This window comes from Ruegeria sp. BHSB056 (assembly GCF_059613305.1).
This window is the reverse complement of the sequence record NZ_JBXWSG010000004.1, coordinates 1-57438: the sequence shown is the minus strand read 5'-3', so window position 1 is coordinate 57438 and position 57438 is coordinate 1. Positions and strand designations below refer to the sequence as shown.

The following is a 57438-nucleotide window of genomic DNA, read 5'->3' as shown; positions in this document are numbered from 1 at the left end:
CCCGCTGCCACCGGAGTTCCGGTTCCAGGTGTCACAATCTCGACAATCACGTGCTCGTCGATGATCATCCCGTCTATCGCGGCGCTTTCATAAGCGATATTGCCCAGATCCGCCGTCGCGTAACATTGCAGGCACGAGATACCCCGGTCGGCATATTCCTGTCGCAAAGACGGGAACAAAGCGCCTCCGCCAACGGCGGCTTTCGAGAAATGCAGTGAAACGCCCATCTCGTCGGCTTTGTCCAGAATGACCTTCAGGTAATCCGGCGTACCTGCATAGGCCGTACAGCCAACGTCACGGGCAGCAGTCACCTGCAACTCGGTTTGTCCGGTTCCTGCGGGCAGAACAGCCGCGCCAACAGCCCGTGCGCCATTTTCAAAGATCATACCGGCCGGGGTCAGATGATACCCAAAACAGTTCTGGACGATGTCCCCTGCGCCAACACCCGCGGCATTCAGGAAACGGCCCATGCGCCACCAGTCGTGATCAGTGCTGCCCGGCTCATAAATCGGCCCGGGCGACTGGAACACATGATGGAAATGCCGCGCGGGTTTTACCGTGAATCCGCCAAACGGGGGGCGTTTGGCCTGTGCCCGGGTCAAATCCGATTTCCGCAGAACGGGCAATGTCGGCAAATCTTCTGCAGACTTTACCTTATTAGTGTCTGATTCTGACAGATGCGACGCAAATCCAGGGGCCGACATCGCGCGCTTGATCTGTTCCACAAGTGCCCTGGCCTGATCTGAGGCGCGTTCGTCTGCCGAGCGTGTTTCGAGTGCGTCGAAATAGGTCATCGCCATATCCTCCATCCGCTCACAGCCACCTTTTGCGACGACGATAGGACCGCACATCACGAAAGCTTTTGCGGCCTTCGTCGGACATGCCCAGATAAAACTCTTTCACATCCGGGTTTTCGCGCAGGTCAGCGGCCGGGCCATCCATCACGACACGCCCGGATTCAAGAATGTAGCCGTAATGCGCAAAGCGCAGGGCGACGTTGGTGTTCTGCTCTGCTAGCAGAAATGACACGCCCTCTTTTTCGTTGAGGTCCTTCACGATACTGAAAATCTCTTCGACCAACTGCGGAGCAAGACCCATTGAAGGTTCGTCCAGCAAAATCGTCTCGGGCCGCGACATCAACGCCCGCCCCATGGCAACCATCTGCTGTTCCCCACCCGACGTATAGCCTGCCTGCGACCGGCGGCGTTCCTTGAGTCGGGGGAAATATGCGTAAACCATCTCAAGGTCCTGCTGGACCGCAGCCGCCCCGTCTTTTCTGGTATAAGCACCGGTCAGCAAGTTTTCCTCGACGGTAAGGTGCTCGAAACAATGGCGGCCTTCCATCACCTGAATGACACCCTTTTCAACCAGATCGGCCGGATCGCTTTCATGCACGTTCTGGCCGCGATACTTGATCGAACCTTTGGTGACTTCACCGCGTTCGGAATGCAGCAGGTTCGAAACGGCCTTGAGCGTGGTTGTCTTGCCCGCGCCATTGCCACCCAGCAATGCTGTGATGCCGCCCTTTGGAACACTCAGGCTGACGCCTTTCAACACGAGGATCACGTGGTTGTAGATTACCTCGATATTATTGACCTCAAGCAGGGTTTCCGCCTGCACGTCAGTGGTTTGTGCCGCATCCAGCATCAGCGCGTTTCCTCATGCCTGCCCGTTCCGGGGCTGTTCGTGAGGAGCGGCAGGTAACCCGCCGCTCCGGTTGTCTGAACGCCAAGGATCACATCCGTGGCGCAACATGCCTTACTCGCAACGTGGCGAGATGCTGTTTTCGGTTGCGTAGGCACCGGAATCTTCTTCGATCAACGCGCCGATAACTTCGGCATCTGTCGGTTTGAAGTCCTGTACGGGGTTCCAGGCGCCAGTCGCCGCATCCCACTGAACAACACCGACAAGACCGGGGCCGCCGTGGTTTTCGCAAGAGACCGAGAATTCAGGGCCGAACCCGGACATACCAAGCGCTTCCATCTTGGCGTTGGTCATTTCCAGTGCTTCCATGCCATCGCGCATCATCGACGCGTCGATATCAGCGGTTCCGTGCATCGCCTGCGCCGTTTTCACAGCCTCGGCTGCCAGCATGGCGGCATAAAGCCCACGGTTGTACTGAACTGTACCCAGCTGATCGCCGGCACCTGCGGCCTTGCCCGAGTCAACGACGTACTTTTTCAGGTCGTCATATACAGGATAGTCCATGCCAAGGCCGGTAAAGGTCAGCGCCTTGTAACCGGTCGCTTTTTCGCCAGCAGGCTCAACGTCGAATTCCGCGCCCGACCACCAGACACCGATGAAGTTTTCCATCGGGAAACGGATGTTGGCCGCTTCCTGAACCGCAACCTGGTTCATGACGCCCCAGCCCCACATGATGACATAGTCAGGCTTTTCGCGGCGAATTTGCAGCCATTGCGACTTCTGCTCTTGGCCCGGGTGATCAACCGGCAGCAGGGACAGCTCATACCCATGCTTTTCGGCCAGAGTTTCCAATGTCCGGATCGGTTCCTTGCCATAGGCCGAGTTGTGATAGACCAGCGCAATCTTCTTACCGCTCAGGTCACCGCTATTTTCCTCCAACAGATAGTTGATCGCACCGGACGCACCATTCCAGTAGTTGGCCGGATAGTTGAACACGTGGCTGAACACTTTGCCGTTCGCAGCCGAGGTCCGGCCATACCCCATCGTGTGCAGCGGAATGCCGTCGGCGGTCACTTTGGGGATCAGCTGATAGGTGATACCGGTCGACAGCGGCTGATACACCAGCGCGCCTTCACCTTTGGTGGATTCATAGCATTCCACGCCTTTTTCGGTGTTATACCCGGTTTCGCATTCGATCACGTTTGCGGGTACACCGCCAATGCCACCGTCCCGCTCGTTCAGAAGCGTGAAATAGTCGGCGTAACCGTCCGCGAATGGAATACCACCGGCCGCATAGGGCCCGGTTCGATAGCTGAGCGACGGGAACACAAGATCCGCCATCGCAGGTCCTGCCGCCATCAGGGCGCTCAGCGCCACAGTTGCCAGTTTCTTGTTCATCGGGTGTCTCCTCCCTTGATTGATCCGATATTGAGTTCGGGCTTGATCACCCGTCTTTATGATTGGGCCAGCCCTCAGTGCGGGAACGGCCAGAGTCTGAGTTTCTCTTTCGCCACGCGCCACAACTGGGCCAGACCGTGGGGCTCGAGGATCAGGAACATGATGATCAGCGCGCCCACGATCACCAGCTGAAGATGGGCAACGATATCGGTCGGCCAACCCAGAAGATCGACGCCAACCAGTTTGAGCAGAACCGGCAGCAGCACCAGGAACGCCGCCCCGGCAAAAGACCCGAAAATCGAGCCTAACCCGCCGATAATCACCATGAACAGCACCAGAAACGACTTCTGAATGCCGAATGCTTCGCCCACCTCGACCGCGCCAAGATAGACGGCAAAGAACAAGGCCCCTGCGATGCCCACAAAGAACGAGCTGACAGCGAAAGCGCTGATCTTGGCCTTCAACGGGTTCACCCCGATGATTTCCGCGGCGATATCCATGTCGCGGATCGCCATCCATGTCCGCCCGGTCGTGCCGCGGGTCAGGTTGCGCGCAATAATCGCGCTGGCGGTCAGGAAGATCAGACAGAACAGGTAGGTCGCCCAAGCCGGGGCGTTCGGGCCCGAGATGATAATGCCGAACACGTCACGTTCTGGCGCGTTGATCTGACCCGAGGCCGAGTAGTTGTAGAACCACGGCACCCGGTTGAAGAGCCACACCAGAAAGAACTGTGCCGCAAGCGTCGCCACCGCCAGATAGAACCCCTTGATCCGCAGGGAAGGCAGGCCAAACAAAACGCCTACAATCGCGGTGATACCACCGGCCAGCAGGACATGAATGAACATGCTGACGTCTGGAAATGCGGTCATCAACTTGTAGCAGGCATAAGCACCCACCGCCATGAAACCGCCTGTACCAAGGCTGACCTGCCCGCAATAGCCCACAAGTATGTTCAATCCGATCGCCGCGATGGCATAGATCAGAAAGGGCAGCAGCAGGGCGTTTGCCCAATAGTCGTTGATGATGAACGGAATGATCCCGAACGCCACCGCCAGAACGACATAGTACCGATACCGGTCGAACTTGATCGGGAAAGTCTGGCTGTCATCCACGTAGGAGGTTTTGAAATCTCCGGCCTCACGATAGAACATCTGTTACTTTCCCCATTCTTCCTGCGCCCGGTTCCGGGTCGCGGCGTCCAGCTGGCTGGACCCTTTGGCATATCCGCTCGCCTCAGAGGCGCGCACGAGTTTCAGGTAGGCCAGAACACCCATGATCAGACCGGCAAAGGCCAGGATCGCGGCAATCGTAAGCTGACTGTCTGTCAGGTCATTCGAGGTCAGCGCGATATATCCAAAGGCCCAGAACCCCGCCCATGCGACCACGTTGATGATGGCGATCAGTTTGGTCATGCCGGGGCACCTCTGGTTCTAACGTTCAGCCAATGAACCACTCCGGCCAAGGCTGCGTAGAAGAACAATGAATCCATCGCCCGCAAATATCCTGCGTAAACAAGCATCCTCATCTGCCATTCCGTATTGCCTGTCATTGCAATACTTGAACCTGCCAGGTTGATCTCAAAGCACTCAACCAGCGAACGGGTCAGCCCATAAATCAGCAAGGCAATCGGCAGGGCTTTGAAAAGGGGGTTCAGGTTATCCATCTATACCCTCTCAATGATCTTCTCCCCAAACAGACCCTGCGGTCGGAACACCAGAAAGATCAGCGCCAGCACATAGGCGAACCAGTTTTCGGTCGCGCCGCCGACCAGCGGGCCAATCGAGAATTCGAACAACTTCTCGCCTACTCCGATGATCAGACCGCCGACGATGGCACCGGGGATCGATGTGAACCCGCCCAGCATCAACACCGGCAGCGCCTTGAGCGCGATCAGCGACAGCGAGAACTGTACGCCCGATTTGGTGCCCCACATGATCCCCGCGACCAGCGCCACGAACCCGGCCACCGACCAGACCATGACCCAGATGAAGTTGAGCGAGATCCCGACCGAAAGTGCCGCCTGATGGTCATCCGCCACCGCGCGCATGGCCCGGCCCTGCTTTGTGTACTGGCTGAAGGCCACCAGTGCCGCCACCAGAAGCGCCGCAATCACGGTTGCCACGATGTCGAGGTTGTCGATGAAGAAGCCATAGCCGAAGATGTTAAAGGTGACCTCGTCGATCCACAGGTTGATGCCCTGCGGCAGACCCACATCCAGCGTCTTGATCTCGGAGCCCCACATCAGGTCGGCCACGCCTTCTAGGAAATAGGCCAGACCGATCGTGGCCATGAACAGGATGATCGGCTCCTGCCCAACCAGATGCCGCATGACAAAGCGCTGCACACACCAGGCCAGCAGAACCATCACGCCCATTGTCAGGATGATCGCCAGCAGGGCGGGGATGTTCCAGCCGAAGTTATAGACATGAGTGCCGAAGGTCGCGTTGATCAAATGCGCGAAAGGCACCTGCCCGTTCATGATCCCGACCAGCGTCATCGCCGCAAACAGGGCCATAACCCCTTGCGCATAATTGAAAATCCCGGATGCCTTGTAGATAAGCACAAAGCCCAGCGCGACCAGCGCATAAAGCACCCCGGCCATCAGACCGTTAAGGATGACCTCCGTGGCAAAGATTAACTGCTCAGGCATATGTGCCTCCCCGGATATCTGCTTTGGTCTCAGTCATGGCTGACCCCCAGATAGGCGTCGATGACTTCCTGATTGTTGCGCACCTCGTCGGGTGTACCGTCACCAATCTTCTTGCCGTAATCCATCACGACCACGCGGTCGCTCAGGTCCATCACCACGCCCATATCGTGTTCGATCAGGGCGATGGTGGTGCCGAATTCGTCATTCACGTCGAGGATAAAGCGGCTCATGTCCTCTTTCTCTTCGACATTCATGCCCGCCATCGGTTCATCCAGCAGCAAGAGCTTTGGCTCTGCTGCCAGTGCGCGAGCCAGTTCGACGCGTTTTTTCAGGCCATAAGGCAGGCGCGCAACGGGTGTCTTGCGGATGTGTTGGATTTCAAGGAAATCGATGATCTTCTCGACCGCCTCACGGTTTTCAACCTCTTCCGCCTCGGCCTTTCCCTTCCACCACGCCTGCTGGAGGATGTTGGTCTGCATGAAGTTCAAGCGCCCGGTCATGACGTTGTCCAAAACACTCATCCCCTCGAACAGGGCGATGTTCTGGAACGTCCGCGCGATTCCCTGCTGCGCCACCTCAAAGGGGCGCATGGGCGGGCGTTTTGATCCGTGGAACCAGACCTCGCCCTCCTGCGGGACATAGAACCCCGAGATAACGTTCAGCATCGACGATTTCCCGGCCCCGTTCGGCCCGATGATGGCGCGAATCTCACCCTCGCGAATATCGAACGAGATATCCTTGATCGCCACGACGCCGCCAAAGCGCAGGGTGATGTTCTTCATTTCCATCACCACGCCGCCGATCTTGCGACCGTCTTCGGTGACATATCCTTCGGCGTTATCCAGCATCAGTCACTCCCTGACTTGCGCATAAACGGGATGGCGGGCGGGGTGATGGCCGCAGGTCGCGCGGTGCTATGGCGGCCCTCATTCCGCTGCCACCTTGTGCTGCGCAACCGGTACAACCGGCGCATCCACGATTTTCAGCGTCGCGCTGATCGCTCCCTTGCGCCCATCTTCATAGGTCACTTCGGTCTTGGTCGACACGCTTTCGGACCCGTCATAAAGCGCCGCAATGATGTCGTGGAACTTCTCTTCGACAAACCCGCGCCGCACTTTCCGGGTGCGCGTCATCTCACCATCATCAGCGTCCAGTTCCTTGTGCAGAACGACAAAGCGATGCACCTGGCAACCGGACAGCATTTCATCAGCTGCTACCGATTTGTTGACCTCTTCCACATGCGCCTTGATCGTCTCTAACACACGCGGATGGCCTGCCAGTTCCTGATAGGAGGCATAGGCCACGTTGTTGCGTTCCGCCCAATTGCCGACCGCTGTCAGGTCAATATTGATAAAGGCCACGCAGCGATCCTTGCCGTTTCCGAACAGAACGACCTCGAGAATATCGGGATAGAATTTCAGCTTGTTCTCGACATATTTCGGCGCAAACATGGACCCGTCGGCCATTTTGCCCACGTCCTTGGCGCGGTCGATGATCCGCAGATGGCCGCTGCTTTCCTCGATGAACCCGGCATCACCCGTTGCCACCCAGCCTTCGGCATCTTTGGTCGATGCCGTGGAATCCGGGTTGTTGTAATATTCGACAAACACGCCGGGTGAGCGGTAATGGATCTCGCCCTTGTCGTCGATCCTGATCTCGACATCCGGCGCGGGCACTCCAACCGTGTCGGCCCGAACCTCGCCATCCGGCTGCACGGTAATGAACACGGTTGCTTCGGTCTGGCCATAAAGCTGTTTCAGGTTGATGCCCAAAGATCGATAGAAATCAAAGATTTCCGGTCCGATAGCTTCACCCGCGGTATAGCCAACCCGGAACCGGCCATAGCCCAGCGTATCCTTGAGCGGCCCGTAGACCAGCAGGTTACCCAGCGCGTATTTCATCCGGTCGCCAAAGCCGACGGGTTTGCCATCCAGCAACTTGCCACCCACCTTTTTGGCATGCGCCATGAAGTGATGGAACATGCGCTGCTTCAGCTTGCTCGCATCCTCCATCCGGATCATTACATTGGTCAGCTGGCTTTCAAACACGCGTGGTGGGGCGAAGAAATAGGTCGGCCCGATTTCGCGCAGGTCGGTCATCATCGTGTCGGCGCTTTCCGGGCAGTTTACGCAGAACCCGCACCAATAGGCCTGACCGATGGAAAAGATGAAATCCCCGACCCATGCCATTGGAAGGTAGGAAAGGATATCTTCATCTCGGGTCAAATGGTCGAAGATCGCTGAATTCTTGGCGCTTTCGATCACGTTGCGGTTCGACAGAACCACCCCCTTGGGCTTGCCCGTTGTGCCCGAGGTATAAAGCATGACGCAGGTGTCGTTATAGGTGATCTCAGAGATGCGCTTGTCCAGCTCTGCATCAAACCGCTGATGTCCTGCCTGACCTTCGGCCATGAGGTCTTCCAGCGCGTTCATCTGGCTGTGGTCGTATTTCCGCATCCCCCGCTTGTCGGTATAGAGGATGTGCTTGATCTGGTGCACTTTTTCCTGAATTTCGATGACCTTGTCGACCTGTTCCTGATCACCGCAGACGACATATTTCGCGCCGCAATGTTCCATCACATAGGTCATCTCTTCGGCGACTGCGTCCTGATACAGAGGCACCGGAATTGCACCGACCATCTGTGCCGCGACCATGGTCCAGTAATGCGCTGGCCGGTTGCGTCCGATCACGGCAATGTGGTCACCGCGCTCAACGCCAATTTCAAGAAATCCAAGGGCGAGCGCGCGAATTTCCTTGGCCGCTTCAGCCCAGGTCCAGCATTGCCAGATCCCAAATTCTTTTTCCCGATAGGCCGGGGCATCCCCGAACTGGGTCGCGTTGCGGTGTAGAAGCGCCGGAAGGGAGTGCAACCCTTCGGCGCCCGACTGCGTCTGAGCCAATCTTATTCTCCTCCCCATCCGGCCTCCTCAAAGCCGGAAATGGCGGATCCGGGAAAGCCCCCGGATGCCAGTGCCCCGATTTGGGACACCCGCACGATCAGCGTCAACTTTTTCCTGATGTTTTCTCAATTCTTACGAATTGTAACAGGTGCAGAGGGGTGATGTTACGTTTTGTACAAGATGTACAAATGCAGACTGTCACGAGGAACCCGATAGTCCCAAGCTATTGCCATACCAAACAGGTCCCGTGTTCAACAGGGATGGCGTACCGGCAAACAGAATACGACCTTCGGCAGGTTGGCGCGGTTACTGATACTTAGCTTTTAGTGCTGCTTTTTTAAAACGACCAACAGATGTTGAGCGCAACGTGTACAGCAACCCTAAAAGTTTCGTGTTCAAGGGCATTGTCTTATCGCGGTAAACTAGACTTGCCTCATAGGGCTTGTTGGCGTCGCAAAGTTCAATGATTTCACCTGCGGCCAAAAGCATCTCTTCCATCAGAGCTTCGGCGGCTTCCGCCTTGCTTGCCTCATCCTCTGAAATTGATTTGTCTCTTTGGGACTTTCGGCGGAAATCCACAATGGCAGCGGGCACGTATTCAGTGACCCGATTTCTGAAGCGCGTCATGTCAGAGCCATTGGCCTGAGTGCCATCCGATTTGGTGTAGGAGTTGTAATCACCGTATAGGGCCAGGATCGTACTTGTCTGGTGAAACAAAAGATCCTGCCGCGCAAAATCGAGTTCGACGTAGCGGTCAATTCGGGCCTGTTCTTCGGTCATGACCGTTATCGAAGCCTTCGCATCATCTGCTTTGGCACTATGAACCGCTGAAATAAGAAAAGCCAAAATCAAAACAATCCTGGGCACCCAAAGCTTTCCAACTCGACTTGCAATCATAACGAGGTACTCCTTCACCAATGAGAAAGCACTCGAACACTACCACAAATCGGCAAATAAATCCGCCAAGCTGAAATCCGGGCCGTTTGCGCCCGACGCCCCTTGAGCCCTTACAACCAATCCCGAAGAATCGGGATCAGGGGCACATCCGCTGCGGGCATGGGGTAATTGCGCAGGTCATTTGCGCGGACCCATTTCAGCGCCTGCCCCTCTTTCGACTGTGGGATACCCTGCCATTTGCGGCAGGCGAACAGCGGCATGAGCAGGTGGAAATCATCATAGCTGTGGCTGGCGAAGGTCAGGGGGGCAAGGCACGAGGCCCAAGTGTCGATGCCCAGCTCCTCGTGCAATTCGCGGATCAAGGCGGCCTCGGGGGTTTCGCCGGGTTCGATCTTGCCGCCGGGAAATTCCCAAAGACCGGCCATGGATTTACCCTCGGGGCGTTGGGCCAACAGCACCCGGCCCTCGATGTCGATCAGGGCGACTGCAGAGACCAGCACGGTTTTCACGAGCGGTAATCCGCGTTGATCTCGATATATCCGTGGGTCAGATCGCAGGTCCAGACGGTGGATTTGCCCGCGCCCAGACCCAGATCAACGGCGATGACCAGATCCTGACCTTTCATATATGCGGCGGCTGCGTCTTCGCTGTAATCGGGGCTGACCCAGCCTTTTTCGGCCACAAGGATGTCGCCGAACGAAATGCTCAGCAGGTCGCGATCCGCCGCGGCACCGGATTTACCGATGGCCATGACGATACGACCCCAGTTCGGGTCTTCGCCCGCGATGGCGGTTTTGACCAGCGGAGAGTTGGCGATGGCAAGGCCATGGATCTTGGCGTCAGCGTCTGTTGCGGCCCCTGTCACGCGGATTTCGACGAATTTCGTGGCACCTTCGCCATCGCGCACCACTTGCTGGGCCAGATCCAGCATCACAGCCTCCAGCGCCTCGGCGAAGGCCGCATTGCCGGTGGCGTCCACACCCGAAGCGCCGGTGGCGCACAGCAGCAGGCTGTCCGAGGTGGATGTATCGCTGTCCACGGTGATGCAGTTGAACGTCCGGTCTGTCTGCGCCCCCAGCATCGCCTGCAACGCCGATTGTTCGACCTGCGCGTCGGTGAAGATATAGACCAGCATGGTCGCCATATCTGGCGCAATCATGCCGGACCCCTTGGCAATCCCCGCAATAGAGACTGTTTTGCCATCAATTTCGACCTGCGCCACGGCCCCTTTCGGGAAGGTGTCGGTGGTCATGATCGCGCGTGCGGCGTCTTCGATCGCGTGACGGCTGAGATCCGCCTTCAGCGTTTCAAGCTTGGCAATGATGCGGTCATGCGCCAGCGGCTCACCGATGACGCCGGTTGAGGAGGTAAAGACCCGCTCGACCGGAACACCTGTCGCCTTCGAGATGGCCTGCGTCACCTCGGCCACCGAGGTCTGACCATAATGCCCGGTAAAGGCATTGGCATTACCCGAATTCACCAGGATCGCCGCCGGGCCATCGCTGGGCCCGCCGATCTTGTCCTGACAATCCAGAACCGGCGCTGCACGCGTGGCTGAACGGGTAAAGACCCCGGCCACAGATGTGCCCGGGTCCAGCACGGCCAGCATGACATCGGTGCGGCCCTGATATCGCACGCCCGCCGCGACGGTGGCGAACCGCACACCGTCAATTGCAGGCAAATCAGGGAAGGACGCTGGCGCCAGCGGCGACACCTTGGTGATCTTGGCCACGGGGATTACTCCTGAATCAGGTCCAGCTGGCGCAGGACTTCGGGTCCGGCACCTTCCAAAGCGGGGCGGTCGATCTGTGCCTGCTGTGTCAGTTCATCGATGCGCGCCTGAATGGCGTCCTGCTGAACGGTCTGTGCAAGCTCTTCGCGCACGGCATCCAGCGCGGGCGCTTCGGTTTTGCGCTTGTCGTTCAACTTGACCACATGCCAGCCAAACTGCGTCTGAACAGGGTCGGACACCTGCCCTTTTTCAAGCGCGACCACGGCTGTTTCGAATTCCGGTACCATCTGGCCCTTGCCGAACCAGCCCAGCGCGCCGCCATTGGGGCCGGACGGACCGGTGGAATGCGCGCGCGCGAGCTCGGCGAAATCGGCGCCGTCATCAAGCTGCGCCTTGAGGTCGTTGGCCTGTTCTTCGGTCTCGACCAGAATGTGGCTGGCATCGAATTCGTCTTCACCCGCGAAATCGTTGTACTGCGCGTCGTAGGCTGCCTGAATGGCCTCGTCCGTGACAACGCTATCGGTCAGGGCTGTGACGGTCTGAACCGCCAGAAGGGAGCGTTCTTCATTTTTCAGCCGCAGCGTGTTCAGTTTGTTCAGCCCATCCTGCTGTTGCCCCAGCAGTTGCTGCTGGATCAGCTGTTCCAGCACGAAGTCGAACAATACGTCATCTTCGGCCTGCTGGTATTGCGGCGGCAGGGCGGCAACGGTTGCGATCACGTGACCCAAAGTGATCTCATCCCCGTTCACACGCGCCACCACGGTGGATGCATCCGGCTGGGTTTCGGCGGCCAGCGGCAGGGCCATCATGGCGGTCAGAGCCAGCGATGGCAGAAAAGTGAGGCCTTTGGGCATTGAATCATCCTATTTCCTTGCCGCGGCAGGGCGCAGCGTTGACACTCTGGAACCTGCCGCTTACATCGCTTTGAAGCCTTGGACAGGGCCGCCTTTCACCCCACGTATCTATGGGTTGCGCGCAAGGTGGGCAAGCCTGTCAAAAACCAAGACAAGAACAGATCCGCTGGAGTGAACATGCTGGGACTCGGAACGCTCGCCAAAAAGGTGTTCGGAACACCGAACGACCGCAAGATCAAGGCGACCCGCCCCCTGATCGAGAAGATCAACGCGCTGGAACCCGAGTTCGAGAAAATGTCCGATCAGGGCCTGATCGACAAGACAGAAGACCTGCGCAAACGCGCGCTGGATGGTGAAAGCCTTGACGATCTGCTGCCCGAAGCCTTTGCCAACGTGCGCGAAGGTGCCCGCCGCGCACTGGGGCTGCGCGCCTTTGACGTGCAGCTGATGGGCGGTGTTTTCCTGCATCAGGGCAACATCTCGGAAATGAAGACGGGTGAGGGCAAGACACTGGTCGCGACCCTACCGGCGTATCTGAACGCGCTGACCGGCAAGGGCGTGCATGTGGTCACGGTGAACGAATACCTGGCCAAGCGCGACGCGGAATGGATGGGCAAGGTGTTTGCTGCCGTGGGCATGACCACCGGCGTGATCTGGTCGGGCCAGCCTGACGCGGAAAAACTGGCCGCCTATTCCTGCGACATCACCTATGCCACCAACAACGAGCTGGGTTTTGACTATCTGCGCGACAACATGAAGGCCGATCTGGAACAGGTTTACCAGAAACACCACAATTTCGCGATTGTAGACGAGGTCGATTCGATCCTGATCGACGAGGCGCGGACGCCGCTGATCATCTCGGGCCCGGCACAGGACCGCTCGGACCTGTATACCGCCATCGATGCGCTGATCCCGAGTCTGACCGACGAACACTACACGTTGGACGAAAAGGCCCGCAACGTGACCTTCACGGATGAGGGCAACGAGTTTCTGGAGCAGCAGCTGTTGGCTGCCGGCCTGATTCCTGAAGGCCATTCGCTGTATGACCCGGAAAGCACGACCGTTGTGCATCACGTGAATCAGGGTCTGCGCGCGCACAAGCTGTTCCAGCGCGACAAGGATTACATCGTGCGCGACGGCAATGTCGTTCTGATCGACGAATTCACGGGCCGCATGATGCCGGGCCGCCGCCTGTCCGAGGGTCTGCATCAGGCCATCGAAGCCAAGGAAAACGTGCAGATTCAGCCTGAGAACGTGACGCTGGCCAGTGTGACCTTCCAGAACTATTTCCGCCTTTACGACAAGCTGGGCGGCATGACCGGGACCGCCCTGACCGAAGCCGAGGAATTTGCCGAGATTTACGGCCTGGGCGTGGTTGAGGTTCCGACCAACAAGCCGATTGCCCGTGTGGACGAGGATGATCAGGTCTATCGCACCGCCATGGAAAAATATGGCGCGATGATCGAAGAGACCAAGAAAGCCCAGGAAAAGGGCCAGCCGGTTCTGCTGGGGACCACGTCGATCGAGAAATCGGAACTGCTGAGCCAGATGCTGACCAAGGAAGGCATCGCCCATAACGTTCTGAACGCCCGCCAGCACGAGCAGGAGGCGCAGATCGTCGCCGATGCGGGCCGTCTGGGCGCGGTGACCATCGCCACCAACATGGCCGGTCGCGGCACCGACATTCAGCTGGGTGGCAATGTCGAGATGAAGGTGCTGCAAGCGATGGCGGACAAGCCCGAGGCCGATCCGTCAGAGCTGCGCGCAGCTGAAGAGGCGCGCCACGCAGAAGAAAAAGAAAAGGTTCTGGCCGCAGGTGGCCTTTATGTGATGGCGTCTGAACGCCACGAAAGCCGCCGCATCGACAACCAGCTGCGCGGCCGTTCGGGCCGTCAGGGCGATCCGGGTCGTACCGTGTTCTACCTGAGCCTTGAAGACGACCTGATGCGCATCTTTGGCTCGGAAAGGTTGGACAAGGTGCTGACCACGCTGGGCATGAAAGAAGGCGAGGCGATCATTCACCCGTGGGTGAACAAGTCGCTGGAACGCGCGCAGTCCAAGGTCGAGGGCCGCAACTTTGACATGCGCAAGAACGTTCTGAAATTCGACGATGTTATGAACGATCAGCGCAAGGTGATCTTTAGCCAGCGTCGCGAGATCATGTCGGCCAATGACCTGTCCGAGATCGTCTCGGATATGCGCGAGCAGGTGATTGACGATCTGATTGACGAATACATGCCACCGAAATCCTATGCGGAACAGTGGGATACCGACGGTCTGCATGCGGCGATCAAGGACAAGCTGACCATCGATGCACCGGTTCAGGACTGGGCTGCCGAAGAAGGTGTGGATGACGAGCAGGTGCGCGAGCGCCTGGTCAAGGCCGCAGATGAGATGATGGCCCAGAAGGCGGTTGCCTTTGGTCCCGAAAACATGCGCAACATCGAAAAGCAGGTTCTGTTGCAGACCATCGACAGCAAATGGCGCGAGCATCTGCTGACGTTGGAGCACCTGCGCTCGGTCGTGGGTTTCCGCGGCTATGCCCAGCGCGATCCGCTGAACGAATACAAAAACGAAAGCTTCCAGCTGTTCGAATCCATGCTGGACGGTTTGCGGGAAACCGTGACACAGCAATTGTCGCGCGTGCGTCCACTGACCGAAGAAGAGCAAAAGGAAATGCTGGCGCAGATGGCGGCGCAACAAGCACAGGCACAGCAGGCCGTGGACAAGGCCGCGAGTCAGGCCGAGGCCAAGGCCGAAGCTGCGGCGTCAGGCGATGCGCTGCCGGGGTTTGACGAGAGTGATCCGTCAACCTGGGGTAACCCGTCGCGAAACGACCCGTGCCCCTGCGGATCCGGCAAGAAGTTCAAACACTGCCACGGCAGATTGACCTAACGTTAACACCCTCTGATCACAATGAGTCCGTCTCGCGGCCACAAATTGGCCGCGATTCGTGGCAAGAGTGCAAGCTGCTCCTTCAACTGGGGAGGGTGTCTTGTTTGTAGTTCGCAACTACGTAACCATGTGCGGAACGGTCGCTTGTGCCTTGGGCATAGGCTATCTGATGCAGAACGGACCAGCTGCGCAGCAGAACCGCGCGCAGGACGGTATTGATGTGGCCTCTGTTGCCGATCAGTCTTCGATTCTGTCGGGGCTAGACAGTATTGTGCTGACATCAGCCACCGCGTCAGATGCCGATCCGGTCAATGTGACACCGGCACCCCGCGCTGTACCCACTGCCCCCAAGACATCGAACTGCCGGATCAGCGCGCACGCAAAAGCAGCGCCCGGTGCCTTGGCGCACCTGTCGCTGAAAGCGCCGTGCCACAAGAATGAGCGGATAGAAATTCACCATAGCGGCCTGACTGTTAGCCAGATGACGGATGCCAGCGGCGCGCTGGACATGGCGATCCCAGCCCTTTCGGAATACGCGATCTTCCTGTTTTCCTTCGAAGATGAAACAGGCACCGTCGCCACCACTCACGTTCCCGAAATCGCCGGTTTTGATCGTGTTGTCTTGCAATGGCAGGGGGAAACCGAGTTGCAGATTCACGCGCTGGAATTTGGTGCCAGCTATGGCGCGGATGGCCATGTCTGGGATGACGCATCTGCAGAAGGCGCCGGAGAGGTTGTGCGTCTGGGCCAGTCCGGTTCCGGTATGACGCAGAATATCGAAGTGTATTCTTTCCCGGCCAGTACATCGGAACAGTCGGGCACGATTGACCTGACTGTCGAGGCCGAAGTGACCGATGCAAATTGCGGCCACACGCTGAACGTGCAGTCGCTGGAGTTGTTGTCGGACCGCCGCCTGCGGTCGCGCGACATGTCAGTGACCCTGCCGGATTGTTCGCGCGCGGGCGAGTTTCTGGTGTTGAATAATCTGCTCTCAGACCTGACAATCGCGGCAAAGTAATCCGCAGGCAGGCTTGAACCTCTTATGACATTTTTCCGTGTGGCGGTGGCTGCGCTGTTTTCCGTGACGGTGGCGACCGGTGCTTTTGGGCAGGACATCACATTGACCTCGCATGATGGAAAGGTCGAAGTGACCGGCAATCTGCTGAGCTTTGACGGTGAGTTCTATCGCGTCGATACGCAATTCGGGACGTTGACCGTGGATGGTTCGGGCGTCACGTGCGAGGGGCCCGCCTGCCCCAACCTGATCGATTTCGTCGCCGAAGTGCAGTTTTCCGGATCATCGGTGATGGCTGAAACGGTGCTGCCCGCCCTGATCATCGGATTTGCCCGTCAGGAAGACCTGACCGCGACCCCCGCCCGCGTGGATGAGGGCACCTTTGTTTACGAGCTGCATCAGGCGGGCCGGTCGGCCCCGCTGGCACGGTTTTTCTTTGACGTGGGCACCACGGATCGCGGGTTCAGTGATCTGATCGCAGACCGGGCGGATATCGTGATGGCTCTGCGCGAGATGCGCGAGGCCGAGCGGGAGGCTGCCGAAGCTGCGGGGTTGGGCGATCTGAAACGCACGCGGCGGTCGCGGGTCATTGCACTGGATGCCATGGTCCCGGTCGTGGCCCCCGACAGCGTGATGCGGCAGATTTCTCTGGCAGATATGGCTCGTATTCTGTCCGGAGAGATCAGCAACTGGGCGCAGCTGGGTGGGCCGGATGCCCCTATTGCACTGCATGTGCCAGAGGCCGGGTCGGGTCTGGCGCAGGCGGTCGAGGATCAGATTCTGAAAACCGCCGGTGTGGACCTGACCGATACGGCGATCCGCCACAATCGCATACATGACCTGACCGCGGCCGTGGCAAAGGATCCGTTTTCCATCGGGGTCGCCAGCAAGGCATCGGCCCATGGCACCCGCGCTTTGCCGTTGACCGGCGGGTGCGGGCATCCGCTGGCCGCGACCCGCCAGTCGATCAAGACCGAAGATTACCCGCTGAATATGCCCATGTTCCTGTATCTGCCGGAACGTCGCCTGCCCCGGATTGCGCGGCAGTTTCTGGCCTATAGCCAAAGCCCCGAGGCGCAGATGGCCATACGTGACGCAGGATATGTGGATCAATCGGCTGAAACCCTGCCGGTTGGCGTGCAGGGGGACCGGCTTGCCAATGCGGTCGTCACCGGCGGAGCTGAGGTCGGACTGGAGGAGTTGCAACGCATGATCGAGACCTTGCGCCCCCTGTCGCGTCTGTCCCTGTCGGTCCGGTTCGAGCCCGGATCGTCCCGTCCGGACGCGCAGTCACGCGCCAATATTCAGCAACTGGCGCAAATGCTGGACGCGGGTACGTTGCAGGCACGCAAGGTGGTGTTTGCAGGCTTCAGCGATGGGGACGGGGGTGCCGTTTCAAATGCCCGCATCGCCCTGAGGCGCGCGCAAACCGTGCGGAACGCGGTTATCGCCGCGCTTGAAGCCCCGATCCCTGACAGTATCGCGGTTACCGCCGAAGGGTTTGGCGAGGCGATGCCCATGGCCTGCGACGACACCGAATGGGGCCGCAAGGTCAACCGGCGGGTCGAGATTTGGGTGCAGTAGCCGCTAGAGATACCCTTCGGAACGAAAGCTGAGCTCGGTCGATCTGCCGATGATCAGGTGGTCATGCAGGGTCAGCCCCAGGGCGGAACAGGCATCCTGAATGCGGTTGGTCATATCAATATCCGACTGTGACGGGGTCGGATCACCGGATGGGTGATTATGCACCAGGATCAGGGCCGAGGCATTCAGTTCCAGCGCCCGTTTGGCCACTTCGCGCGGATAGACCGGCACGTGATCCACGGTGCCTTTGGCCTGTTCCTCATCCGCGATCAGGACGTTCTTGCGATCCAGATAGAAAACGCGAAATTGCTCGGTCTCGCGATGCGCCATTGTTGTATGGCAATAATCCAGAAGCGCGTCCCAGCTGGATATCACATGCCGCTGCATCACCCGCGCCCGTGCCATCCGATGCGCGCAGGCTTCGAGGATTTTCAGATCGGTGATGACCGTGTCACCAACGCCCTTGATCTGACGCAGCCGTTCTTCGGGCGCGGTCAACACGCGGTTGAAATCGCCAAAGGCATTCATCAATGCCCGCGCCAATGGTTTCACATCTTGCCGCGGGATGGACCGGAACAAAACCAGCTCCAGCAACTCATAATCCGGGATCGCTGCGGACCCGCCCGCCATGAACCGTTCGCGCAGCCGCTTGCGATGGTCTTTGATGTAGGAGGGTAACCGACCATTCGGCAGCGGCTGCGCTGGCGCTTCGTCCGTATCAAACAGCATGGGGGCTTCGGCAAAGGCGTCCTGTGTCATGCGTTTACCCTGTCGCAGAATCACTTTCCGAAAGGTTAACGCGCCTCTCCTGCCATACGCGCGGTGGCGCGGCGGACAATCATGTGCAGAAGGATCGAAAACACGCCCAGCGTCAGCATCGCCGCAAACATTAGGTCCGTCTTGGCGCGGCCATTGGCCAGCAGCATCAGATATCCCAGACCTTGCGATGAACCGACCCATTCGCCGATCACGGCACCGATCGGCGCATACACCGCCGCCAGCCGCATCCCCGAGGCCAAAGACGGCAACGCCGCAGGGATACGGATGTGCCACAACACAGCGCGCTTGCCCGCCTGCATCGTGCGCGCAAGGTCCAGATACCCCTGCGGTGTCCGCATCAAACCGTCAAAAAAGGACGACGTGATCGGGAAATAGATGATCAGCACCGCCATCGCGACCTTGGACAACAGGCCATAGCCCAGCCACAGGGTCAGCAACGGGGCCAGCGCAAAGACCGGCAGGGCCTGAGTGAACACCAGCATTGGCTGTACCAGAACCCGTGCGACACGGGAATTGGCCAGCTGCAATGCGGTGACAACGCCAAGCAGCGTGCCGCAGGCAAGGCCGATAATGACCTCGATGGCTGTGATCCAGGTGTGTTCTGCAATCAGCCAGCGGTTCTGCCACCAGGTCTCGGCAACCACTGCGGGACCGGGCAGGATGAATTTTGGCAATCCGGTCAGGGTCACGATCCCCTGCCAGATGGCAAGGGCAAACAGGGTTGCTGCCAGAACAGAGAGGGACTTCATACCCCGCCCTCCCGCAGCAGCCGTAAAAGCGCGCCTTGTGTTTCCAGCGTCTGCAAATCATCCACGCTGCGCGGGGCTGGAGCAACCGGCGGGTCGCACTGTGTCAGCCCGTGCTGTGTCATGACGACGATGGATTGCCCCAGACGCGCGGCCTCGCCCGGATCGTGGGTCACCAGAAGGACGGTGCGGCCTTTCAGCGCCTCGGCGGCCAGATCCTGCATATCGGCACGGGTTCGGGCATCAAGGGCGGAAAAGGGTTCATCCAGCAACACAATCGGCCGGTCTTCCATCAGGGTGCGGGCCAGTGCCACGCGCTGGCGCTGCCCACCCGAAAGCTCGGGCGGTTTCTTGGTCATATGGTCCTGCAACCGCATCCGTTCGATCAGGCGGTCACGCCGGTCAACGTCAACTTTCTCGCCCCGCAGCCGCGCGCCCAACGAGACGTTCTGCGCAACACTCGCCCAAGGCAGCAACAGGTCGTCCTGCGCCATATAAGCGACCCGCTCTGAAACCGGCTGGCCATCGCTGGCGGTGATCCGGCCCGAGAATTCAGCCCCGGTTTCCAGCCCGGCAATCAGCCGCAAGACCGTGGTTTTGCCAACACCCGATCCGCCCAGCAGACAGGTCCACGCCCCGGCGTCAAGCGTCAGGGTCAGCGGCGCGAACAGAGTCGCGCCATCGATCATGGCTGTGCCGCTGATGGTCAGATCGGGCGCCGGGGTCATGGGGTCAGACCCATCTGCCAGAAATTGACTTCCAATTCCGTGGCCGTGCGGAACGTCCTGCACAGACGATCCCAGCGAGGCGACGTTTGGAAATCCGCCCCAATCCGCCTTGTTAGAGCCGAATCCAGCAACTCGCCCACGGCGGTGCAGGCGCTCTGGTAGCCCTCGTCCGCGTAGGTATCGATCCAGCCACGGTAGGTCGTTGATGTTGCCTCCTCAGCCAGGCGGGTGCCTATCTCACCATATCCCATGACGCAGGGTGCAAGTGCTGCCAGAAGATCCAGCAGATCACCGCTATAGCCCGCCTCGAGAACAAAGCGGGTATAGGCCAGATTTTCCGGCCGTTCCGGCGTCGCAAACAGCTCTGCCTGCGAGATGCCTTCTGCTTCGCAAATGCCGATATGCAGCTTCATCTCTTCGCTGATCAGGCCGTTCACGGTACGCGACGCCGCCAGCATTTCAGCATGTGTTTCCGATTTCACCACGGCCAGCGCCCAGGCGCGCGAGAAGTGGATCAGGAACACGTAATCCTGACGCAGAAAGTGCAGGAACGCCGGACGTGGCAGGGTGCCGTCTTTCAGGGCTTCGACAAAAGCGTGGCGGGTGTAATCCCGCCACGGCCCCTGCGCCGCATCGCGCATCAGCGCAAAGGCTTTGCCATAATCGCTCATTGCGCGGTGACGTCGATGGCTATGTCGCTGACGGGCAGGACAGTGTCGATCATGCCGCTGTCGTTCAGGAATGCTTCGAACCGGGCATATCGGCCAGCGTCAAACCCGGCGGGACGCAGGGCAAAGCGCGGCAGCGTGTCGACCCATGCGCGCGCGTTCAGCTCGTCCTGCAACTCGGGTGAGGTGGCCGAGAAGACCTCCCAGCTTTCTTCCGGGTTGTTGACGATGTACTGAGTCGCTTTTTCGGTCGCGGCCAGGAAACGGGCGATCTTGTCTTTGTCCATCGTATCGGGGTTGGCGACATAGATCAGTTCGTCATAAGACGGCACGCCTTCTTCCTCGATATAGAAGCAGGTGCCGGGGCGGCCTTCGATATCCATCTGGTTCAGTTCGAAGTTGCGATAGGCGCCAATCACCGCATCCACCTGACCGGTCATCAGCGAGGGCGAGAGTGAGAAATTCACGTTGATCATCTCAACATCATCCAGCGCGACGTCGTATTTGCCAAGCACGGTGCTGAGGATGGCCTCTTCCACACCGGCGACGGAAAAGCCGATTTTCTTTCCCTTGAGGTCAGCGGGCGATTTGATCGGGCCGTCCTTCAGAACCAGCAGGCAGTTCAGGGGCGTTGCGACCAGCGTGCCGACCCGTTTCAGCGGCAGCCCTTCGTGAATCTGCAAATGCAGTTGCGGCTGATAGGATACTGCCAGATCCGCTTGACCAGCGGCCACCAGACGCGGCGGTGCGGATGGGTCAGCGGGGGCAACGACTTCGACCTGCAACCCCTGCTCGGCGAAATAGCCGTTTTCCTGCGCCACGATGATGGGCCCGTGGTCGGGGTTGATAAACCAGTCCAGCAGGACGGTCATCTTGTCTTCGGCCCAGGCTGGCGCGGCGGCCAGAAGGGCAAAGGCTGTCATCAGCTTTTTCATATCTCACGTTTCCTTTTCTCAGGAGGTTGAGGCCGCGACGAGGACAATCTCGCCCGGCCAAATCGGTTGGATTTTCTCGGCAGCGCGCCATGCGCGCAGCCCGGTGGCACAGCAAAGGACGAGGCGTTTCCCCTTGTTTGGGTCTATTTCTTGTATTTCTTCGGGTGAAATGCGCGTCGCATCCGGGTGGGCCGGAACCGGAGCTTCGTTCGGGTCACGCAGTTCGACAATCTGGTCTGTGTCTCTCAACTGGCTGGCAGAGAGAAAGCGGAAACAGCTGTTCGGTTCCGGCGCGTCATCAAAACGAAACCCGGTGCTGCGCAGGGTTCGCGCATCATATTGCACCATCTGCCCCAGGGGTGATGGGTCAAGCCGCAAGATCAGGTTCAGCGCCATCTGCGCCTGCATGGACCCGATTACACCGACAACGGGACCCAGAACACCCGCCGTGGCGCAGCTTGCGCCACTTTCCGGTGCGTCGGGGAAAACGGCACGCAGAGATGGCGCGCCACCGCAAAACCCGCCCACGTAACCTGAAAGCCCCAGTACCGAGGCGCTGATCAGTGGCTTGCCTTGTGCCAGACAGGTATCCGACAGCATATAACTGACCGCATAGCTGTCGGCACAATCCAGGATAATATCCGCCTGCGACACCAGATTGGGCGCATTTTTCCCTGTTAGAGCATGTTTCCTGGCAATCACATCGATTTCGGCATTCAACGCACGGCATCGGTCAACGGCGCGTTCGGCCTTTGACAGCCCGCAATCTGTTTCGGAAAACAATGTCTGGCGATGCAGGTTCGACAGATCGACGATGTCACCATCGACAATCGTGATATGCCCCACCCCAGCCCCGGCCAATAGCGGCAGCAGCGGCGCGGCCAGACCACCTGCGCCGACCACCAGAACACGGGCCGCAGTCAGGCGGGTCTGTCCTTCGGTCCCGACCTCGGGCAGCAGCGTCTGGCGCGCGTAGCGGTTCATCTCGTGACCTCGATCCAAGCACGCACCCGCGCTTCGGGGTCGGCGTTCAGTGTGATGTCCGTAACGGCCGAGACGATGTCGGCCCCGGCTGCCAGCACCCCTGCTGCACGCTCGACGCTCATGCCGCCAATGCCGACCAGAGGAATGTCGCCAACCCGCGCCTTCCATTCGGTCACGCGGGGCAGGCCCTGCTGATGCCACTTCATCTTTTTCAAGATGGTCGGATAGACGGGACCCAGCGCCACGTAATCAGTATCCATGGCCAGAACCCGCTCAAGCTCATCATCGTCATGAGTGGAAACACCCAGCTTTAGACCCGCTTTTCTGATGGCTTTCAGGTCAGCATCATCCAGATCCTCTTGCCCCAGATGAACCCAGTCACAACCCAGATCGATGGCCTGCTGCCAGTAATCGTTGATCACCAGTACCGCCCCGTAGTCGCGGCACAGATCGCGCGAGGCGGCAATCTGATCGCGCATCACCTCATCCGGCTGATCCTTGATACGCAGCTGCACCAGCTTGACACCCAGCGGCAGCATCCGCCGCAACCAGTCCGCGTGATCGAAGATCGGATAGAAACGGTCCAGCGTCATGACAGGAATGCCTTTCCGACAACGGGGGTCGAAGGTTCGGCCATATCACGCGCCTCGATCGGGTCTGCCTGATGGGCCAGTTGTCCGGCATGGATTGCCTGCGCCATCGCCTTGGCCATCAGAACGGGATCACCGGCACGGGCCACAGCGGTGTTCAGCAGAACGGCGTCATAGCCCAGTTCCATCGCGTGGGCCGCGTGGCTGGGCAGGCCGATCCCGGCATCCACCACCAGCGGCGTTTCAGGAAACTCGGCCCGCATCGACCGCAGGGCGTATTCGTTGTTCAGCCCTCGCCCGGACCCGATAGGCGCGCCCCACGGCATCAGCACTTCGCACCCCGCTTCCAGCAGGCGTTCGCCCACGATCAGATCATCGGTGGTGTAGGGAAACACCTCAAACCCGTCTTCGGTCAGGATGCGCGCGGCCTCGACCAGCTGGAACACATCCGGCTGCAAACTGTCGGTGTGGCCGATCAGTTCCAGCTTGATCCATTTGGTATCAAACACTTCGCGCGCCATATGGGCTGTTGTCACCGCCTCTTTCACCGTATGACAGCCAGCCGTATTTGGCAGGATCAGAACACCCAGCTCGCGGATCATCTGCCAGAATGTCTGACCCGCGCCGGATTCCCGCCGCAGCGATACCGTGGCAACCGCCGCACCGCTTTCGCGAAAGGCCTGTTCCAGAATGGCCGGGCTGGGATATTGGGCGGTGCCCAGCATCAAGGGGTTCGGCAGTTCGATGCCGTAGAACATTCGCATCCTCAGCCCCCCTGCATTGGTGCGACCACTTCGACCCGGTCGCCGTCGGTCAGTTTGTGCGCAATACGCAGGCTTGACGGCACGAAATCTTCGTTCACGGCGGTGGCCACACGGCCCGAGAAGCCGCATTCCAGCAACAGATCCGACAGGGTTTCCGCGCGCACATCGCGCGTCTCGCCGTTAAGCACGATCTTCATCGACCATCTCCGAATGTGTGTTGTCCAATGCCAGATCAACGACACCCCGCGCCAGTGCAGGGGCCAGCAGATAGCCGTGGCGATACAGCCCATTAGCATAGATTGTCCGGCCCAAGCGCCGGATACGCGGCAGGTTGTCCGGGAAAGCAGGGCGCAGGTCGACGCCGATCTCCAGCACCTCAGCCTCGCCAAAGGCCGGGTTCACGGCATAGGCCGCGCTGAGCAGTTCCAGCATCGAACGCGCGGTGATGCGGCTGCTGTCCTCGGATTCGATCATGGTTGCGCCCAGCATGTAGACGCCATCCCCGCGCGGAACGATGTAAAGCGGCATCCGCGGATGCAATAACCGCACCGGGCGCGAAAGGGTCACATCGGGGCAACGAAGAACCAGCATCTCACCCTTCACGCCGCGCAGGTCGTGCAGATATTCGCGCGCGTGCAAACCCCGGCAGTCTATGGCGTTGTCCAGTTGCGCCGGAGCCAGCTTTCGGTGGGATTCCACGCCGGCGCCTTGCAGGTGACGATGCAGATCGCGCAACGCCTGACGAGGATCAAGGTGCGCTTCGTTTTCAAAATACAGAGCTTTGCCGAACTTGCTCAGATCGGGCTCTAATTCGAGTATTTCCGTGCGATCAACCTCGCTGAACCCTTCGGTCCGGCGTGCAAACCGGCGCAGGTCGGGCAGGTCACGCGCATTGGCAACGACAAGGGTTCCACGTCTGTTTACCTGCGTTCGCTGCGCCCACCATTCGATTGCTTCCTGCCCCAGCCGCAGCACCGGTTCTTCCGCGTTTTCATATTCACACCAGGGGGCCAGCATCCCACCGGCCCACCAGGAACACCCATGCGGGCCGGGCGGGCCGCCCGGATCGAAAACCTGCACCCTTGCGCCGCGTGACACAAGCTCGCTGGCCACGGCCAGACCCGCAACGCCTGCACCTATGACCGACCAGAGTGTCATGCGGGCCAGATCCGGTGGAAGTGGTGCACTGGACCGTGCCCGGCACCAATCTTCAGCTCATCCGCCCGCGCGATGGCCCCTTGCAGATAATTATGCGCCTGTGCGATCGCATCCCTCAGCGGCAGGCCCCTGGCCAGACCGGCGGCGATCGAAGACGACAGGGTGCATCCGGTTCCGTGGGTGTTTTTCGTGTTCTGACGCGGGGCCTGAAATGCGGCCACGACGCCTGAGGGGTCGACCAACAGATCGTGGCAGACATCGCCCGACCCATGCCCGCCCTTCATCAAAACCGCACCCGCGCCAAGAGCGCACAGGGCCTTGCCTTGTGCGGCCATCTCGTCCGGTGATTGCGCCGGTTTCGCATCCAGCAAACATGCCGCTTCGGGCAGATTGGGTGTCAGCACAGTCGCTGCTGGCACCATCACTTCGCGCAGAGTCCGGACCGCTTCCTGCGCCAACAACGCATCTCCGGATTTTGCGATCATGACAGGATCAAGAACGACGGAACCTTTGAACGTTTCCAGGCCTTGGGCCACTGTATGAATGATCTCTGGCGTCGCAAGCATACCGATCTTAATTGCCTTCACGTCCAGATCGCTCAGCACCGCATCGATTTGAGCGGCAATGACATCCCGCGGAACCCCATGCACCGCAGTGACGGCTTGCGTGTTCTGCGCCGTAATGGCGGTAATGACGCTTGCGCCGAATACACCCAACGCCGACATCGCTTTCAGATCGGCCTGAATCCCGGCGCCTCCGCCGCTGTCAGACCCTGCGATGGTCAGGGCAATTGCCGCCATGTCGTTGCTCCATCTTCTTTGGGCAACGAGGTAGGGAAAACGTCTGTGCTCATAAGACCGTTCCCTACGCCGGAATTGCCCGGATCAGGTTCGATGGGTTAGCGCGGTTGCGCCTCTCAGCCCTGATACGGGCACCCCAACGGTTGTCGCGGACAATTTCAGGGTCGACGGTCGGAATCAAGACCCAATTTGGCAAATGCATTGCCACTTTTGGTCATCTGATAAGGCCAATTGAGTGTCTTTGGGAAGTGTTTTGCGAGGCTCTGCCTCGCGCTCCGGGATATTTAGAGCCAGATGAATAAAGGATCCCTGCTTCATCTGGCCGGAAATATCCCGGGGGAGGCGCCCGGATCGGGCGGCGGGGGCAGAGCCCCCGGGGTAACCCTGGTTGTCAGCTTTTCATGCCGTCCCAGAAGGATTTGACGGATGAGAAAAAGCTTTTTGATTCCGGGTGGTTGTCTTCGCCCAGATCATCAAACTCGCGCAGCAGTTCTTTTTGGCGGCTGGTCAGGTTGACCGGGGTTTCAACCGCCAGTTCGATGAACATGTCGCCAACACCGCCGCCGCGCAGTGCGGGCATGCCTTTGCCGCGAAGGCGCATTTGCCGGCCCGACTGGCTGCCTGCCGGGATCTGCACCCGCCCACGCCCGCCATCGATTGTCGGAACCTCGATCGATCCGCCCAGCGCAGCCTTGGCCATGCTGACCGGTACACGGCAATAGAGGTTCACGCTGTCGCGTTCGAACAATTTGTGATCAGACACTTCCACAAAGATGTAGAGGTCGCCCGGAGGGCCACCGCGCATTCCGGCCTCGCCTTCACCTGCCAGACGAATACGGGTACCGGTTTCGACACCAGCGGGGATGTTGACCGACAAGGCGCGATCTTTTTCGACGCGACCTGCACCCTTACAGGATTTGCAGGGGTTCTTGATGATCTGGCCCAGACCCGAACAGGTGGGGCAGGTTCGTTCGACCGTAAAGAAGCCCTGCTGCGCCCGCACCTTGCCCATGCCGGAACAGGTGGGGCAGGTTGTCGGCTCGACCCCTCCTTCTGCTCCGGTTCCTTCGCAGGAGGAACAGGCCACGGCTGTCGGTACATTGATGGTTTTCTGCTGGCCCGAGAACGCCTCTTCCAGCGATACGCGCAGGTTATAGCGCAGGTCCGAGCCGCGCGCGGCGCGTCGGCCGCCGCCACCACGTTGCCCGCCCATGAAGTCGCCGAACAGGTCGTCGAACACATCCGAGAACGCGCTGGAGAAATCGCCCTGCCCAAAGCCGCCACCAGGCCGACCACCGCCGCCCATGCCGTTTTCGAAGGCGGCATGGCCAAAGCGGTCATAGGCCGCCTTTTTGTCGGCATCGCGCAGCACGTCATAAGCCTCGTTGGCTTCCTTGAACTGCGCCTCGGCATCCGGATTGTCCTTGTTGCGGTCCGGATGCAGCTCTTTGGCTTTCGTGCGAAAGCCTTTCTTGATCTCATCCGCCGAAGCGCCCTTGGACACGCCGAGCACTTCGTAATAGTCGCGTTTTGACATCAGTATTTCCTTCTGCCTCAACGTAAATAGGCCGGCCCGGCATCCGGACCGGCCTACATTGGCCCGGTTACCCGTTAGTTACGCTTGTCGTCGTCCAGATCTTCGAACTCGGCGTCGACGATATCGTCTTCACCGGGTGCGGCATCTGCTGCGACAGGCTCGTCCTCGGCCTCTTCGGACTGCGCCTTGTAGATGGCCTCACCCAGCTTCATCGCCGCTTCGGTGACGTTCTGGATGCCAGACTTGATCTTGTCGGCGTTGTCAGTTTCCAGCTCGTCCTTGAGTGCGGCGATGGCCAGTTCGATGGCTTCGATCGTGGTCGGGTCGACCTTGTCGGAATGCTCTTCCATCGACTTTTCGGTCGAGTGGATGAGGCTTTCCGCCTGGTTCTTGGCATCGACCAGCTCGCGGCGTTCCTTGTCGGCTTCCGCGTTCTCTTCGGCGTCCTTGACCATCTTTTCGATGTCTTCGTCGGACAGACCGCCCGATGCCTGGATGGTGATCTTCTGTTCCTTGCCGGTGCCTTTGTCCTTGGCCGAAACCGAGACAATGCCGTTGGCGTCAATGTCAAAAGTCACCTCGATCTGAGGCATGCCACGTGGCGCGGGCGGGATGTCTTCGAGGTTGAACTGACCGAGGATCTTGTTGTCCGCAGCCATTTCACGCTCGCCCTGGAACACGCGGATGGTCACGGCGTTCTGGTTGTCCTCGGCGGTCGAGAAGACCTGAGACTTTTTCGTCGGGATCGTGGTGTTGCGGTCGATCAGGCGGGTGAACACGCCACCCAGCGTCTCAATGCCCAGCGACAGCGGGGTCACGTCCAGCAGAACCACGTCCTTGACATCGCCCTGCAGAACACCGGCCTGAATGGCGGCACCCATGGCAACCACTTCGTCCGGGTTCACGCCTTTGTGCGGCTCTTTGCCAAAGAACTTCGTGACCTCTTCGATCACTTTTGGCATCCGGGTCATACCACCGACCAGAACAACTTCGTCCACGTCAGCGGCCGACAGACCAGCGTCTTTCAGAGCCGCCTGGCACGGCTTCATCGACTTCTTGATCAGATCACCGACCAGAGATTCCAGCTTGGCACGGGTCAGTTTCATGACCATGTGCAGCGGCTGACCGTTCGAACCCATCGAGATGAACGGCTGGTTGATTTCGGTCTGCGAGGTCGAGCTGAGTTCGATCTTGGCTTTTTCCGCGGCTTCTTTCAGACGCTGCAGGGCCATCTTGTCAGCAGACAGATCGACACCGTGTTCCTTTTTGAACTCATCCGCCAGGTAGTTGACGATGCGCATGTCAAAGTCTTCACCGCCCAGGAAGGTGTCGCCGTTGGTCGATTTGACCTCGAACAGGCCGTCGTCGATTTCCAGAATGGTCACGTCGAAGGTACCGCCACCAAGGTCATAGACCGCAATGGTTTGGGTTTCCTGTTTGTCCAGACCATAGGCCAGTGCGGCAGCAGTCGGTTCGTTGATGATCCGCAGCACTTCCAGACCGGCGATTTTACCCGCGTCTTTGGTGGCCTGACGCTGTGCGTCGTTGAAGTATGCGGGAACGGTAATGACCGCCTGCGTGACTTCCTCACCCAGATAGCTTTCCGCGGTTTCCTTCATCTTGCCCAGAGTGAAGGCCGAGATCTGGCTTGGCGAGTACTTTTCACCGCGGGCCTGAACCCACGCGTCGCCATTGCCGCCATCGACGATAGCGTACGGTACCATCTTCTTGTCTTTTTCGACTTCGGCATCATCCACACGACGGCCGATCAGACGCTTGACGCCAAAGATCGTGTTGTCGGGGTTGGTGACCGCCTGACGTTTTGCAGGCTGACCGACCAGTCGCTCATCTTCAGTGAAGGCGACGATCGAGGGCGTGGTCCGCGCCCCTTCGGCGTTTTCGATAACCTTCGGCTGCGAACCGTCCATGATGGCCACGCAGGAGTTGGTGGTTCCGAGGTCAATCCCGATTACTTTTCCCATTTTTGCAATCCCTTTCTCTTCAAGGCGATGTCTCGACGACCGGACCCGTTACGGCATCCCGCCCCCGACCTGATGTGCGCGACAGCACTACCATCGCGCGTCCCGGCGTATATAAGGGCGAGACCAGAGGCCTGCAAGCACCGTAGAACGCAGGTTTTAGGGATTCTGATGCCTTTTTTGGCAAGGAATTGGAAAGGATTGGGGTTTCTGGAATGGCGCGATTGGTTTTGCGGGGGTTCGATATCAGGAAAGGTTATCTTGATCCTGAGGCCCAGTCGCGGGTGATCGCGGATTTGCGCCCGATTCTGAAAGCTGCGCCCCTGTTCCGGCCTGTTACCCCCTCGGGCAAGGAGATGTCGGTTCGGATGACCTCGGCCGGTGATCTGGGTTGGGTAACCGACAAGGCAGGATACCGATATCAGGATCAGCACCCCAAAGGTGGCGACTGGCCGGAAATCCCCGCCACCATCCTGGATATCTGGCGTGATCTGGTCAGCACCGAACGGGCCCCCGATTGCTGTTTGGTCAACTATTACGGGGAAGGTGCAAAAATGGGCCTGCACCAGGACAAGGACGAGGCAGATTTTTCATGGCCCGTCCTGTCGGTTTCGCTGGGCGACGATGCCTTGTTTCGGATTGGCAGCACGACGCGCGGCGGCAAGACCGAGTCGATCTGGCTGAGCTCGGGGGATGTGGTTGTCATGGGCGGTCCGGCGCGGCTGGCATATCACGGCGTGGATCGGATCAGGTTTGGATCCTCGCGCCTTTTGCCCAAAGGCGGGCGCATAAATCTTACGCTGCGGGTGGTGCGTTAGCGGCGCGCATCCCAGCTTTTCGACACGTGCTGACGGGTGAAGAATTCGCCCATAAGACCGATCATCAACAGGGCGATTCCAACCCAGGCCGCGTATTCCCAGCTGGTGTTTCTTGGATAATAGTTGCGGAACACGAACCCGCGGGTCTGGTCGATGATGTGAAACAGCGGGTTCCAGGCAAACATCATCAACAGCCCGCCACCCAATGCGTTCGCAATGAACATCTTGCCGGAAAACACCATGTTCAGACGGCGATATATATTGGTTAGCATCGAAACGGTCGTCGGGGCCCACGGTTTCAACGCCATGAACACAAGCCCCACCGCGCAGCCGGTAAACCAGGCCAACACCAGCATTGCGAAGGCGCCGCCGGGGTTCTGCACCTCAAGCGGAGCAACCGCGACACTGTAGACGAACAGGATGATGAACATGGCCAGCAGAAACTTATAGAATGTGCTGAAGGCCGCCGCGAGAATCGTGACCATTACGTTCATCGGCGAATGCAGCATCATCGGGTTATTGGATGACCCAACCCCGGAAATCGCGCCAATCGATTGTATGTGCAACATGAACGGGAACACGCCCGACAGGACATACAGCAGAAATTCGCCCCTGATCCTGGCGACCCCGCCCCGGCCCATCAGCGACATGAGCAGATAGAACGTGACCATCATCACCAGCAATTGCACAACGTTGAGCAGGATCGCGATCACCGCATTCGGATGCTGCGCGCGCACGTTCCGCACCACCGCGTGGAACACCAGTTCCGCAGTCGTCAGTGCACCGCCCAGCAGCGTTTGATTGCGCTTGTAATAGAACACTTAAAGGGTCTTTCCTGCCTCGTCGTCCCTAACCTGGCATGAATATCTTGCCGTTCGGTAACCGTCGCATCATAAGTCGGTCACGAGTTTGGATCAACAAACCACAGGAACGGAGCATTTTTGTGACCTACGACGCGCTTATTCCCGTCATCCGGCGTCTGGCCCTTGAGGCAGGCGACAGGATCATGGAAATCTACGAGGCAGACGATTTCGACGTCAAAGTCAAATCAGACTCCAGCCCTGTGACCGAAGCGGATGAGGCAGCCGATGCGCTGATTTCAGCCGGGTTGCGTCAGGCGTTCCCCGATATCCTGCTGATCACCGAAGAGCAGGCCGCCTCGCATTCCGAAAAAGGGGATACCTTTCTGATCGTCGATCCGCTGGATGGCACCAAGGAATTCATCAACCGCCGTGGCGATTTCACCGTCAACATCGCGCTGGTCGAGAACGGAACACCGACACGGGGCGTGGTCTATGCCCCGGCGCGGGGCCGCATGTTCTATACGCAGGCCGATGGTCAGGCAGTCGAGGAAACGGGCGCGTTTGACAAGGATGCACACGGCACCCTGACCCCAATATCCGTCTCTAACCCGGACAATTCCGCGCTTTTGGTCGTGGCCTCAAAATCGCACCGGGATCAGGCCACCGAGGATTACATCAACAAGTATCAGGTCAAGGACAGCAAAAGCGCGGGATCGTCTCTTAAGTTCTGTCTGGTTGCGACGGGCGAGGCGGATCTTTATCCGCGGGTCGGGCGCACGATGGAATGGGATACGGCGGCAGGGCACGCGGTACTGGCCGGGGCCGGAGGCCGGGTTGTGCGGTTTGACGATCACGCGCCGCTTGTCTATGGCAAAGAGGGCTATGCGAACCCGTTTTTTATCGCGTACGCTCCGGGTGTTAAGCTGAAGGAGGCCTGATGTCAGTTCTGATCGCCATCCCCGCGCGCTATGCCTCGACCCGGTATCCGGGCAAGCCTTTGGTGCCGCTGACCGGCGCGACAGGCGTTTCGATGACACTGATCGAACGGTCCTGGCGAGCAGCCACTTCTGTTGCGGGCGTGGACCGGGTTGTGGTCGCAACCGATGACGACCGCATCCGCGAGCTGTCCGAAGGCTTTGGCGCCGAGGTGGTGATGACCTCGGAAAACTGCCAGAACGGCACCGAACGCTGCGCCGAGGCGCACAAGGTTCTGGGCAGCGGATATGACATCGTGGTCAACCTTCAGGGCGATGCACCTCTGACACCGCATTGGTTTGTCGAGGACCTGATCACAGGGCTGCGCGCGGCACCCGACGCTGGCGTGGCCACACCCGTCCTGCGTTGCGACGGGGATGCTTTGAACAGCCTGCTGAATGACCGCAAACATGGCCGTGTTGGCGGAACAACCGCCGTGTTCGGGCGCGACAACAGCGCGATGTATTTCTCGAAAGAGGTCGTGCCTTTCACCTCAGAAACCTATGGCGGGGATGAACCCACGCCGGTGTTTCACCACGTCGGCGTCTATGCCTATCGGCCTGATGCGTTGGCGGCCTATCCGGGCTGGCCAACAGGCCCTCTGGAAAAGCTGGAAGGTCTTGAACAGCTCAGGTTCATGGAAAATGGCCGCAAGGTTCTGTGCGTCGAGGTTGACGCCAAGGGCCGTCAGTTCTGGGAGCTGAACAACCCGCAGGACGTGCCCAAGATCGAAGAGATGATGGCCGCGATGGGGCTGGAATAGCCGGTTTTTGCCCATGACGCCCCGCGGTTTCCATATCTCGATGACAGGCAATCTGGTTCCAAAGGACGTTTCATGAAACCAATCCTCGTGACCGGTGGTGCCGGATATATCGGGTCGCATGCCTGCAAGGCGCTTGCGCAGGCGGGTTATGTTCCCGTGACCTACGACAATCTGGTCACCGGCTGGCAGGATGCGGTGAAATACGGGCCGTTTGAACAGGGCGACCTGTTGGACCGGGCACGCCTGGACGAGGTATTTGCCAAACACAAGCCGGTTGCGGTGATGCATTTTGCGGCCCTCAGTCAGGTGGGCGACGCGATGCGGCAACCCGGGCTGTACTGGTCGAACAATGTCACCGGATCGTTGACGTTGATCGAGGCTGCGGTTGCGGCGGGCTGTCTGGATTTCGTGTTCTCGTCCACATGCGCCACCTATGGCGAGCATGACAATGTGGTGCTGGACGAGGCCACCGCCCAACACCCGCTGAATGCCTATGGTGCATCAAAGCGCGCGATCGAGGACATCCTGAGGGATTTCGAAGCGGCCCATGGGCTGCGCCATGTCATTTTTCGGTATTTCAACGTTGCTGGTGCCGATCCCGAAGGCGAAGTGGGCGAGTTTCACCGGCCTGAAACCCATCTGATCCCCCTGATGCTGGATGCGATTGATGGCAAGCGCGAGGGTTTGACCGTTTTTGGCACCGATTACGATACGCCGGACGGCACATGTATTCGCGATTATGTCCATGTCTGTGATCTGGTCGACGCACATGTTCTGGGGCTGGGCTGGTTGGAACAGGGTAAAGAAAGCCGTGTTTTCAATCTGGGCACCGGCTCGGGGTTTTCCGTGCTTGAAGTGATCGAGCATTCCAAATCCGTCACCAACCGCCCGGTGCCGTATTCGGTTGGTGCCCGACGGGCGGGCGATTGCACCAAGCTGGTGTCCGGCTCTGTCCGCGCCCAAACCGAACTGGGGTGGAAGCCGAAAAGATCAACGTTAGAGACGATGATTGCGGATGCCTGGCGCTGGCATCAGAACGGCCACTACGAGAAATGAGGCCCCGGTGACGTCCAATACGGTTCAGACACTTCCTGATATCGGTTGGCGACAGGAATACCGGTTGCGCTGGAAACGGCGACGCCTTCTTTGGCGCTCGATACGCAGCCGCCATCAACTGACCTGCCTGAAAGATCAGACAAGCAGCATACGGGGCGGCGACGTGCTGGCCTTTACCACCTTGCGCAATGAGATTACCCGCCTGCCGTGGTTCTTCCGTCACTATCGCCAGCTGAGCGTGAACCATTTTCTGATCGTCGACAACGGCAGCGATGACGGATCGGCTGAATTTCTGCAGGATCAACCGGATGTTTCCCTTTGGCAGACCCGGTCCAGCTATCGCGGATCACGCTTTGGGCTGGACTGGCTCAGCTGGCTACAGATGCGATACGGCCATGGCCATTGGTGCCTAATGGTCGACGCGGATGAGCTGCTGGTTTATGCCCGGCACGACCACCATTCCTTGCATGAGCTCACAGAATGGCTGGACCGGCAGGGGCGGGCCGGGTTTGGCGCATTGATGCTGGATCTGTATCCAAAGGGGCCGTTGGGCGGCCAAACCTATGACCCGGACACGGACCCGACCAAGGTGCTGAACTGGTTTGACGCGGGACCGTATCGCGCACAGCGGCAAAGCCCGATGGGAAACCTGTGGGTTCAGGGCGGCGCACGCGAGCGGGTGTTTTTTGCCCAGATACAGCAGCGATCCCCGACGCTGAACAAGATCCCGCTGATGCGCTGGTCGCGGCGATATGCCTATGTAAACTCGTGCCATTCCGCCCTGCCCCGTCGTCTGAACGCAGTGTATGACGGGCCAGCCGGCGACACCCCGTCCGGCGTTCTGCTGCACACGAAATTTCTGCCGGACATTATTGAAAAATCCAAAACTGAAAAGCTGCGCCGCCAGCATTTTCATGACCAGAACCAGTTCGCTGCGTATTACGATCAGATACTCAATCAACCAGACATGTGGACCCCGCAATCGGTACGCTATGCCGGCTGGTCGCAGTTGCTGGAGCTGGGGCTGATGCGTGACGGCGGCTGGTGTTGAAAACAAATCCAAAGGGATCAACGGCACCTTTACCATTTCCGGGGTTTAAAAAAGTTGCCTCAGAAGTGGTAGAAGTGGCATAAACCGACAATGCCCTGTCGCAACCAACGGTCGCGGCGGGTTCGGGGAAAGCTCGCGTTATAATAAAGGTTGGGCAGTCGCGTGAGCCTGTTTGAATCATACAAGATGAGATTGCGGCGCAAGCGCCGTATTCTGCGCTGCCTCAGACGTCGGCGCGAACTTAAGCCCGCCAGCAACAACACGTCTGCCATCCGCCGTGACGATATCCTGTTGATGAGCGTTGTGCGTAACGAGAAAATTCGCCTGCCGTACTTTCTGGAATATTACCGCAAACTGGGCATCGACCACTTTCTGTTCATCGACAATGACAGCGATGACGGCAGTTTCGAATTCCTGAAACAGCAGTCCGATGTATCGGTCTGGCGGACGACTACCAGCTACAAACGTGCAAGCTATGGTCTGGACTGGTCGAATTACATTCTGCGCAAATACGCGCATGGACATTGGGTTCTGAGCGTCGACCCGGATGAGTTTTTCATCTACCCCTTCTGCGACACCCGCCCGATCCGCGCCTTGACAGACTGGCTGGACGGAAGTGCCGTGCGCAGCTTTGGCACCATGCTGATCGACATGTACCCCGAAGGGTCTGTGGATGCCGAAACCTATCGCGAGGGGCAGGATCCCTTTGAAATCGCACGGTGGTTCGATCCGGGAAATTACACCATCACCAAGAACCCGGATTACAAGAACCTGTGGATTCAAGGGGGCGCGCGGGCGCGCGTGTTCTTTCGCGACAAGCCATCCAAAGCCCCGGCACTGAACAAGATCCCGCTGGTCAAATGGGATCGACGCTATGTCTATGTCAGCTCGACCCACTCGCTTTTGCCGCGCGGGCTGAATCAGGTTTACGACGAATGGGGTGGGGAAAAGGCCAGCGGCTCGTTGCTTCATGCCAAGCTGATTGACACCCTTGGCGACAAGGCGCGTGAAGAATTGCAACGCCGCCAGCATTATAGCGGTTCGGGCGAATACAAAGCCTATGCCGCACAGCTTGAAGACAAGCCCGTATTCTGGTGCGAGTGGTCCGAGGCCTATATCAACTGGCGGCAGCTTGAGATTCTGGGCCTGATGTCAAAGGGAAACTGGGCATGAGCGGTCTGGGCGTCGTCATGCTGGTTCATACCTCGCTGGACCGGGCCGAACAGGTCGCGCGCCATTGGACCGCTGCGGGATGCCCTGTTGTGATCCATGTGGATCGCAAAGTACCGGGTGAAGAATACGCGCGATGTGTTGCGTCCTGTTCGGACAATCCCCGGATCGCATTTTCCGACCGGCATCAATGCGACTGGGGCGGGTGGGGCATCGTTGCCGCCTCACAAAGCGCGTCCGAACTGATGCTGGAGCAATTTCCCGAAACGCGCCACGTCTTCCTGTCGTCGGGGGCCTGCCTGCCGCTGCGCCCGGTTCAGGAGCTGATTGATTACCTGGCCGACCGGCCTCGTGTCGATTTCATCGAAAGCGCGACAACATCTGATGTCAGCTGGACAATCGGCGGGTTGGATCATGAACGGTTTACGCTGCGGTTCCCGTTTTCCTGGCGAAAACAGCGCGGATTGTTCGACGCATATGTAAAGCTTCAGCGCGCGGTCGGGTTTCGCCGGAAAATCCCCGACGGTTTGGTTCCGCATATGGGCAGCCAGTGGTGGTGCCTGACCCGTCAAACACTGTCTGCCATTTTGCAGGACCCCAAGCGCAAACAATATGACAGCTACTTCCGCCATGTGTGGATTCCGGATGAAAGCTATTTCCAGACATTGGCGCGGCTGTATTCCACACATATCGAGAGCCGGTCCCTGACCCTGTCCAAGTTCGACTATCAGGGCCGCCCGCACATCTTCTACGACGACCATCTGCAATTGCTGCGGCGGTCAGACTGTTTTGTTGCCCGCAAGATCTGGCCCCGTGCGGAACGGCTGTATCAGGCGTTTCTGACCGATCAGGCCAGTGCGATGAAACCGGCCGAACCCAATCCCGGCAAGATTGACCGGGTGTTTTCCAAGGCGGTCGAGCGGCGGACGCGAGGGCGTGACGGGCTGTACATGCAAAGCCGGTTTCCCCGGCACGGCAGTGAAAACGGCCTTACCTCGTCACCCTATTCCGTATTTCAAGGCTTTTCCGAACTGTTTGAAGACTTCGAAGATTGGCTGGCCGCGGCCACTGGCACACGCGTGCACGGGCACCTGTTCGGACCCGAGCGTGCGGAATTTGCAAAGGGTGAAACCATCACAAACGGTGCGCTCAGCGATTGTGCTTTGCTGCGGGACTACAATCCAACGGCCTTTCTGTCGAACCTGATCTGGAACACACGCGGCGAACGCCAGTGTTTCCAGTTCAGCCCCCGCGACACGCAGGACATCAACTGGTTTCTAGCGCGGGACAAGAATGCGCAAATCTCGGTCATCACAGGGGCCTGGGCAATTCCGCTGTTCCGGTCGAACCTGAACTTCTCGGACATCCGGAGCGAGGCCGCGCGTCTGCAACAGATCGAAACCAAGCAGCTTGAGGTTCTGACCTCGGTCTGGACAAAGGCGCGGATGCGCAGCTGGTCTCTGGCCGATTTCATTGAAGCGCCGATGGAGCCCTTGCAGGCGATCCTGGATGAGATTGGCGCGCATCAAGCCAGTCACCTGACAGAAGCGCCCACAATGGTCGATCTGTCCGGCTTCGGGAAGTTCCTGCAAAACCTCAAGAATCAGGGTATGCACCCTTATTTGATGGGCGATTTCCCTTCGGACGATGTGTTCGGCCATCAGACGAAACCCTATCGCAAACCCTATCTGGTGCAGTAATTACCCATGCCAGCCAATTTTGATTACTTCGTTGTTCTGGCTGCCATGCGCACAGGGTCGAACCTTCTTGAGGCCAACCTGAACGCGCTGGACGGGGTTTCCTGTCATGGCGAAGCCTTTAACCCGCATTTTGCCGGCAACCTGAAGTCCGATACCCTTCTGGGTCTGTCGCTGGAAGACCGCGACGCAGATCCGATGCGGCTGTTGAAGGCAATCCGGTCGGCACCGGGTGGCTTGAACGGTTTTCGGTATTTCCAGGACCACGATCCGCGCATTCTGAAGCCTGTGCTGAATGATCCGCGCTGTGCCAAGATCATTCTCACACGCAATCCGCTGGACAGTTTTCTGTCCCTGAAAATCGCGCGCACCACGCAGCAATGGCTGCTGAAGAACGTGAAGCGTCGCGTCGATGCACAGGTTGCTTTCGACGGGATTGAGTTTTCTGAGTATCTCGATCAGGTCCACGGCCACCAACACATGTTGCAGCGGCATTTACAGAAGACCGGGCAAACCGCTTTTTTCATCACCTATGACGACCTGGCAGAGTTGGACGTTGTGAACGGTCTGGCCGCATGGCTGGGGGTTGAGGCGCGGCTGAGCAAGCTGGACGATACTCTGAAACCGCAAAACCCGGCACCTGCCGTATCGAAGGTCACCAACCCCGATGAGATGCAAGACGCCCTGTCCAAGCTGGACAGGTTCGGATTGCACCAGCCCTCCCGTTTCGAACCAAACCGGGGGGCGGCGGTACCGCAATACATTGCCGCAGCCGGATCAGCATTGATGTATTTGCCCATTCGCGGCGGAATAGAGCCTGTTATTGCGCAATGGATGGCCGACATGGATGGCTGTTCTACGGACGATCTGGTCACAAACCGGAACCGCAAGGAAATCCGCGTCTGGATGCAAGATCACCCCGGACACCGGAAGTTTACCGTGTTGCGCCACCCGTTGGCACGGGCGCATTCGGCGTTTTGCCAGTACATTCTGGATACCGGGCCGGGCAGTTACAAGATGGTCCGCAATTACCTGCGCAACCGCCTCGACCTGCCGATCCCCGGGCAGGTGCGCGACACCAATTACTCGGTCGAACAACATCGGGATGCGTTTCTGGCGTTCCTCGGATTCCTGCCTATGAACCTCAACGGTCAGACACCGATCCGCGTTGACGGGACATGGTGCAGCCAGTCCCGAACGCTGGATGGTATTGCCAGCTTTCTGATGCCGGACCTGATTCTGCGGGAAGAAGAGCTGACCACGGCGCTGCCGGATCTGGCCCGCTCAACAGGTCACCCCAATCCGCCTGCCCCCGGCCCGTGCGCGCAGGATGTTCCGTTTACGCTGGATCAGATCTATGACGAACAGCTTGAAGCGCTGGCATCCGAGACCTACCAGCGCGACTATGAAACATTCGGGTTTGGCGCGTGGATGCCTGTGCCCCCTAAGGGCGCAGAGTGATCAGCGTCCCCCGGTTGACCATCGCATAGATTTCTTCGATCTCGTCATTCTTGACCGCGATGCATCCCGCTGTCCAATCCGGTGTTTTCTTGGCGCGTTTGAACTCGGATCGCAGATTGGGCTGCCCGTGAATGAAGATGTCCCCACCCGGATCAACTCCTGCTGCCTTGGCCTTGGCAATGTCCTGAGAGTTGGGATACGAGATGCCCAGCGACAGGTGATACCGGCTGTTGGGGTTGTGGCGATCGATCAGATAACTTCCTTCGGGCGTACGACCGTCTCCGCGTTTGGTTTTGGTGCCGTTTGGCGCAAACCCCAGATCCACATCATATTCCTTGAGGATTTCTTCATGGTGCAACAAATAAAGTTTGCGCGCGCCCTTGTTGACCACCAGCGAGGTGACCTCGGGCCCATTATAGGTCAAAAAATTTGGACGGGCTGATGCACAAGCCGATAGGCCCAGCGTTGCAACCGCCCCCAATCCGAATGCTCGACGATCCATGTTTCACTGCCTGCTTTGTTTTTTGGGGCTTATTATGCCAAAAAATGCGAAAACTGAAATCACTTTTTGATGTTTAAGTTTTCGGTCAGATGTCGTTCGATGCTCTCCAACCGTTCCAGAACCTCATCACGATACGCGTCTGTTTTGACCTCATCCTCGGCATGATGCGCGTCCTGCATTGAATTTACGATCAGACCCACCAATAGGTTCACCACGGCAAAGGTTGTGACCATGATGAAGGGGACGAAGAACAGCCAGGCATAGGGATAAACCTCCATCACCGGGCGGACGATCCCCATAGACCAGCTTTCCAGCGTCATGATCTGAAACAGTGTATAGGCTGACCGGCCAAGATCGCCGAACCAATCCGGGAAGGTTGCCGAGAACAGCTTGGTTGAGATCACTGCCCCGATATAGAACAGAATTGCCATCAGCAGGAACACACTGGCCATTCCCGGCAGGGCCGAGATGAACCCTTCAACCACCCGGCGCAATCTTGGCGCAACGGAAATCACGCGCAATACCCGCAGGATTCGCAGGGCCCGCAGAACGGACAAGCCTCCGGCGCTGGGAACAAGCGCAATGCCGACGATCAGGAAATCGAAATTGTTCCAGCCGTTTGTGAAAAACCTGCGTCCGGTCGCGGTCAGCTTCATGGCGATTTCCGCCACAAAGATCGCAAGGCACAGCTTGTCCAGCATCACGATCAGCGGCCCGGCGGCTTCCATCAGGGTCGGCGATGTCTCCATCCCCAAAAGCACTGCGTTAAAGATGATGACAGCCGTTATGAATTGCCCGAATGCGGGCGCTTCTATGATGTTCAGCAAACGCTGTCTGAAACCCATGGGTCGCTTTCTCCTGTCTGATCAAGATGCGGCGTTCAGGGTAAACCGCGCAGCAAGTTCCGTATGTGACGACCATCGAAACTGGTCAACGACCTGCACCCATTCAAGGGTGTAGCCTGCGTTAACCAGTTTTTTTGCATCGCGCGCGAAGGTGACGGGGTTGCACGACACATAGGCAATCACCGGGCGTCTGGCCTGTGCCAGCTCGGCCACCTGTGCCTCGGCACCGGCGCGGGGCGGGTCCAGAACGATTGCATCAAACGATTTCAGTTCATCCGGCATCAATGGACGGCGGAACAGGTCGCGGGTCTCGGTCGTCACGCGTTTCAGACCTTGCGCCCTGCGCCAGCCCTGATCCAGTGCCTGCACCATGTCTGCTGCACCTTCGACCGCGTGAACCTCGGCTTTTTCTGCCAGAGGCAATGAGAATGTGCCGCTGCCCGCAAACAGGTCAACAATCCGTTTCGCACCCCGTGTTGCCTCGGAAACGGCCTGTAATAGAGCCTGTTCTCCGTCCTTGGTCGCCTGAAGGAAGGCACCGGGCGGCGGCGTGACGGCAGCGGCCCCAAAGCGCTGAACCGGAGCGTGGCGCATGGCGATCACTTCACCATCCCAGCTGAGCCGCGCCAGACCATGTTTTTCGGTTTCCTGCGCGAGTGCCAGTTCCAGCGGCCCATCCAAGGGCTTGCCGCCCTTGACGGCCACATCCATCCCGCCCTCGGACAGGGTGAGCGTGACGGCCAAGACGCCCTTGCGGCTGCCGCCCAGAACCGCCAGCGCCTCGGCCACAGGAATTGCGGCGATCAGGGCCGGGTCGAGCAATAGGCAATCCGGGATTTCGGTGATCGTGTCCGATGCACGTCCATGGAACCCGGCCAATGTGCCTTTCTTGGTCCGCCTGACGGCAATCGTGGCGCGTCGGCGTGAGTGTTCGGGTGATGTGTGTATCGGACGCATCGGCGCCTCAAGCCCCTGCGCGGACAGGGCGTTGCGGACAATGCTCAGTTTCCAGTCGGCGACAAACGCATCAGAGGCGTGTTGCAGCTGGCAGCCGCCGCAAGCTTTGTAATGGCGACACGGGGCCTTTACCCGGTCATCAGACGGTACTTCGACGCGGATGTCGGTCAGCACCTGATCAACAAGGGTGCCGCTGACAACCTCACCCGGAAGGGTGCGCGGAGCGTAAACGGGCCCATCAGCGATGCCGTCGCCCTGATGGCCGAGCCGGGTGATTGTGTATTTCTGCGTCATGAGAGGCCTGATATCCGGGCTTTGGGTGCTACAAAACCCTTATTCGGCAGCTTCCGCCTGAATGAAACCACCAGATTGCCGATGCCAGAACCGGGCATAAAGCCCCCCCTGATCCAAAAGATCCTCGTGAGTTCCGGTTTCCACGATTTGCCCCTGATCCAGAACGATGATCCGGTCCATCTCGCTGAGTGTCGATAATCTGTGGGCGATGGCCAGAACGGTTTTTCCCTGCATCACCCGATGAAGCGCCGACTGAATCGACGCCTCGACCTCGGAATCAAGGGCCGAGGTTGCTTCGTCCAGAACCAGAATGGGCGCATCCTTGAGAATGGCGCGAGCCAGGGCGATCCGTTGCCTTTGGCCGCCGCTGAGCTTTACGCCGCGCTCGCCCAAATGAGCGTCATAGCCGGTGCGGCCCTGGGCGTCCTTGAGGCTCAGGATGAAGTCATGCGCTTCGGCCTTGATTGCTGCTTCGATCAACTCGGCCTCGGACGCGTCCGGGCGACCATAGAGGATGTTTTCGCGGGCGGACCGGTTGAACATCGCCGTTTCCTGCGTGACCATGCCGATCTGGCGGCGCAAACTGTCCTGCGTGACCTGCGACACGTCCTGCCCGTCGATGCAAATAGCACCGTTTTCCCTGTCATAGAGCCGAAGAAGCAGCGAAACGAGCGTTGATTTGCCCGCCCCTGAGGCACCGACAATTCCCAGCTTCTCGCCCGGTTGCACGGTAAGCGTCAGGTCCGTAACACCGCCCACATCCCGGCCGTATGCAAAACTGACATCTTCGAACGTGATGGACCCTTCGGTCACATCAAGATCCTTCGCGCTGCGCGCATCTTCGACCCTGTCCCGTTTGGCCAGCGTCTTCATCCCGTTTTCAATCTCGCCCACATTGGCGTAGAGGCCCATCAGAGTGAAGCTGACCCATCCGGTCATCTGCGAAATCCGGACCGACACCGCACCAGCGGCAACGATGTCACCGGCGGTCGCCGTTCCGAACTGCCATAACCACAGCGTCGCCCCCAGCAGAAGAACAGGCAGAATACCGGCAAGCGCCATCAGGACGAACCGGAAACTGGCCGACAGTTTGCCGAATGCCAGCGATTTTTTCCGCAACTCGACCATTGAATGCCGCGCGGCCTGATCTTCGAAATCCGAGTGTGCAAATAGCTTGACGGTTTTGATGTTGGTGATCGTGTCGACCACCTGCCCGGAAACCATCGCCCGCGCGCCCGCACGTGCGGCCGAGCGCATACGAATACGCGGCAGGTACCAGCGCACAAGCAGGAAATAGACCACCAGCCAGGCCGCAAAAGGCAGCATCACCAAAGGATGAATAGACCCTAACAAAAGCAAAGATCCCACCAGCGACGCCAATGCAAACACTATCGCACTGATCGTTTCGGACACGACCGAGGCCATGGCGTTCGACGTCTGCATCTGTTTCTGAGCAATGCGCCCGGCGAAATCATCGTCGAAATAAGTGACAGACTGGCCCAGCGTCCAGCGGTTCAGCTTGGCCAGCACCAAAGGCGTGATGTTGGGCATCACGATATAGTTGTTGGAAATCGAAGACAGCCCAAACAGGATCGGGCGCAGCAACATGAAAAACACCACCGCCCCAAAGATCATCCACATATTCCCGGCGGTCATGAAGTGCTCGGGCCCGCTGGATGTTGCCACATCGATCACACGCCCCAGAATCCACGCTGTTCCAGCCTCCATCGCGCCAGCCAGCGCCGAAAAGAACGCAGCGACAAACAGCATGGGCCAGGCGCCCGAAAGGCTCCAGCGAATGAACGCCCCCAATGTCTGCGGCGGGGGCGTTTCAGTGGTCCTGAACGGATAGATGAGATCGGCAATCTTCATTCAGCGGCCTCCGGGTTCATGAAGCCGCCAGATTGCCGCGCCCAGAACTGCGCGTAAAGGCCACCCTGTGCCAGAAGATCAGAATGCGCGCCCTCTTCGACGATGCGGCCACCATCCATCACCAGAATGCGGTCCATCTGCGCAATGGTGCTGAGCCGGTGCGCGATGGCAATCACGGTCTTGCCCTGCATCATTCCGTAGAGCGTTTCCTGAATTGACGCTTCGACCTCGGAATCCAGCGCCGATGTCGCCTCGTCCAGCAAAAGGATTGGTGCGTCCTTCAGGATTACGCGGGCCAGCGTTACCCGCTGCCGCTGACCACCGGACAACTTTACGCCCCGCTCACCCACATGCGCGTCATACCCGGTGCGCCCCTGCGGGTCTTGCAGGTCAAGGATGAACGCGTGCGCTTCGGCCTGTTTGGCTGCGGCAATCATCTGCGCCTCGGTCGCATCCGGGCGACCGTAAAGGATGTTGTCACGCACAGACCGGTGCAGCAGCGCACTGTCTTGCTGGACCATGCCGATATGGCTGCGCAGGCTGTCCTGTGTGACACCCGCAATGTTCTGATTATCAATCAGAATGGCACCGCGTTCGACGTCGTAAAACCGCAAAAGCAGCTTTACCAGGGTCGATTTCCCGGCACCCGACCGCCCAATGAGACCGACCTTTTCGCCGGGCTGAATGGTCAGGTTGATGTGGTCAAGCCCACCGGCCTCGCGCCCGTAATGGTGCGAGAGATCGCGAATCCGGATCTCACCCCTGGTCAACCGCAGGGGTTTGGCTTCGCGCGCGTCAAGCAGGTCGATGGGCTGGGCAATGGTCTCCATCCCCTCGGCCACGATACCAAGCTGGCGGAAAAAGCTGGTCAGCGCCCACATGATCCATCCGGTCATGGCGTTCAGGCGCAGGGTCAGTGCGGTTGCTGCCGCGACGACACCAACCGAAGCGGAACCCTGCATCCACAAGGCAATTGCCCAGCCCACGACACCCACGATCAGCACCCCGTTCAGGGTGACCAGAACCGCATCCATGATGGTGAAAATCCGCATCTCGATCTGGAATGTCCGGCGGGTTTCCTCGATCGCTTCGCGGGCATAGTCCAGCTCTTGCGGGCCGTGCGCGAACATCTTGACGGAATGAATGTTTGTATAGCTGTCCACGACGCGGCCCGTAACGGTTGACCGCGCATCGGATGCCGCCTTGGACGCCGGCCCGACACGGTGAACAGTCCAGCGCACCAGCATCGCGTAGAACGCAAACCAGATCAGCAGCGGGATCAGCAGGCGCGCATCCGCCGCATAAAGCAGGATTGCCGCCCCGATCAGGTAGGCCAGTGAAAAGGAAATCGCGTCAAAGACCTGAAAGATCACCTCACCGGCCGCGGGCGGTGTCTGCATGATCCGGTTGGCAATCCGCCCGGCAAAATCATTCTCGAACCAGCCAACCGACTGACGCAGAACGTGCTTATGGGCGCGCCAGCGGATCAGAGTGCCAAAGTTCGGCAGAATCGTGTTGTTCAGGATCAGTACGTCGACCAGATGCAACAAAGGGCGCAGAAACAGGACAAAGGCCGCGATCAACAGCAGCTCGGTCCCGTGGTTCTGCCACACCTCGGTTGGTGTGCCGCCCAACAGGTCAACGACACGACCCATATAATAGATCAACCCAATCTCGACACCGGCGACGAAAATGGAAATCAGCGCAGCCCAGACAAACACCCGATAGAACGGGCGCGAATAGTCCAGCAGAAACGGCCACAGCCGGGTCGGCGGCGCGTCAGCCTCATGATAGGCGACAAAAGGGTCAACAAGGTTTTCGAAATAGCGAAACATGGAGTGTGCTCCGATTGAGCAGAGATAAAGACGTGCGAAGACAGATGGCGCCTGAACACCACCCTTTACGGGGCAAGTGTCCCGGCTTTAGCCGAACCAGATCCCGTAATACATTCGCATTCCTCCATCCATGTGACGGGCGCACCTAACCACAATGGACCAAAGTTGTCATCCCCTTTTGAGACTAAACATTAACTTGCAAGCAAGTCCTCGCGCGACAGCGCAAAACCCGACGCGATCCACCGGCTTTCAAGCTCGGCCAGCTTTTGGCCCAGCGCCGGGCCGGTAAACCCGGGGATCAGGTCTTTGGCTTGTATCGGGAAACGCGCGGCTGCGCCTGCGTGCAGGTCCTGTCTGAAGCTTTCGGACCAGGGCTGTTCGAAAAACGCGCACCGCAAAAGGGTTTTGTTCAACCCGCCTTCGTCACCATACCGATAGCCCAGTTCAGCCACGCTGGTGGTTGACTGCGCTTCGGTCCGCATTCCGGTCAGGCGTTGCAGTTGCGAACGGCTCAAGCGCAGGGTTGCGGCGTCATCGGGCGTCGCGATGGCCGCCAGACGGCGCAGGGGGTTCGACTCGGCACCTGCCGCATGTTCCAAAGCGACCAGAGGTGCCAGTGACCGGTCATCCGCGCCTGGCAGCAATTGCGCCAATACGCCTGTGCTGCGCATCGTCGCAATGGCCGGGGCCGGATCAGGCGCGCCCAGCAGTTTCAGCAGTTCCGCCCCGACGCGTTCCCGCGACAACAAGGCCAGCCCTTCCAAATTGGCTCCAATGGCAGCCAGCGCGTCCGGGTCGAAACCGGCATCCGGGTCGCCATACCATGCGTGAAACCGGAAATAGCGCAGTGACCGCAGATAGTCTTCGCGAATGCGGTCCTCGGCCTCGCCGATGAACCGCACGCGCCGGGCCTGAAGGTCGGGAAGCCCGCCAAGCGGGTCTAACACGGTGCCATCTGGCAGCGCATAAAGCGCATTCATGGTAAAGTCGCGCCGCGCGGCATCTTCTTCGACGTGATCGGAAAAGGCGATAACGGCGCGGCGTCCGTCAGTTTCGACGTCACGCCGGAAAGTGGTGATCTCGTGCGGGATACCGGCGCTGACCACTGTAATCGTGCCATGGTCGATACCGGTAGGGATGGCCTTGAGGCCCGCAGCCTGCGCCATATCGACAACCTGTTCAGGCCGGGCGTCAGTGGCAATGTCGATATCCGACACCGGCGCGCCCAGCAGCGCATTGCGCACGCATCCGCCCACAAAAAGCGCCTGCGCCCCGGATGAGGTCAGGGCGGCGCATACCTTTTGGGTCGCCGGTTCGCTGACCCAAAGTTCCTCAATCTGCATCATTCATTCACCCGTGCTGCAAGCCCGCGCAATATGCGGGCCGTCGCGCCCCATATGTAATAAGGGCCGTACGGAACTGTGTAATATCTGCGTTTTTGGCCGCGCCAGAGGCGCGATTCAACCAGATAATTCTTGGGATTCAAAAGATGCGCAAGGGGGGTCGAAAAGACTTCGTCGACTTCGCCGGGTTCCGGAACAGGTTGAAATCCCTTTCGAAGAACGGCCACCACGGGTGTGACCGTGAAAGAGGTGACTGTTTCATGCGTTGGCAGGTAACCAAGGATTTCGGGAAGGTCCGCGGGCAGGCCGATCTCTTCCTGTGCTTCGCGCAGGGCCGTTGCCGTGACATCCGCATCCCCTTCATCCTGTTTGCCGCCTGGAAACGCGATCTGACCCGGATGGTGTTTGAGGGCCGAGGACCGTTTCGTCAGGATCACCCGAGGGGTGTCATCTGCAAGCGAGATTGCGACAAGAACCCCCGCCGGGCGCAGGCGACGCCCGGGCGGCAGGGCGGTTTCCGGGTTCAGGTCAAAGTCGCTGGACCCGTGACCGGGACGGCGCAGCGCCGCCCGGATCTGTTCAATCGGGTCAAGCACCCTTGCGGTCTTCGGCTTCAAAGCCAACCGTTGACGGATCAAGCACATAATGTGCGCCGCAGAACTGGCAATCTGCGGTGACCTGACCTTCGGGCGTCGTCATCTTTTCGAGGTCCTTTGCCGAATAGATCGACAAGCTCTGCCGCACCCGGTCTTCGGAGCAGGTGCAACCAAACTGCACGGACTGCGCATCATAGACCCGTGGTTGTTCTTCGTGGAACAGCCGGACCAGCAAATCAGTCGGCGCAATCGAGGGACCAATCAGCTCAAGATCCTCGACCGTGTCCAGCAGGATATTGACCCGACCCCAGTTCTCGCCCTCTTCACCGTCGACCAGATCGCTGGCAGTCAGAATCTCGCCACTGCCTTCACCCGAGGCGGCAAATGGCGAGGCTTTAGGCATATGCTGCAACATGATGCCGCCGGCACGCCAGTGTTCATCCACGCCGGGCTCGGTCGATTTGCCAAAGCTCAGCGAGAACCGGGTTGGCAGCTGCTCAGACTGTGCAAAATAGGCCTCGGCGCAGGCGCTGAGAGAGGCCCCGGTCAGCGGCGTGATGCCCTGATATGGCTGTGTGCCTTCGCCCTGATCTATCATGATGGCAAAATAGCCCTCGCCCACCTGATCGAAGGGTGTCGCATCTGTCAGCCGGTCACGGTCAAAGCTGGCATAGGCCCGGATCTGCGCCGGCTGGCCTTCGGCCTTGGGTGCGTAATAGTCGGTCGCAATCATGCGCACAGGCCCCTTGGATTGCACCTGCAACGACAGTTTCCAGCGCAGCGCAACCGTCTGCCCGATCAATGCGGTCAGCAGGGCCATCTCGGCCACCAGCGCCTCGACCTGTTCGGGGTAGTCATGCTGCTTGAGGATGCCATCCAGCACACCATCCAGACGAGCCACACGGCCACGCATATCCGATACATCGAGTTGAAAGGGCAGGACGGTATCGTCCCACGCGATTTTCGTTCCAAGAGACATGGGGTTTCCTTACGCGCCACAGGTTGGCATACCGGCACCATATAGGTCGAACAGATTAGGTTGTAAGGGGCCATACATGATCAGGCGGTTCGGTGAAACCCCAGAGCCGGGGCGGAAATACACGCGACGGGTCGGTGTGTACGCACTTTTGCCCCGCAGAAGTCACCTTTTGCTGACCTGCCAGACAGAACCCGGACCCGACCTGCAATTGCCCGGTGGGGGTATTGATCCGGGCGAATCACCCGTTACCGCCCTGCATCGCGAAGTCTTTGAAGAAACCGGGTGGCTTATTGCGGCGCCCCGGCGGATTGGTGCCTTTCGGCGCTTCACCTATATGCCGGAATATGACCTGTGGGCCGAGAAGGTCTGCCTGATCTATCGCGCCCGCCCCGTGCGACGCATAGGTCCGCCGACCGAGGCGTTTCACGAAGCGCTGTGGATGGAAACCGCCGACGCCGTCAGTTTACTGGGAAATGGCGGTGACCGGCACTTTGCCGAAATACACCTCGGCTCGCTTTAAGGTCCGTTATATTCAAAAAAGACGGCCGAGACATCATCCCCGATACCGTCTTTGGGTGACATCACTTGCGTCAAACGCCAGAACATATCGTCCAGAAACTCTGACCCGCCCCTTTCCGACATGCTCTGTTGTGCCATGTGACCCAAACCTTCTTCTTCCAGCAAACCGCCGCCAGCCAGTTGGCATTCGGTAAACCCGTCCGAGTACAACAGCAGCTTGTCGCCGGGCTGCATCTGCGTCTCGATTTGTTGAAAGCGCGCATCTTCGATCAATCCTATGGGCAAGCCTCCGTCACCAAGAAACTCGGCGCGGCCACCCTGCCGCAGCAGCAGGGGGTGCGGATGCCCGGCCTGCACCATTTTCAGATGCCCGTTGCGTAGGTCGACGATGGCGTAGATCATCGTAAAATACTCTTCGATACCTTCATCGGCCATCAGCCGGGAATTGAGCGTTTCAGCCACATGTTTCGGTGGCAGAAGTGCGTAAAACTTGTCGAACCTCCGCTCCATTGCGACGTTCTGATCGAAATGCTTGCTGGACAGATACCCCCCCAATCGCGCCGTCATCATGGCCGAGGTGATGCCATGCCCGGATACGTCGATGCTGTAGAACCCAAGCCGGTTCACCCCGGGCGAGAACATCCCCACCAGATCACCGCCGATATGACCACAAGGTTTCAGCAACAGACTGACCCGCGATTTGCCGAATGTCCGGGTCAGTTCGGGAACCAGCGATTCCTGAATTTTCCGCGCCTGCATCAGGTCCTTGTCGATCGCGTCATGCGCCAGCCTGAGTTCCTCGAGTGCGGATTCGATCAGGCGGTTCTTCTGTGAGAGCTCGCGCTGCATGTCCAGAATGCGCGCACCAGCTGAAATCCGGGCGCGCAATTCGTCCGCCTCAAGCGGTTTGATCAGAAAATCGTCGGCCCCGGCATCCAGGCCGCGCGCGACCTCCTGCTTTTCGCTTTTGGATGTCAGAAGGATGAAATAGCTGTATTGATCCGTTTCCAAAGCCCGAAAGGCACAGCAGAATTCAAGCCCGCTCATCCCCGGCATGACCCAGTCGCTCAGCACAAGATCGGGCGGATTATCGACGCAAAGCGCCAAAGCGGCATGGCCTGTATCGGCCTCGATCACCTCGAACCCCCATTTCCTGAGCGAGGCCACCAGAATGCGCCGTTGCAGGCGGCTGTCATCCACGACCAGCACCGTGCGGATCGCGCCGAAATCCAGATCAGGTCTGGTTTCCTCAAGACTCGCCCCCGGCACCATTTACCCTCTGCTCTGATGAGTTTCGTCACATTTGACGACCCTATCGCCGACAGATTTAACATCCGGTGAAGAGCGGCAATTGCCGAAGAGTGGCCCCGTTAACCTGCTTTTTACCGGGCGCGTCTATTCAGAACCATGACCATTCATTAGCTGGTGAATATCATGATCCACTGGGCCAGAGTCAGGCAGTTGCGGGATGAAGTCGGCCCCGAAGAATTCGACGAGGTGGTCGAGATATTTCTGGAAGAAGTGCAGGACGTGATCACCCGCCTGCGCCGCGACACCAACCGGGCCGAGCTGGAGCAGAACCTGCATTTCCTGAAAGGCAGCGCATTGAGCCTGGGGTTCGATCAATTCTCGAAACTCTGCCAGGATGGGGAACGGCAGGCCGCAGCAGGGCAAGGGGCCGAGGTTGATCTGCCAACGCTTTTGGCCGCTTTCGACAGCTCGAAAACCATGTTTGAAGCCGAGCTGAATGAGAACCTGAACTAGATCACGAACTGTGCCAGCGTCTCGTCCTCGGTGATGTCGGTATAGGTGAACCCGGCGTCGTCCAGATGGGCAAACAGGCGCATGAAGTTTTCGGGCTTGCGGGTTTCGATCCCGATCAGAACCGAGCCGAAATTGCGCGCCGATTTCTTCATGTATTCGAACCGCGCGATATCATCCTCGGGGCCGAGAATATTCAGGAATTCCTTCAGGGCGCCGGGTCGCTGCGGCAGGCGCAGGATGAAGTACTTTTTCACACCGGAATACCGCTGCGCACGTTCCTTGACCTCGGGCAGGCGTTCGAAATCGAAATTGCCGCCGGATGTCAGGCAGACCACGGTCTTTCCACGAACAAAGCTTTGGATATCGCCGACTGCCTCGATCGCCAGCGCCCCCGCAGGTTCCAGCACGATGCCTTCGACATTCAGCATCTCGATCATGGTGGTGCAGATACGGTCCTCGGACAGGACCAGAACGTCCGACAGGTGACGTGATTTCAACAACTCGAACGGCTTTTCACCGATCCGCCCGACTGCCGCGCCATCGACAAAGGTATCCACATGGTCCAGCGAAACAGGATGCCCCGCGGCCAGAGCTGCGCGCAGACAGGCCCCTCCGGCCGGCTCGACGAACAGGCAATGGGTGCGGTCCCCGAACCATGTGGCCACGCCGGCGGACATGCCGCCGCCACCCACGGGAAGCACAACGTGATCGGGCGCACCGCCCATCTGCCTTTCGATTTCAACCGCCAGCGAGGCTTGCCCTTCGATCACATCAGCATCGTCAAAAGGCGACAGGAAATACCCGCCCTGCTGTACACACCACGCCTGAGCGGCAGCGAGCGTGTCATCGAAATAGTCACCGATCAAATGAATCTCGACGTTATCCCCGCCAAAGATCCGCGTTTTCTGGATCTTCTGCTGAGGCGTCGTGACCGGCATGAAGATTACGCCTTTGACCCCCATATGCTGGCACATATAGGCCACGCCCTGCGCGTGATTGCCCGCGCTGGCACAGACGAACAGGTCTTGCCCCTTTTGCTTGCGCATTGCGTTGAACGCACCGCGAATCTTGTAGGAGCGCACCGGGCTGAGGTCTTCGCGCTTGAGCCAGATATCCGCCCCATAACGGTCGGACAGGTGGGCATTGCGCTGCAACGGAGTTGCCGGGAAGACAGAGCGCATCGCCTTTTCGGCGGCGCGGGCGCGGGTCATGAAGTCGGTCATGCCCGCTTCCCTGCCCCATCAGCGTGATAAGGGCAAGGAATACATATGTGTACGTCGGTTAGGAGAGTTGGCGTTTTTCGATAAAGACGCCGTACATCGTGGTCCATACACTTACATGCACAAGCGAAAAAAACAGATGAAATACTACATCAGCGGCCAAAGAAAGCATCGGAAGAACACTTGCGACCACACCGATGATAACTTCAGTAAGAAAAATGCCAGTCAATTGTACAATAGCAAGAAAAAGCAATGACCCGGCTTTACCTTTGGTAAAATAGTATGCGTTCTTTATACTCATAGTCTGACCAATGGCGGTTGCCGGAAAGGTTATCCCCAAGCGAAAGACAACGAAAAAGGAAATAAAGAACGAAACAAGCGGCGGTAGGTTCAAAAATCCGCGCGGAAGTAAAGATGCGCTCGTCAAGAAAACCAATACCAGCAGGCAAACGAAACTGATCAAAAAAGACACGACAAAAGCAACGGCTAAAACTTTTACGCCCTGTTTCAGATATTGACCTAAATACATGGCGTGCAAAGGCGGAATCCAACCATATGGATACTCTTCCAGCAGCACAAATCTATGCCAAACCACAAAAACCCAGAGAATAACAAAAAGATTTCCTACAACGACTAGGGCAAACCCGGCTTGCGCAGCACTACTCATCGATTCAAACCACGCGAACCAAGACTGATTTGTAGAACCAGTCGCTTGCGAACCATGAAAGATGTATGTGAGCACTGCAATCAGTGTGGAAGGTATTAACCCAATCCGAAGGGCTTGGCGCCAGTTCTGAAAAACCATCCGCACCGAATGCACAAAAATCTGCCAACCCAACATCCTGAAACTGCCCCCTCAACCAATCATTGTTTTCTTTGCGCCGGTTTCACCTTAATTCCTGCCCTGCGTCAATCCTCACAACTTGCCCCCGCGTGTAAAACCCGCTAGGGGCCAATCGTCTTACGCATAAGGGGAAGTCAGATGTCCGCGCCCAAGAAAGTTGTTCTGGCCTATTCCGGTGGCCTTGATACCTCGATCATTCTGAAATGGCTGCAGACCGAGTATGGTTGTGAGGTCGTGACCTTCACTGCCGATCTGGGTCAGGGCGAAGAGCTGGAGCCTGCGCGCCAAAAGGCCGAGCTGCTGGGGATTAAGCCCGAAAATATCTATATCGAAGACATCCGCGAGGAATTTGTCCGCGATTTCGTCTTCCCGATGTTCCGCGCCAACGCGCAGTACGAAGGTCTGTACCTGCTGGGCACGTCTATCGCGCGGCCACTGATCTCGAAACGCTTGATTGAAATCGCCGAGGAAACCGGTGCCGATGCCGTCGCCCACGGCGCGACCGGCAAGGGCAACGATCAGGTGCGGTTCGAACTGGCGGCCTATGCGCTGAACCCCGATATCAAGGTGATCGCCCCCTGGCGCGAGTGGGATTTGACCAGCCGTACCAAGCTGCTTGAATTCGCCGAGCAGAACCAGATTCCGATTGCCAAGGACAAGCGTGGTGAGGCGCCGTTCTCGGTTGATGCCAACCTGCTGCATACCTCGTCCGAGGGCAAGGTTCTGGAAGACCCCGCCGATATGGCGCCCGACTATGTCTATCAGCGCACCGTCCACCCCGAGGACGCCCCGAATGAGCCTGAGTTCATCGAGATCGGCTTTGAAAAAGGCGACGCGGTCAGCATCAATGGTGAGGCGATGAGCCCGGCCACGATCCTGACCAAGCTGAACGAATATGGCGGCAAGCACGGTATTGGCCGTCTGGACCTGGTCGAAGGCCGGTTCGTGGGCATGAAGTCGCGCGGTATCTATGAGACACCCGGTGGCACCATCCTGCTGGAAGCGCATCGTGGCATTGAATCCATCACCATGGACCGCGGCGCGATGCACCTGAAAGACCAGCTGATGCCACAATATGCGGAACTCATCTATAACGGTTTCTGGTACAGCCCCGAGCGCGAGATGCTGCAAGCCGCCATCGACAGATCGCAAGAGCATGTCACCGGCACCGTTCGTGTGAAACTGTACAAAGGTCTGGCCTCGACCGTGGGCCGCTGGTCGGATCATTCGCTGTACTCTGAGGCACATGTGACCTTCGAAGAGGATGCAGGTGCGTACGATCAGAAAGATGCGGCAGGCTTTATCCAGCTGAATGCGCTGCGTCTGAAACTGCTGGCTGCGCGCAACAAGCGCCTGTCCAAGTGATCGACGACGACGATACTGACGACGAGCTCGATATGTTCATCGAGGCGCAGGACACGGTTTGGGCCGATGTCCTGCGCGAACTTGAACAGGGGCAGAAAACCAGCCACTGGATGTGGTTCGTGTTTCCGCAACTGGCCGAGCTGGGCCAGTCCCATATGGCGCAGCTTTACGGCATTGAAGATCTGGAGGAGGCGACACGCTATCTGAGCCACCCGGAACTGCGCGACCGGCTTAGGCAGACGGCCTCGTTGATGTTGCTGCACACAGGGCGCGATGCCCGCGACATTCTGGGCGGAATTGACGCGAAAAAGCTGCGATCTTCGATGACATTGTTTTCGTCTGTGGCAGATGCTCCGCCCGAGTTTCGTGCTGTTCTGGATGCCTTTTATGGCGGCAAGCCTTGTGACCGGACGGTTCAGATCCTCGGCGCATCGTGATCAGAAGTTCCAGTTGGGTCAGCCTTGCCTGTTCGACACCTGACGCATTACGCATTCGGAAACCGTGAAAGGACCCCGAATGCTTCAGGACATCGCCGATGGAATTCAAAAAGGGCTGAGCGGCAAAAGCTTTGATGGCTCGCTCAAATTCGATTGCGGCGCGGATGGTGTGATTGTTCTGGCAGAAAACCAGGCAACGACGCAGGATCGGGACACGGATTGCACAATCCGTATTTCGCAGGAGAACCTGACCAAGCTGTTGACCGGAAAGCTGAACCCGATGACCGGCGTTGCTTTGGGCAAGCTCAAGATCTCGGGCAATATGGGTGTTGCGATGAAGCTGGGGCAACTGCTGGGCTGAATTTGCCGTAAAGCTGGCTTTTGGTCCGAGGCCAGCCAGACTGGCGGTTCCACCAGTGGTGTGCCGCGGGTCCGCATTGGGATACCTGTCGCGCAGGATCCGTCGCAAATGAGCGGAGGTTTCACCCGCCCTTCAAGTGGGCCGTCTACACGTGATCGCAGACGATAAACTCGTCTCACCAGCGCGTGACATTGCATGACAGGCAATTGCAAGGGGGTCGAACCCGCGTCAATCTCATCTTAAAAGGAGACCTGACATGATGCGGACTGCTTATTTTGAAACCGTCAGACCAACCCTTCTGTTTACACTGATTGCATTGGCCGCACTGTTGCGCGCACTGCCTGCCCCGGCCGCGGGAACCGAAACGCTGACGGTGGCTGGCGGGTGTTTCTGGTGCGTGGAATCCGATTTCGAATCCGTGCCCGGCGTAATCGGGGCGGTGTCGGGGTACACCGGCGGCACATCTGCGGACCCGACATATGATCAGGTTTCAAAAGGGGGAACCGGCCATTACGAGGCGGTTCAGATCACGTTCGATCCGGCGCGGGTCTCTCGCGCATCGTTGCTGAGCATGTTTTTCCGCTCGGTTGACCCGACAGACGCAGGTGGCCAGTTCTGCGACCGGGGCGAAAGCTATCGAACTGCGATATTTGTCTCTAACAAAGGCGAAAAGGTGTTGGCAGAGCAAGCCAAAGCAGACGCGCAGCAAGCGCTGGGGCAGACCATTGTCACCCCGGTTCTAAGCGCAGGACCCTTTTACCCCGCCGAGGCGTATCATCAGGATTATTACAAAGGCAACAAACTGGTCCTTACCCGTTTTGGACCAAAGCGCCAGCACAACGCCTACAAAGCGTATCGCAAAGCCTGTGGTCGTGACGCGCGCGTCAAGCAGCTTTGGGGCGGTGATGCGCCATTTGCAGGGTCCTAGTCAAAGGATGCGTCACGCACTTCTTTCAGATCGGGAATGACATCCGCCGTTCCGTGCCGCATGACCATCAGGGCTGCGGCGCGGTTTGCCTGCAATATGGCCTGTTCCATTGGCATTCCGCGATCCATGCCTGCCAGCACGTAGCCGGTGAAGGTGTCGCCTGCCCCTGTGGTATCCACCGCCCGTACCTTATGCGCGGGAAACTCGACCGGATCGTTGCCCTGCTGCAAGTACCTCGCGCCTTTTGAGCCGAGGGTAACGATGACATGCCGAACGGGCAGATCAGCGATGCTCAGACCGGTTTCCTGACGCAGTTGCTCGGCCTCCACCTCATTCAGGATCAGAAAATCCAGATAGGGCAGAACGCCCTGCACAGCCTGTGCCTGAAACGGGGCTGCGGCATAACAGACGGTCAAGCCAAGCTTGCGCCCCAGCTGCGCCGCTTCGACCTGGGCATTGGTTTCATTCTGCAAGATCAGCAGATCACCGGTGTTTGCCGAGGCCAGCGCCTGCCCCAGATGGGCGGCTTCCAATGCGTGATTGGCCCCGGGATACAGAATAATCAGGTTCTCACCCTCGGCATCCACCGCAATGATGGCGTGGCCTGTGGGAACATCCACCTCAGAAATATGGCGCGTATCCACACCATATTCTGTCAGTCGATCCTTGGCCCAGCGCCCATCGGGCCCCACGGCACCAATGTGGCTGACGCGCGATCCCGCACGCGCAGCGGCCACCGACATGTTGGCCCCCTTGCCGCCCAGGAACCGATCCAGCCCGCGGGCGGCCAGAGTTTCCCCCGGCGCAGGCAAATGCGGCAGGTCATAGACCATATCCGCGTTGATCGAGCCGAGATTCCAGATCGTCATGATTTATCCGATGTCGCAAGAGGCCAGAATGGCCATGTTCAGAATATCGTTCGCAGTCGAGACGGTCGAGCAGATCTGGATCGGCTTGTCGATGCCTGACAGGATCGGGCCGATCACGGTCGCTCCGCCCATTTCCTGCATCAGCTTGGTCGAGATTGATGCCGAATGCCGGGCCGGAACGATCAGGATATTCGCCGGACCGGTCAGGCGCGAGAACGGATAGGCCGCTTGCTGTTCGATGTTCAGGGCGACGTCCACCGTCATTTCACCCTCGTATTCAAAGTCAACGCCGCGCCGATCCAGAACAGCCGGGGCACGGTGCATCTTTTCAGCACGTTCTGACACCGGATAGCCAAAGGTTGAGAAGCTGACAAAAGCCACGCGCGGCTCCAGCCCCATATGCCGGGCAACTGCGGCCGAACGCTCGGCAATATTCGCCAGATCGTTTTCGTCGGGCCATTCATGTACCAAAGTGTCGCCAATCAGGACAATCCGGCCTTTATGCAGCAAAGCTGTCACACCGGCAGCACCGTTGGCGGCATCGGCATCAAACACATGGTTGATCCGGTCGAGCACATGCGCGGACTTGCGGGTGGCGCCAGTGACCAGACCATCACCATGCCCATGGGCCAGCATCAGCGAGGAAAACACATGGCGGTCCCGTGCAGCCAAACGGTGAATGTCTTTGCGGTCAAACCCCTTACGCTGCAGGCGCTGATACAGGAAGCTCGAATAGGTTTCGAGATGCGTGGTATTGGCCGCATTCACGACCTCGATTTCACGCACAGCGTCGCCCAGGCCCGTGGCTTCCAGTTTGGTCTTAACATCGTCTGGCCGACCCACCACAAGCGCCTTGCCGAAGCCCGAGCGCTGATA

General features: G+C 58.7%; 57 protein-coding genes and 1 riboswitch (1 of these 58 only partly in view). Of the genes, 17 read left to right on the top strand and 40 right to left on the bottom strand.

The genetic code is table 11. The features are described from left to right. The 13 genes from AC2FND_RS02150 to AC2FND_RS02090 form a co-directional block, all read right to left on the bottom strand. Positions 1 to 794, bottom strand: partial view of a phenylacetate--CoA ligase family protein gene (locus tag AC2FND_RS02150; protein WP_496767670.1) — the 5' portion only. It extends 424 nt beyond the left edge of the window; 794 of the gene's 1218 nt are visible here — the first part of the coding sequence; it begins with the start codon at positions 792 to 794; its stop codon lies off the left edge, out of view. 19 nt (positions 795 to 813) lie between these two features. Further along, positions 814 to 1647 carry an ABC transporter ATP-binding protein gene (locus AC2FND_RS02145; RefSeq protein WP_209598951.1) on the bottom strand — a complete coding sequence of 278 codons (834 nt, stop codon included), beginning with the start codon at positions 1645 to 1647 and terminating at the stop codon, positions 814 to 816. A gap of 111 nt (positions 1648 to 1758) precedes the next feature. Continuing rightward, on the bottom strand, positions 1759 to 3042 hold the full coding sequence (locus AC2FND_RS02140) for an ABC transporter substrate-binding protein (protein ID WP_209506941.1): 1284 nt from the start codon (positions 3040 to 3042) through the stop codon (positions 1759 to 1761). A gap of 74 nt (positions 3043 to 3116) precedes the next feature. Then, positions 3117 to 4193 carry a branched-chain amino acid ABC transporter permease gene (locus AC2FND_RS02135; protein ID WP_209598953.1) on the bottom strand — a complete coding sequence of 359 codons (1077 nt, stop codon included), beginning with the start codon at positions 4191 to 4193 and terminating at the stop codon, positions 3117 to 3119. 3 nt (positions 4194 to 4196) lie between these two features. Beyond that, entirely contained in the window at positions 4197 to 4454 is a 258-nt protein-coding gene (locus AC2FND_RS02130) for a hypothetical protein (RefSeq protein ID WP_496767630.1), read from the bottom strand. Further along, on the bottom strand, positions 4451 to 4705 hold the full coding sequence (locus tag AC2FND_RS02125; protein WP_496767629.1) for a hypothetical protein: 255 nt from the start codon (positions 4703 to 4705) through the stop codon (positions 4451 to 4453). The genes AC2FND_RS02130 and AC2FND_RS02125 overlap by 4 nt, the downstream gene beginning before the upstream one ends. Continuing rightward, a complete protein-coding gene (locus tag AC2FND_RS02120) occupies positions 4706 to 5692 on the bottom strand; it encodes a branched-chain amino acid ABC transporter permease (RefSeq protein WP_209506938.1) in 987 nt (328 codons plus the stop codon). A 29-nt stretch (positions 5693 to 5721) separates the two neighbouring features. Beyond that, on the bottom strand, positions 5722 to 6540 hold the full coding sequence (locus AC2FND_RS02115) for an ABC transporter ATP-binding protein (RefSeq protein WP_209506937.1): 819 nt from the start codon (positions 6538 to 6540) through the stop codon (positions 5722 to 5724). A gap of 78 nt (positions 6541 to 6618) precedes the next feature. After that, complete coding sequence (locus AC2FND_RS02110) at positions 6619 to 8610, bottom strand: AMP-binding protein (RefSeq protein WP_496767627.1); 1992 nt, start codon at positions 8608 to 8610, stop codon at positions 6619 to 6621. A 288-nt stretch (positions 8611 to 8898) separates the two neighbouring features. Continuing rightward, positions 8899 to 9489 (bottom strand): hypothetical protein, encoded by a 591-nt coding sequence (locus AC2FND_RS02105; RefSeq protein ID WP_496767625.1) that lies wholly within the window; start codon positions 9487 to 9489, stop codon positions 8899 to 8901. Between the two features lie 110 nt (positions 9490 to 9599). After that, positions 9600 to 9998: an 8-oxo-dGTP diphosphatase MutT gene (mutT, locus tag AC2FND_RS02100; protein WP_267363933.1), complete on the bottom strand. Its 399-nt coding sequence runs from the start codon at positions 9996 to 9998 to the stop codon at positions 9600 to 9602. Further along, positions 9995 to 11221, bottom strand: coding sequence for a bifunctional glutamate N-acetyltransferase/amino-acid acetyltransferase ArgJ (gene argJ / locus AC2FND_RS02095; protein ID WP_496767624.1), 1227 nt, complete (start codon positions 11219 to 11221; stop codon positions 9995 to 9997). The genes mutT and argJ overlap by 4 nt, the downstream gene beginning before the upstream one ends. Positions 11222 to 11226: 5 nt before the next feature. Continuing rightward, the gene (locus AC2FND_RS02090) at positions 11227 to 12075 is read right to left on the bottom strand and encodes a peptidylprolyl isomerase (protein ID WP_480909886.1); all 849 of its coding nucleotides are present in this window, start codon (positions 12073 to 12075) and stop codon (positions 11227 to 11229) included. Positions 12076 to 12252: 177 nt separating this feature from the next. On the opposite strand from AC2FND_RS02090, the gene secA reads away from it, so the two are divergent. The 3 genes from secA (at position 12253) to AC2FND_RS02075 (ending at position 17569) form a co-directional block, all read left to right on the top strand. Further along, positions 12253 to 14970, top strand: coding sequence for a preprotein translocase subunit SecA (gene secA, locus AC2FND_RS02085; protein WP_496767622.1), 2718 nt, complete (start codon positions 12253 to 12255; stop codon positions 14968 to 14970). A gap of 100 nt (positions 14971 to 15070) precedes the next feature. After that, positions 15071 to 15988, top strand: coding sequence for a hypothetical protein (locus AC2FND_RS02080; RefSeq protein WP_496767620.1), 918 nt, complete (start codon positions 15071 to 15073; stop codon positions 15986 to 15988). Between the two features lie 24 nt (positions 15989 to 16012). Next, complete coding sequence (locus AC2FND_RS02075) at positions 16013 to 17569, top strand: phosphate ABC transporter substrate-binding/OmpA family protein (protein WP_496767618.1); 1557 nt, start codon at positions 16013 to 16015, stop codon at positions 17567 to 17569. Between the two features lie 3 nt (positions 17570 to 17572). Here AC2FND_RS02075 and radC read toward each other — a convergent pair whose 3' ends face one another. The 13 genes from radC to dnaK all read right to left on the bottom strand — a co-directional run bounded on the left by radC (position 17573) and on the right by dnaK (position 29241). Further along, positions 17573 to 18328, bottom strand: coding sequence for a RadC family protein (gene radC, locus AC2FND_RS02070; protein ID WP_496767616.1), 756 nt, complete (start codon positions 18326 to 18328; stop codon positions 17573 to 17575). A 35-nt stretch (positions 18329 to 18363) separates the two neighbouring features. Further along, positions 18364 to 19098, bottom strand: coding sequence for an ABC transporter permease (locus tag AC2FND_RS02065; protein WP_480486978.1), 735 nt, complete (start codon positions 19096 to 19098; stop codon positions 18364 to 18366). Next, the gene (locus AC2FND_RS02060) at positions 19095 to 19823 is read right to left on the bottom strand and encodes an ABC transporter ATP-binding protein (protein ID WP_496767614.1); all 729 of its coding nucleotides are present in this window, start codon (positions 19821 to 19823) and stop codon (positions 19095 to 19097) included. Before AC2FND_RS02060 ends, AC2FND_RS02065 begins: the two co-directional genes overlap by 4 nt. Next, positions 19820 to 20494, bottom strand: a complete 675-nt coding sequence (tenA, locus tag AC2FND_RS02055; protein WP_496767612.1) for a thiaminase II — start codon at positions 20492 to 20494, stop codon at positions 19820 to 19822. The genes AC2FND_RS02060 and tenA overlap by 4 nt, the downstream gene beginning before the upstream one ends. Beyond that, positions 20491 to 21426 carry an ABC transporter substrate-binding protein gene (locus AC2FND_RS02050; RefSeq protein ID WP_496767611.1) on the bottom strand — a complete coding sequence of 312 codons (936 nt, stop codon included), beginning with the start codon at positions 21424 to 21426 and terminating at the stop codon, positions 20491 to 20493. Before AC2FND_RS02050 ends, tenA begins: the two co-directional genes overlap by 4 nt. Positions 21427 to 21444: 18 nt before the next feature. Further along, on the bottom strand, positions 21445 to 22410 hold the full coding sequence (locus tag AC2FND_RS02045; protein WP_496767610.1) for a ThiF family adenylyltransferase: 966 nt from the start codon (positions 22408 to 22410) through the stop codon (positions 21445 to 21447). Beyond that, positions 22407 to 23003 carry a thiamine phosphate synthase gene (locus AC2FND_RS02040; RefSeq protein ID WP_496767608.1) on the bottom strand — a complete coding sequence of 199 codons (597 nt, stop codon included), beginning with the start codon at positions 23001 to 23003 and terminating at the stop codon, positions 22407 to 22409. The genes AC2FND_RS02045 and AC2FND_RS02040 overlap by 4 nt, the downstream gene beginning before the upstream one ends. Then, a complete protein-coding gene (locus AC2FND_RS02035; RefSeq protein WP_496767606.1) occupies positions 23000 to 23764 on the bottom strand; it encodes a thiazole synthase in 765 nt (254 codons plus the stop codon). Before AC2FND_RS02035 ends, AC2FND_RS02040 begins: the two co-directional genes overlap by 4 nt. 2 nt (positions 23765 to 23766) lie before the next feature. Next, positions 23767 to 23961: a sulfur carrier protein ThiS gene (thiS, locus tag AC2FND_RS02030; protein WP_209506920.1), complete on the bottom strand. Its 195-nt coding sequence runs from the start codon at positions 23959 to 23961 to the stop codon at positions 23767 to 23769. Next, a complete protein-coding gene (gene thiO / locus AC2FND_RS02025; protein ID WP_496767604.1) occupies positions 23945 to 24922 on the bottom strand; it encodes a glycine oxidase ThiO in 978 nt (325 codons plus the stop codon). The genes thiS and thiO overlap by 17 nt, the downstream gene beginning before the upstream one ends. Next, a complete protein-coding gene (gene thiD / locus AC2FND_RS02020; RefSeq protein ID WP_496767602.1) occupies positions 24919 to 25722 on the bottom strand; it encodes a bifunctional hydroxymethylpyrimidine kinase/phosphomethylpyrimidine kinase in 804 nt (267 codons plus the stop codon). The genes thiO and thiD overlap by 4 nt, the downstream gene beginning before the upstream one ends. Before the next feature lie 44 nt (positions 25723 to 25766). After that, positions 25767 to 25871: riboswitch (TPP riboswitch) on the bottom strand. Between the two features lie 242 nt (positions 25872 to 26113). Next, on the bottom strand, positions 26114 to 27259 hold the full coding sequence (gene dnaJ, locus AC2FND_RS02015; RefSeq protein WP_209598968.1) for a molecular chaperone DnaJ: 1146 nt from the start codon (positions 27257 to 27259) through the stop codon (positions 26114 to 26116). Positions 27260 to 27333: 74 nt separating this feature from the next. Beyond that, entirely contained in the window at positions 27334 to 29241 is a 1908-nt protein-coding gene (gene dnaK, locus AC2FND_RS02010) for a molecular chaperone DnaK (RefSeq protein ID WP_496767600.1), read from the bottom strand. Positions 29242 to 29453: 212 nt separating this feature from the next. Between dnaK and AC2FND_RS02005 the strand changes: the two genes are divergently transcribed. Then, positions 29454 to 30056 (top strand): alpha-ketoglutarate-dependent dioxygenase AlkB family protein, encoded by a 603-nt coding sequence (locus AC2FND_RS02005; protein ID WP_496767598.1) that lies wholly within the window; start codon positions 29454 to 29456, stop codon positions 30054 to 30056. Here AC2FND_RS02005 and AC2FND_RS02000 read toward each other — a convergent pair. Continuing rightward, positions 30053 to 30877, bottom strand: coding sequence for an ABC transporter permease (locus tag AC2FND_RS02000; RefSeq protein ID WP_496767596.1), 825 nt, complete (start codon positions 30875 to 30877; stop codon positions 30053 to 30055). The genes AC2FND_RS02005 and AC2FND_RS02000 overlap by 4 nt on opposite strands. A gap of 122 nt (positions 30878 to 30999) precedes the next feature. Between AC2FND_RS02000 and cysQ the strand changes: the two genes are divergently transcribed. The 7 genes from cysQ to AC2FND_RS01965 all read left to right on the top strand — a co-directional run bounded on the left by cysQ (position 31000) and on the right by AC2FND_RS01965 (position 39032). Beyond that, a complete protein-coding gene (cysQ, locus tag AC2FND_RS01995; protein WP_496767594.1) occupies positions 31000 to 31797 on the top strand; it encodes a 3'(2'),5'-bisphosphate nucleotidase CysQ in 798 nt (265 codons plus the stop codon). Continuing rightward, positions 31797 to 32597 (top strand): 3-deoxy-manno-octulosonate cytidylyltransferase family protein, encoded by an 801-nt coding sequence (locus AC2FND_RS01990; protein WP_267364430.1) that lies wholly within the window; start codon positions 31797 to 31799, stop codon positions 32595 to 32597. Before cysQ ends, AC2FND_RS01990 begins: the two co-directional genes overlap by 1 nt. A 72-nt stretch (positions 32598 to 32669) precedes the next feature. Next, the gene (galE, locus tag AC2FND_RS01985; RefSeq protein ID WP_480486955.1) at positions 32670 to 33653 is read left to right on the top strand and encodes a UDP-glucose 4-epimerase GalE; all 984 of its coding nucleotides are present in this window, start codon (positions 32670 to 32672) and stop codon (positions 33651 to 33653) included. Between the two features lie 7 nt (positions 33654 to 33660). Beyond that, positions 33661 to 34704: a glycosyltransferase family 2 protein gene (locus AC2FND_RS01980; RefSeq protein ID WP_496767592.1), complete on the top strand. Its 1044-nt coding sequence runs from the start codon at positions 33661 to 33663 to the stop codon at positions 34702 to 34704. 186 nt (positions 34705 to 34890) lie between these two features. Continuing rightward, complete coding sequence (locus AC2FND_RS01975) at positions 34891 to 35877, top strand: glycosyltransferase family 2 protein (RefSeq protein WP_480538563.1); 987 nt, start codon at positions 34891 to 34893, stop codon at positions 35875 to 35877. After that, entirely contained in the window at positions 35874 to 37574 is a 1701-nt protein-coding gene (locus AC2FND_RS01970; RefSeq protein WP_496767590.1) for a DUF5927 domain-containing protein, read from the top strand. The genes AC2FND_RS01975 and AC2FND_RS01970 overlap by 4 nt, the downstream gene beginning before the upstream one ends. 6 nt (positions 37575 to 37580) lie before the next feature. After that, positions 37581 to 39032, top strand: a complete 1452-nt coding sequence (locus AC2FND_RS01965) for a nodulation protein NodH (RefSeq protein WP_496767588.1) — start codon at positions 37581 to 37583, stop codon at positions 39030 to 39032. Here the strand turns inward: AC2FND_RS01965 and AC2FND_RS01960 are convergent. The 8 genes from AC2FND_RS01960 to hslO all read right to left on the bottom strand — a co-directional run bounded on the left by AC2FND_RS01960 (position 39016) and on the right by hslO (position 48255). After that, entirely contained in the window at positions 39016 to 39534 is a 519-nt protein-coding gene (locus tag AC2FND_RS01960; RefSeq protein WP_496767586.1) for a L,D-transpeptidase family protein, read from the bottom strand. The genes AC2FND_RS01965 and AC2FND_RS01960 overlap by 17 nt on opposite strands. Before the next feature lie 59 nt (positions 39535 to 39593). Next, positions 39594 to 40379 carry an ion transporter gene (locus AC2FND_RS01955; protein ID WP_480482493.1) on the bottom strand — a complete coding sequence of 262 codons (786 nt, stop codon included), beginning with the start codon at positions 40377 to 40379 and terminating at the stop codon, positions 39594 to 39596. A 21-nt stretch (positions 40380 to 40400) separates the two neighbouring features. Next, positions 40401 to 41630, bottom strand: coding sequence for a class I SAM-dependent RNA methyltransferase (locus tag AC2FND_RS01950; RefSeq protein WP_496767585.1), 1230 nt, complete (start codon positions 41628 to 41630; stop codon positions 40401 to 40403). Between the two features lie 39 nt (positions 41631 to 41669). Then, positions 41670 to 43502, bottom strand: coding sequence for an ABC transporter ATP-binding protein (locus AC2FND_RS01945; RefSeq protein WP_209598978.1), 1833 nt, complete (start codon positions 43500 to 43502; stop codon positions 41670 to 41672). Then, positions 43499 to 45337, bottom strand: a complete 1839-nt coding sequence (locus AC2FND_RS01940) for an ABC transporter ATP-binding protein (RefSeq protein ID WP_496767584.1) — start codon at positions 45335 to 45337, stop codon at positions 43499 to 43501. Before AC2FND_RS01940 ends, AC2FND_RS01945 begins: the two co-directional genes overlap by 4 nt. 191 nt (positions 45338 to 45528) lie before the next feature. After that, positions 45529 to 46683, bottom strand: coding sequence for a CCA tRNA nucleotidyltransferase (locus tag AC2FND_RS01935; RefSeq protein ID WP_496767583.1), 1155 nt, complete (start codon positions 46681 to 46683; stop codon positions 45529 to 45531). After that, on the bottom strand, positions 46680 to 47276 hold the full coding sequence (locus tag AC2FND_RS01930) for a CoA pyrophosphatase (RefSeq protein WP_496767582.1): 597 nt from the start codon (positions 47274 to 47276) through the stop codon (positions 46680 to 46682). The genes AC2FND_RS01935 and AC2FND_RS01930 overlap by 4 nt, the downstream gene beginning before the upstream one ends. Beyond that, complete coding sequence (gene hslO, locus AC2FND_RS01925; protein ID WP_209598982.1) at positions 47269 to 48255, bottom strand: Hsp33 family molecular chaperone HslO; 987 nt, start codon at positions 48253 to 48255, stop codon at positions 47269 to 47271. The genes AC2FND_RS01930 and hslO overlap by 8 nt, the downstream gene beginning before the upstream one ends. A gap of 76 nt (positions 48256 to 48331) precedes the next feature. Here hslO and AC2FND_RS01920 point away from each other — a divergent pair, with 76 nt between their 5' ends. After that, positions 48332 to 48775, top strand: a complete 444-nt coding sequence (locus AC2FND_RS01920) for an NUDIX hydrolase (protein ID WP_496767581.1) — start codon at positions 48332 to 48334, stop codon at positions 48773 to 48775. On the opposite strand, the gene AC2FND_RS01915 is transcribed toward AC2FND_RS01920, so the two are convergent. Then, positions 48772 to 50046, bottom strand: coding sequence for a PP2C family protein-serine/threonine phosphatase (locus AC2FND_RS01915; RefSeq protein ID WP_496767580.1), 1275 nt, complete (start codon positions 50044 to 50046; stop codon positions 48772 to 48774). The genes AC2FND_RS01920 and AC2FND_RS01915 overlap by 4 nt on opposite strands. Positions 50047 to 50208: 162 nt before the next feature. On the opposite strand from AC2FND_RS01915, the gene AC2FND_RS01910 reads away from it, so the two are divergent. Then, positions 50209 to 50538: an Hpt domain-containing protein gene (locus AC2FND_RS01910; protein ID WP_496767578.1), complete on the top strand. Its 330-nt coding sequence runs from the start codon at positions 50209 to 50211 to the stop codon at positions 50536 to 50538. Here AC2FND_RS01910 and ilvA read toward each other — a convergent pair. After that, the gene (ilvA, locus tag AC2FND_RS01905; RefSeq protein WP_496767577.1) at positions 50535 to 51761 is read right to left on the bottom strand and encodes a threonine ammonia-lyase IlvA; all 1227 of its coding nucleotides are present in this window, start codon (positions 51759 to 51761) and stop codon (positions 50535 to 50537) included. The genes AC2FND_RS01910 and ilvA overlap by 4 nt on opposite strands. Positions 51762 to 51819: 58 nt before the next feature. Beyond that, positions 51820 to 52599, bottom strand: a complete 780-nt coding sequence (locus tag AC2FND_RS01900) for a hypothetical protein (RefSeq protein WP_496767576.1) — start codon at positions 52597 to 52599, stop codon at positions 51820 to 51822. Between the two features lie 141 nt (positions 52600 to 52740). Between AC2FND_RS01900 and AC2FND_RS01895 the strand changes: the two genes are divergently transcribed. From AC2FND_RS01895 to msrA, 4 genes are all read left to right on the top strand, one after another. Then, positions 52741 to 53967, top strand: coding sequence for an argininosuccinate synthase (locus AC2FND_RS01895; protein ID WP_496767574.1), 1227 nt, complete (start codon positions 52741 to 52743; stop codon positions 53965 to 53967). A gap of 32 nt (positions 53968 to 53999) precedes the next feature. Then, positions 54000 to 54404, top strand: a complete 405-nt coding sequence (locus tag AC2FND_RS01890; protein WP_496767668.1) for a DUF1810 domain-containing protein — start codon at positions 54000 to 54002, stop codon at positions 54402 to 54404. 79 nt (positions 54405 to 54483) lie between these two features. Next, entirely contained in the window at positions 54484 to 54765 is a 282-nt protein-coding gene (locus AC2FND_RS01885) for an SCP2 sterol-binding domain-containing protein (RefSeq protein ID WP_480913727.1), read from the top strand. Between the two features lie 256 nt (positions 54766 to 55021). Next, positions 55022 to 55693 (top strand): peptide-methionine (S)-S-oxide reductase MsrA, encoded by a 672-nt coding sequence (gene msrA, locus AC2FND_RS01880; protein WP_496767572.1) that lies wholly within the window; start codon positions 55022 to 55024, stop codon positions 55691 to 55693. Here msrA and AC2FND_RS01875 read toward each other — a convergent pair. Beyond that, on the bottom strand, positions 55690 to 56562 hold the full coding sequence (locus AC2FND_RS01875) for a ribokinase (protein WP_496767570.1): 873 nt from the start codon (positions 56560 to 56562) through the stop codon (positions 55690 to 55692). The two genes, msrA and AC2FND_RS01875, sit on opposite strands and share 4 nt — an antisense overlap. Positions 56563 to 56565: 3 nt before the next feature. After that, a partial coding sequence (locus tag AC2FND_RS01870) for a phosphate acyltransferase (protein WP_496767569.1) occupies positions 56566 to 57438 on the bottom strand: 873 nt, incomplete at its 5' end.

Bases quoted from the DNA above. Each gene is read 5' to 3' on its own strand.
- galE (WP_480486955.1), top strand. From the start codon at position 32,670: ATGAAACCAATCCTCGTGACCGGTGGTGCCGGATATATCGGGTCGCAT.
- AC2FND_RS02065 (WP_480486978.1), bottom strand. From the start codon at position 19,098: ATGAAGTCCCTCTCTGTTCTGGCAGCAACCCTGTTTGCCCTTGCCATC.
- AC2FND_RS01940 (WP_496767584.1), bottom strand. From the start codon at position 45,337: ATGTTTCGCTATTTCGAAAACCTTGTTGACCCTTTTGTCGCCTATCAT.
- thiO (WP_496767604.1), bottom strand. From the start codon at position 24,922: ATGACACTCTGGTCGGTCATAGGTGCAGGCGTTGCGGGTCTGGCCGTG.
- AC2FND_RS01975 (WP_480538563.1), top strand. From the start codon at position 34,891: ATGAGATTGCGGCGCAAGCGCCGTATTCTGCGCTGCCTCAGACGTCGG.
- AC2FND_RS02090 (WP_480909886.1), bottom strand. From the start codon at position 12,075: ATGCCCAAAGGCCTCACTTTTCTGCCATCGCTGGCTCTGACCGCCATG.
- AC2FND_RS01945 (WP_209598978.1), bottom strand. From the start codon at position 43,502: ATGAAGATTGCCGATCTCATCTATCCGTTCAGGACCACTGAAACGCCC.
- AC2FND_RS01915 (WP_496767580.1), bottom strand. From the start codon at position 50,046: ATGGTGCCGGGGGCGAGTCTTGAGGAAACCAGACCTGATCTGGATTTC.
- ilvA (WP_496767577.1), bottom strand. From the start codon at position 51,761: ATGACCGACTTCATGACCCGCGCCCGCGCCGCCGAAAAGGCGATGCGC.
- AC2FND_RS01910 (WP_496767578.1), top strand. From the start codon at position 50,209: ATGATCCACTGGGCCAGAGTCAGGCAGTTGCGGGATGAAGTCGGCCCC.
- AC2FND_RS02105 (WP_496767625.1), bottom strand. From the start codon at position 9,489: ATGATTGCAAGTCGAGTTGGAAAGCTTTGGGTGCCCAGGATTGTTTTG.
- AC2FND_RS02050 (WP_496767611.1), bottom strand. From the start codon at position 21,426: ATGAAAAAGCTGATGACAGCCTTTGCCCTTCTGGCCGCCGCGCCAGCC.
- AC2FND_RS02040 (WP_496767608.1), bottom strand. From the start codon at position 23,003: ATGACGCTGGACCGTTTCTATCCGATCTTCGATCACGCGGACTGGTTG.
- AC2FND_RS02125 (WP_496767629.1), bottom strand. From the start codon at position 4,705: ATGGATAACCTGAACCCCCTTTTCAAAGCCCTGCCGATTGCCTTGCTG.
- thiD (WP_496767602.1), bottom strand. From the start codon at position 25,722: ATGGCGGCAATTGCCCTGACCATCGCAGGGTCTGACAGCGGCGGAGGC.
- AC2FND_RS02060 (WP_496767614.1), bottom strand. From the start codon at position 19,823: ATGACCCCGGCGCCCGATCTGACCATCAGCGGCACAGCCATGATCGAT.
- AC2FND_RS02135 (WP_209598953.1), bottom strand. From the start codon at position 4,193: ATGTTCTATCGTGAGGCCGGAGATTTCAAAACCTCCTACGTGGATGAC.
- AC2FND_RS01885 (WP_480913727.1), top strand. From the start codon at position 54,484: ATGCTTCAGGACATCGCCGATGGAATTCAAAAAGGGCTGAGCGGCAAA.
- secA (WP_496767622.1), top strand. From the start codon at position 12,253: ATGCTGGGACTCGGAACGCTCGCCAAAAAGGTGTTCGGAACACCGAAC.
- AC2FND_RS02140 (WP_209506941.1), bottom strand. From the start codon at position 3,042: ATGAACAAGAAACTGGCAACTGTGGCGCTGAGCGCCCTGATGGCGGCA.
- AC2FND_RS01950 (WP_496767585.1), bottom strand. From the start codon at position 41,630: ATGACGCAGAAATACACAATCACCCGGCTCGGCCATCAGGGCGACGGC.
- AC2FND_RS02145 (WP_209598951.1), bottom strand. From the start codon at position 1,647: ATGCTGGATGCGGCACAAACCACTGACGTGCAGGCGGAAACCCTGCTT.
- AC2FND_RS01900 (WP_496767576.1), bottom strand. From the start codon at position 52,599: ATGTTGGGTTGGCAGATTTTTGTGCATTCGGTGCGGATGGTTTTTCAG.
- AC2FND_RS01890 (WP_496767668.1), top strand. From the start codon at position 54,000: ATGTTCATCGAGGCGCAGGACACGGTTTGGGCCGATGTCCTGCGCGAA.
- msrA (WP_496767572.1), top strand. From the start codon at position 55,022: ATGATGCGGACTGCTTATTTTGAAACCGTCAGACCAACCCTTCTGTTT.
- AC2FND_RS01965 (WP_496767588.1), top strand. From the start codon at position 37,581: ATGCCAGCCAATTTTGATTACTTCGTTGTTCTGGCTGCCATGCGCACA.
- AC2FND_RS01990 (WP_267364430.1), top strand. From the start codon at position 31,797: ATGTCAGTTCTGATCGCCATCCCCGCGCGCTATGCCTCGACCCGGTAT.
- AC2FND_RS02035 (WP_496767606.1), bottom strand. From the start codon at position 23,764: ATGCGAATGTTCTACGGCATCGAACTGCCGAACCCCTTGATGCTGGGC.
- AC2FND_RS02005 (WP_496767598.1), top strand. From the start codon at position 29,454: ATGGCGCGATTGGTTTTGCGGGGGTTCGATATCAGGAAAGGTTATCTT.
- AC2FND_RS02120 (WP_209506938.1), bottom strand. From the start codon at position 5,692: ATGCCTGAGCAGTTAATCTTTGCCACGGAGGTCATCCTTAACGGTCTG.
- dnaK (WP_496767600.1), bottom strand. From the start codon at position 29,241: ATGGGAAAAGTAATCGGGATTGACCTCGGAACCACCAACTCCTGCGTG.
- AC2FND_RS02130 (WP_496767630.1), bottom strand. From the start codon at position 4,454: ATGACCAAACTGATCGCCATCATCAACGTGGTCGCATGGGCGGGGTTC.
- hslO (WP_209598982.1), bottom strand. From the start codon at position 48,255: ATGTCTCTTGGAACGAAAATCGCGTGGGACGATACCGTCCTGCCCTTT.
- AC2FND_RS02115 (WP_209506937.1), bottom strand. From the start codon at position 6,540: ATGCTGGATAACGCCGAAGGATATGTCACCGAAGACGGTCGCAAGATC.
- thiS (WP_209506920.1), bottom strand. From the start codon at position 23,961: ATGAAGATCGTGCTTAACGGCGAGACGCGCGATGTGCGCGCGGAAACC.
- AC2FND_RS01955 (WP_480482493.1), bottom strand. From the start codon at position 40,379: ATGGGTTTCAGACAGCGTTTGCTGAACATCATAGAAGCGCCCGCATTC.
- AC2FND_RS02045 (WP_496767610.1), bottom strand. From the start codon at position 22,410: ATGAACCGCTACGCGCGCCAGACGCTGCTGCCCGAGGTCGGGACCGAA.
- AC2FND_RS02110 (WP_496767627.1), bottom strand. From the start codon at position 8,610: ATGGGGAGGAGAATAAGATTGGCTCAGACGCAGTCGGGCGCCGAAGGG.
- AC2FND_RS01875 (WP_496767570.1), bottom strand. From the start codon at position 56,562: ATGACGATCTGGAATCTCGGCTCGATCAACGCGGATATGGTCTATGAC.
- AC2FND_RS01960 (WP_496767586.1), bottom strand. From the start codon at position 39,534: ATGGATCGTCGAGCATTCGGATTGGGGGCGGTTGCAACGCTGGGCCTA.
- AC2FND_RS01970 (WP_496767590.1), top strand. From the start codon at position 35,874: ATGAGCGGTCTGGGCGTCGTCATGCTGGTTCATACCTCGCTGGACCGG.
- tenA (WP_496767612.1), bottom strand. From the start codon at position 20,494: ATGAGCGATTATGGCAAAGCCTTTGCGCTGATGCGCGATGCGGCGCAG.
- radC (WP_496767616.1), bottom strand. From the start codon at position 18,328: ATGACACAGGACGCCTTTGCCGAAGCCCCCATGCTGTTTGATACGGAC.
- AC2FND_RS01935 (WP_496767583.1), bottom strand. From the start codon at position 46,683: ATGATGCAGATTGAGGAACTTTGGGTCAGCGAACCGGCGACCCAAAAG.
- AC2FND_RS02075 (WP_496767618.1), top strand. From the start codon at position 16,013: ATGACATTTTTCCGTGTGGCGGTGGCTGCGCTGTTTTCCGTGACGGTG.
- AC2FND_RS01920 (WP_496767581.1), top strand. From the start codon at position 48,332: ATGATCAGGCGGTTCGGTGAAACCCCAGAGCCGGGGCGGAAATACACG.
- AC2FND_RS01895 (WP_496767574.1), top strand. From the start codon at position 52,741: ATGTCCGCGCCCAAGAAAGTTGTTCTGGCCTATTCCGGTGGCCTTGAT.
- dnaJ (WP_209598968.1), bottom strand. From the start codon at position 27,259: ATGTCAAAACGCGACTATTACGAAGTGCTCGGCGTGTCCAAGGGCGCT.